Source organism: Collinsella sp. AF39-11AT (assembly GCF_003474585.1).
GTDB lineage: Bacteria > Actinomycetota > Coriobacteriia > Coriobacteriales > Coriobacteriaceae > Collinsella.
Window position 1 is genome coordinate 1 of record NZ_QROG01000019.1, and the last position, 46142, is coordinate 46142.

General features: G+C 58.8%; 34 protein-coding genes and 4 tRNA genes. 4 read left to right on the forward strand and 34 right to left on the reverse strand.

Annotated elements, in window-relative coordinates; translation table 11 throughout:
- Positions 1 to 374: 374 nt before the first annotated feature.
- The 31 genes from DW037_RS07865 to uvrA all read right to left on the reverse strand — a co-directional run bounded on the left by DW037_RS07865 (position 375) and on the right by uvrA (position 36048).
- Positions 375 to 450, reverse strand: a tRNA-Gly gene (locus DW037_RS07865).
- A gap of 42 nt (positions 451 to 492) precedes the next feature.
- Positions 493 to 566 (reverse strand) — tRNA-Cys (locus DW037_RS07870).
- Between the two features lie 34 nt (positions 567 to 600).
- Positions 601 to 676: transfer RNA gene (locus tag DW037_RS07875), tRNA-Gly, on the reverse strand.
- Positions 677 to 781: 105 nt separating this feature from the next.
- Entirely contained in the window at positions 782 to 1528 is a 747-nt protein-coding gene (locus DW037_RS07880) for an anti-sigma factor antagonist (RefSeq protein WP_055286928.1), read from the reverse strand.
- Between the two features lie 78 nt (positions 1529 to 1606).
- A complete protein-coding gene (locus DW037_RS07885) occupies positions 1607 to 3952 on the reverse strand; it encodes a GAF domain-containing SpoIIE family protein phosphatase (protein WP_117584283.1) in 2346 nt (781 codons plus the stop codon).
- A 59-nt stretch (positions 3953 to 4011) separates the two neighbouring features.
- Positions 4012 to 4101: transfer RNA gene (locus DW037_RS07890), tRNA-Leu, on the reverse strand.
- 594 nt (positions 4102 to 4695) lie between these two features.
- On the reverse strand, positions 4696 to 5724 hold the full coding sequence (locus DW037_RS07895) for an ABC transporter ATP-binding protein (protein ID WP_118094823.1): 1029 nt from the start codon (positions 5722 to 5724) through the stop codon (positions 4696 to 4698).
- Positions 5725 to 6816, reverse strand: a complete 1092-nt coding sequence (locus tag DW037_RS07900) for an ABC transporter ATP-binding protein (RefSeq protein WP_117655654.1) — start codon at positions 6814 to 6816, stop codon at positions 5725 to 5727. It abuts the gene before it with no gap.
- Positions 6817 to 6818: 2 nt separating this feature from the next.
- A complete protein-coding gene (locus DW037_RS07905; RefSeq protein WP_117776113.1) occupies positions 6819 to 7754 on the reverse strand; it encodes an ABC transporter permease in 936 nt (311 codons plus the stop codon).
- Positions 7755 to 7768: 14 nt separating this feature from the next.
- Positions 7769 to 8806, reverse strand: coding sequence for an ABC transporter permease (locus DW037_RS07910; protein WP_117635931.1), 1038 nt, complete (start codon positions 8804 to 8806; stop codon positions 7769 to 7771).
- A 157-nt stretch (positions 8807 to 8963) separates the two neighbouring features.
- On the reverse strand, positions 8964 to 10640 hold the full coding sequence (locus DW037_RS07915) for an ABC transporter substrate-binding protein (RefSeq protein ID WP_118373139.1): 1677 nt from the start codon (positions 10638 to 10640) through the stop codon (positions 8964 to 8966).
- A gap of 290 nt (positions 10641 to 10930) precedes the next feature.
- A complete protein-coding gene (secG, locus tag DW037_RS07920; RefSeq protein ID WP_118373141.1) occupies positions 10931 to 11185 on the reverse strand; it encodes a preprotein translocase subunit SecG in 255 nt (84 codons plus the stop codon).
- 164 nt (positions 11186 to 11349) lie between these two features.
- Positions 11350 to 12903 carry a 2,3-bisphosphoglycerate-independent phosphoglycerate mutase gene (gene gpmI / locus DW037_RS07925; RefSeq protein ID WP_117862281.1) on the reverse strand — a complete coding sequence of 518 codons (1554 nt, stop codon included), beginning with the start codon at positions 12901 to 12903 and terminating at the stop codon, positions 11350 to 11352.
- Positions 12904 to 12908: 5 nt separating this feature from the next.
- Positions 12909 to 13676 (reverse strand): triose-phosphate isomerase, encoded by a 768-nt coding sequence (gene tpiA, locus DW037_RS07930; protein ID WP_022094882.1) that lies wholly within the window; start codon positions 13674 to 13676, stop codon positions 12909 to 12911.
- The gene (pgk, locus tag DW037_RS07935) at positions 13669 to 14859 is read right to left on the reverse strand and encodes a phosphoglycerate kinase (protein WP_022094881.1); all 1191 of its coding nucleotides are present in this window, start codon (positions 14857 to 14859) and stop codon (positions 13669 to 13671) included. The genes tpiA and pgk overlap by 8 nt, the downstream gene beginning before the upstream one ends.
- Positions 14860 to 14999: 140 nt before the next feature.
- Positions 15000 to 16025 carry a type I glyceraldehyde-3-phosphate dehydrogenase gene (gene gap / locus DW037_RS07940; protein WP_022094880.1) on the reverse strand — a complete coding sequence of 342 codons (1026 nt, stop codon included), beginning with the start codon at positions 16023 to 16025 and terminating at the stop codon, positions 15000 to 15002.
- 193 nt (positions 16026 to 16218) lie between these two features.
- Positions 16219 to 17148 carry a DNA-binding protein WhiA gene (gene whiA / locus DW037_RS07945; protein ID WP_118373143.1) on the reverse strand — a complete coding sequence of 310 codons (930 nt, stop codon included), beginning with the start codon at positions 17146 to 17148 and terminating at the stop codon, positions 16219 to 16221.
- A 6-nt stretch (positions 17149 to 17154) separates the two neighbouring features.
- A complete protein-coding gene (gene rapZ / locus DW037_RS07950) occupies positions 17155 to 18075 on the reverse strand; it encodes an RNase adapter RapZ (RefSeq protein ID WP_117735346.1) in 921 nt (306 codons plus the stop codon).
- 101 nt (positions 18076 to 18176) lie between these two features.
- Positions 18177 to 18863 carry an N-acetylmannosamine-6-phosphate 2-epimerase gene (locus DW037_RS07955; protein ID WP_022094877.1) on the reverse strand — a complete coding sequence of 229 codons (687 nt, stop codon included), beginning with the start codon at positions 18861 to 18863 and terminating at the stop codon, positions 18177 to 18179.
- 70 nt (positions 18864 to 18933) lie between these two features.
- Positions 18934 to 19899: an ROK family protein gene (locus tag DW037_RS07960; protein WP_117735347.1), complete on the reverse strand. Its 966-nt coding sequence runs from the start codon at positions 19897 to 19899 to the stop codon at positions 18934 to 18936.
- 171 nt (positions 19900 to 20070) lie between these two features.
- Positions 20071 to 20991: a dihydrodipicolinate synthase family protein gene (locus DW037_RS07965; RefSeq protein ID WP_035138887.1), complete on the reverse strand. Its 921-nt coding sequence runs from the start codon at positions 20989 to 20991 to the stop codon at positions 20071 to 20073.
- A gap of 68 nt (positions 20992 to 21059) precedes the next feature.
- Positions 21060 to 21911, reverse strand: coding sequence for an acetylxylan esterase (locus DW037_RS07970; RefSeq protein ID WP_117794686.1), 852 nt, complete (start codon positions 21909 to 21911; stop codon positions 21060 to 21062).
- Positions 21904 to 22881 (reverse strand): acetylxylan esterase, encoded by a 978-nt coding sequence (locus tag DW037_RS07975; RefSeq protein WP_117763871.1) that lies wholly within the window; start codon positions 22879 to 22881, stop codon positions 21904 to 21906. Before DW037_RS07975 ends, DW037_RS07970 begins: the two co-directional genes overlap by 8 nt.
- A gap of 80 nt (positions 22882 to 22961) precedes the next feature.
- The gene (locus DW037_RS07980) at positions 22962 to 23789 is read right to left on the reverse strand and encodes an ABC transporter ATP-binding protein (RefSeq protein ID WP_006236159.1); all 828 of its coding nucleotides are present in this window, start codon (positions 23787 to 23789) and stop codon (positions 22962 to 22964) included.
- Positions 23790 to 25805, reverse strand: a complete 2016-nt coding sequence (locus DW037_RS07985; protein ID WP_117735351.1) for a dipeptide/oligopeptide/nickel ABC transporter permease/ATP-binding protein — start codon at positions 25803 to 25805, stop codon at positions 23790 to 23792.
- A gap of 3 nt (positions 25806 to 25808) precedes the next feature.
- A complete protein-coding gene (locus DW037_RS07990; RefSeq protein WP_022094871.1) occupies positions 25809 to 26765 on the reverse strand; it encodes an ABC transporter permease in 957 nt (318 codons plus the stop codon).
- Between the two features lie 157 nt (positions 26766 to 26922).
- Entirely contained in the window at positions 26923 to 28536 is a 1614-nt protein-coding gene (locus DW037_RS07995; protein WP_117794685.1) for an ABC transporter substrate-binding protein, read from the reverse strand.
- Between the two features lie 364 nt (positions 28537 to 28900).
- Positions 28901 to 30841 (reverse strand): excinuclease ABC subunit UvrC, encoded by a 1941-nt coding sequence (uvrC, locus tag DW037_RS08000; protein WP_370448162.1) that lies wholly within the window; start codon positions 30839 to 30841, stop codon positions 28901 to 28903.
- A 6-nt stretch (positions 30842 to 30847) separates the two neighbouring features.
- Positions 30848 to 32530 carry a murein biosynthesis integral membrane protein MurJ gene (murJ, locus tag DW037_RS08005; protein ID WP_233542310.1) on the reverse strand — a complete coding sequence of 561 codons (1683 nt, stop codon included), beginning with the start codon at positions 32528 to 32530 and terminating at the stop codon, positions 30848 to 30850.
- Between the two features lie 3 nt (positions 32531 to 32533).
- Positions 32534 to 33034 carry a Cys-tRNA(Pro) deacylase gene (gene ybaK / locus DW037_RS08010; protein ID WP_117735354.1) on the reverse strand — a complete coding sequence of 167 codons (501 nt, stop codon included), beginning with the start codon at positions 33032 to 33034 and terminating at the stop codon, positions 32534 to 32536.
- A gap of 134 nt (positions 33035 to 33168) precedes the next feature.
- Positions 33169 to 36048 carry an excinuclease ABC subunit UvrA gene (gene uvrA, locus DW037_RS08015; RefSeq protein WP_118373146.1) on the reverse strand — a complete coding sequence of 960 codons (2880 nt, stop codon included), beginning with the start codon at positions 36046 to 36048 and terminating at the stop codon, positions 33169 to 33171.
- Positions 36049 to 36241: 193 nt separating this feature from the next.
- Between uvrA and DW037_RS08020 the strand changes: the two genes are divergently transcribed.
- From DW037_RS08020 to DW037_RS08035, 4 genes are all read left to right on the forward strand, one after another.
- Complete coding sequence (locus DW037_RS08020) at positions 36242 to 38395, forward strand: LTA synthase family protein (protein WP_158571974.1); 2154 nt, start codon at positions 36242 to 36244, stop codon at positions 38393 to 38395.
- 145 nt (positions 38396 to 38540) lie between these two features.
- Positions 38541 to 39371, forward strand: coding sequence for an Mrp/NBP35 family ATP-binding protein (locus DW037_RS08025; RefSeq protein ID WP_022094864.1), 831 nt, complete (start codon positions 38541 to 38543; stop codon positions 39369 to 39371).
- Positions 39372 to 40643, forward strand: coding sequence for an NAD(P)/FAD-dependent oxidoreductase (locus DW037_RS08030; RefSeq protein WP_118373150.1), 1272 nt, complete (start codon positions 39372 to 39374; stop codon positions 40641 to 40643).
- Between the two features lie 80 nt (positions 40644 to 40723).
- Positions 40724 to 42364, forward strand: a complete 1641-nt coding sequence (locus DW037_RS08035) for an NAD(P)/FAD-dependent oxidoreductase (protein WP_117630008.1) — start codon at positions 40724 to 40726, stop codon at positions 42362 to 42364.
- Positions 42365 to 42415: 51 nt separating this feature from the next.
- Here DW037_RS08035 and uvrB read toward each other — a convergent pair whose 3' ends face one another.
- From uvrB to coaE, 3 genes are read right to left on the reverse strand one after another with little or no spacing between them, the layout of a single operon-like run.
- Positions 42416 to 44656, reverse strand: coding sequence for an excinuclease ABC subunit UvrB (gene uvrB / locus DW037_RS08040; RefSeq protein WP_117584266.1), 2241 nt, complete (start codon positions 44654 to 44656; stop codon positions 42416 to 42418).
- A gap of 51 nt (positions 44657 to 44707) precedes the next feature.
- Positions 44708 to 45289 (reverse strand): lytic transglycosylase domain-containing protein, encoded by a 582-nt coding sequence (locus DW037_RS08045; protein ID WP_117584265.1) that lies wholly within the window; start codon positions 45287 to 45289, stop codon positions 44708 to 44710.
- Positions 45282 to 45923 carry a dephospho-CoA kinase gene (gene coaE / locus DW037_RS08050; protein ID WP_117584264.1) on the reverse strand — a complete coding sequence of 214 codons (642 nt, stop codon included), beginning with the start codon at positions 45921 to 45923 and terminating at the stop codon, positions 45282 to 45284. The genes DW037_RS08045 and coaE overlap by 8 nt, the downstream gene beginning before the upstream one ends.
- Between the last annotated feature and the right edge of the window lie 219 nt (positions 45924 to 46142).

Here is a 46142-nt window from a genome sequence, read left to right on the forward strand (position 1 = left end):
GCCATTGTGGCCCTTGACAGTGGATTGGGTCATATGAGCGAGCGGGCTCCGGGTGCCCCAGGTTGCCGCGAAAGAGGAGGGAAGCGTACTCTATGTACGCGACCGACGATTGAGGGGCAAGATGGGGTGCCCGGGGCTCGCGCAGCGTCAACAAAAAACGCGGTTCGTTAGAACCGCGTAAGATAGTTGGAGCGGACAACGGGGCGTCTGCGTATTCGCTTCGCGGATCCGCACCGGCTTCGGCCGCCTGCCGGCGTCCTCGCCAGCTCGCTACAAACGCTCCGCGTTTGCTTAACGCTCGCTCCCTCTCGGGTTCGAGCCCAAGCGATGGGTACGAAAAAGCCCGGCTACCGTAGTAGTCGGGCTGCTGCGTTTGGAGCGGACAACGGGGCTCGAACCCGCGACCCCAACCTTGGCAAGGTTGTGCTCTACCAACTGAGCCATGTCCGCATATGTAAAACAAAACGGGCGCCGGAGCGCCCGGATGTTGCCTGGAGGCGAAGCCCGGATTCGAACCGGGGGTAAAGGCTTTGCAGGCCTCTGCCTTACCACTTGGCCACTTCGCCGAAAAAGGACCGCCTAAACGGTCCGGAAATGCAATGGAGCGGACAACGGGGCTCGAACCCGCGACCCCAACCTTGGCAAGGTTGTGCTCTACCAACTGAGCCATGTCCGCTTGCGGGTTATTAATTTACGCGAGTTGTCCAAAAGACGCAAGTACTTTTTTCAAAAAACTTGTCTGCCGCATGTTCTTAGTAGCTAAACGCGCTAAAGCGATTGGCTAGGCACACGACTCCAGCGCTCCGCTAAACAGCTTCACCATCTGCACGCGCGTGCCGGCGCCGTCCGTACGACGAGCAACCTCCACGTTATCGACGAGCATACGCATAAGCTTGATACCACGGCCGCGCTCCTCTGATGCGACCGGTTCGCTCGTTTCATCGATAGAATAGCCGGCACCTCGATCAAGCACCTCAACCACAACGCGATCGCCATAGGCCTGAACCGTCAGGACGCACCCGATACCGCCCGCATGGTCATAGGCATTACCCAGCGCCTCCCCCGACGCCAATGCGACATCGTACCGCTCGTCACGGCGCAACGGAAGCGATTCAAGGAGTTCGGCGATGCGATGTCGGTAGTATGGAAGATTCTCGATACCCTGACGGACCTCGACGCTCTTACTCCAGCGAGGCAGCTCCCCCACCGGAATGGCGGGAATAGACTCCCGTGCCGGCCCCGCGACATGAAGAATATCGACAAGACGAGCAATCTCCAAAAAGCGAACAACTTCACCTGATGCATTGACGAGCGAAAGCAGGCCTTCTCGCCTCATGAGCTCACGAGCGCGCGTAAGCAGGAATGCCAAGCCCGTCGAATCGATAAAGCTGACAGCCTGACAGTTGATGACGACACGACGCACGCCGCGGCCAATCAAAGCATCCAACCGCCGACGCAGCGCAGGCACCGTGGCGATGTCGATATCGCCTGGTGGCGTCAAAACCGCTATGTCATTCCACTCATTCATACGACCATGGTTCCCCAAAAAAGCCCACTCGATGCATTCGTTTCCCCAACCGTACGGATTCAGCCCGCCCAGCGTCGTCTATGAACGACCCCGTAAAAACTCAAGGGACACCAATGCAATGTCATCGTCCAGCGCCGATTCGGTAAATCGGTCGAGCTCGCCCAAGACCTTGCCGCAAATGCCCGACACGCCCTCACCCGAGACAGAGAGCAGAAGGTCGCGAAGGCGCTGCTCGCCAAAGAAAGCACCCGAGCGGTCACGCGCTTCGATTGTTCCGTCGGTGTACATAAATAGCATGTCACCAGGAGCGAACGTAAACACGCCTGTCTCGTACACCATGCTCTCAAAGGCACCGATTACCCCCGATTGGCATCCAAGCAGCTCGACCTCTCCCCCACGAGCCTCGCCGCCACCCAGCGGCATCGACTCTGGCCTGATGACCATGGTCGGAGGATGGCCCGCCGAACAATACGTTGCGCGTCCGGCTTTAAGGTCAATCTTGGCGATAAAGGCCGTCACGAACGTCTCGACCCTCGAAAAGCCCATAAGCATGCTATTAAGGGAGCGTGCCATGCGGGCCGGTCCAGCGCCCTCCCAGGCATATGCCGTCAGGGCCGTCTTGACGAGTGCGGACATCGATGCAGCCTCAATGCCTTTGCCAGACACATCGCCCAGAATCATGACGGCGCAATCGTCGGGAAGACGGATGAGCGTATAGAAATCGCCGCCGACCAACGCCGAGTTCGTGGCCGACAGGTACACCGAATCGGCGGCGATTCCCGGAACATCCCCCAGTGAATTTCTCATGCCAATCTGGAGGGTCTGAGCGATATGGCGCTCCTCACGCTTTTGAGATTCGCCTTCATAGATCAGTTCAAAGTCATGAGCCAAGTGCACCAAGTAGTCATATTCAAGGTCATCAATCGGCTCTTGGCTACCATCACGAAGCAGCAGCGCACGCGTCGTCGGCCCCTTCGCAACAGAAGCAGGAACGATCGCGTCGTTACTGTGCTTGCCATCGCCCTCAGGGCGCGGGCGCCCCGCCTCGATGCCGGCGTCGACGTAGAGACCCTGGCAAGGCAGGCCATGCGCCCTAAGCCAGCCTCCCATAGGCATCGATTCGTCAACGCGAGTTATACGGACGTGTTTAAGGTCCTCGGCGCTCGTGCCGCCCAAAACAGATGCCTCAAAGCCATCAGGGCCAGCCCCCAGACGTGCCGCTGGCGCCGTCGTGGAAAAGAAAAGCTTCTCGGGATCGTCCGGCAAAGCAACGCGACTGCCGCCTTCAAAATCTATGACGTAGGAATCCAGACTGGCGTCATACTCAATAGGGCAAAAATGGCAGTTGAGCATATTGCAGATCTCGGACGATACCGCCTGGGTAGCCGCGGCGGAATCGTCTAGAAAGGTAAACAACTCGTCACGCAAGACATTGAGCGAGCGGCCAAGCTCGGCCGTGCGACGGGAGCGAAGGCTCGATGCCATGCCGACCAGCTGGATAGACAGGTAATCGCAAATGACCTCGAGCACATTAACGTCATAGGCGAGCGGTGCCTGAGGGCGTTTCCAACCAACTTCCAGCACGCCAAGGATCTGCGTACCGTAAAAAACGGGAAGACAGATCTCGCTGCGGTACGGAGGCATATCCTGCATGCGCAACAGGTGCTTAGAACGATTGTCCAGATCCATGAACATACCGGAGGCGACCTTATCACCCTCAAGGTCCTGTTGAATCGACAAGCGACAAGCACGCGACTCACGAAGAACATACGTCGGAATGCCAGCGCCATACGGCAAAAACTCAGGCAGGTAGCTGTCGTACAGCTCCTTGGAAACACCGCGAAGTTTAAAACCACCGCTCTCAGAAAAATAGATAGCGGCACCCGAAGCATCGAGCGTTCCTACAAGCTGGTTCAAAACGGTATCAAGTAGGCTGGGCAGCTCATCGGAGCCCACGGTACTCATAATGACCGAGAGCGTGCCAGAGAGGCGCTTGTTCGCCACTCTAAGCTCCGAAAGCGCACGCTTGAGTTGCCGGTCGTGAGAATACTGTTCCTCGATACTGTGAAGCGCCACCAGGACACGTGGTGCGCGGCGCCCAAAGATGTGTGGAGGCGTTACGGAGCCCGCACGAACCAAGACGGGAATAAAAGAGCCGTCACTCAGCTTGAGCATCAGTTCGTTCTCGGAGCCATCAGTTTCAAATGGCAGACGATGTTCCGTCGCACGTTCAAAAGCGGACGAGTACAGGACGTCTTTAACATCTCCGCCGATGACGTCGGCGCGTTCCTCGCACATCAAACCAAGTAAGCGATTATTCACATGCAGAATGGTTCCGTCGAGCTCGCAGATGATGACAGCATCGCTCGTGATCTCGACTAGTTGGGCAACGTCTGCCCACTCGTTGCGTTCAAGCGTTTCCATCGTGGACCCCACCGTCTATCGGTAACAAAAAAGCCTCCGAAGAGGCTTCTCAAATGCGATGGTGTCGGAGGCGGGACTTGAACCCGCATGACCAAAAAGCGGTCACTAGCACCTCAAGCTAGCGCGTCTGCCAATTCCGCCACTCCGACATGCTATGTTGTTGATTCGCGCTTCGTTTTGTTGGACCCGCGCGTTCAACGAGGAAGATAATAACCTATGATTCGAGAACTGTGCAAGCACTTTTTTCAAAAAAGTTTACGAATTTGTAAATGCGCTGGTAGACGGACCTGTTCGGGTCGGAATGAGGTTGCTTTCCAACGCGTCCTCGGGCATGCGGCATTATTTTGATTCGCGCTTCGCGCTACAAAATAATGCCGCCCCCTGCGGAATGCGTTGGAAAGCAACCTCATTCCGGCCCTAGGAGTATGTACTCCGGGAACAGTTCTCAAATATGTTCTGGGGCTGATATAAATTTAGTGGCTCGGCTTTGCCGAGCCCTTATATAAGGAGGCCGGAGCTTTTGCTCCGGCCTCACTAACTATCCCATTAGATTAAGTGAGCGATCACAGAATCGCACCCCCCCCCTGCCGAGTTACCGCAGGGCCTGCCCTGGTGTTACTTTTCAGAACATTCCGCAGGACGCAAGTAACCCCCGCCGCACGAAATGCGCAGCGGGGGTTACTTGCATGTCCGAGGACGTTCTGAAAAGTAACACCAGGGCGGGCCCGGACGAAAACAACCGACTACAGGTCGATGTGCGATTCCTTGATCGGGAACGGCTCGGCGAAGTGGCAGGCGCAGCAGTGACCCGGGGCAACTTCCTTAAACTCAGGAAGCTTCTCTGAGCAGATGCCCTGGGCGATCGGGCAACGCGTGTGGAAACGGCAGCCGGTCGGCGGATCCAGCGGCGACGGCGGATCGCCAGCGAGGATGATGCGCTTGCGGGTCTTCTGGATATCAGGATCGGGAACCGGCACGGCAGACAGCAGCGACTGCGTGTACGGATGGTGAGGCTCGCTATAGAGCGTCTTCCAGTCCGAAACCTCGACCATCTTGCCCAGATACATAACGGCAACGCGATCGGAGATGTGCTGCACGACGGACAGGTCGTGGGCGATAAACAGATACGCCGTACCAAACTTGTCCTGAAGTTCCTTGAGCAGGTTCAGAACCTGGGCCTGAATGGAAACATCCAGAGCGGAAACGGGCTCGTCGCAGATGATCAGCTTGGGCTTCAAAGCGAAGGCGCGGGCGATGCCGACACGCTGACGCTGACCGCCCGAGAACTCGTGCGGATAGCGGTTGATGTGCTCGGGGTTCAGGCCGACGACGTCCAGCAGCTCGCGAACACGCTCGATACGCTCCTCCTTGGTGCCCACGCCGTGAATAGTCATGGGCTCGGAGACGATCTCGCCGATGGTCATACGGGGGTTCAGCGAAGCATAGGGGTCCTGGAAGATGAACTGCATCTCGCGACGCATGTCCTTGATCTCATGCTTGCTCATCTCGGCAACATCTTTGCCCTGGAAGAACACCTTGCCGGCAGTCGGCTGGGTCAGGCGCATAATCGTGCGGCCCGTGGTGGACTTACCGCAACCAGACTCGCCAACCAGACCAAAGGTCTCGCCAGGATAAATCTCAAATGAGATGTCGTTCACAGCAGAGACGACGCGCTTGGAAAAGCGCTTGGCGAACATGCCGGACTCGGCGGGGAATTCCTTAGAGAGGTGCTCAACCTTCAGCAGCGGAGTACGCTCATTATTGTCTGCCATTTACGCCTCGCCTCCCTTCTCGGAATCCTTGCGCGTACGGGACGTCGCAGGAGCATTCTTGAGGAACTCGGGGTCGCCGGAGTAGTGGCACGCGGAATAATGGCCAGACTCAGTGACAACACGCTCAGGACGCTGCTTGCGGCACTTATCGGTCGCATAGGGGCAACGAGGCGAGAACACGCAACCCTCGGGCAGGTTCATGAGCGAGGGCGGGTTGCCGTGAATCGGCGTCAGCGGCTTCTTCTCATCGATAGCCTGCTCCGGGATGGAGCGGATAAGGCCCCAGGTGTAGGGATGACGGCTCTCGTAGAAGATCTCTTCGGCAGTACCGAACTCGACGGGACGGCCGGCGTACATAACCATGATCTTATCGGCCATATCGGCGACAACGCCCAGGTCGTGGGTGATCATGATAATGGCGTTGCCGTTCTTCTCCTGCATTTCCTGCATCAGCTCAATAATCTGAGCCTGGATGGTAACGTCCAGAGCAGTCGTGGGCTCATCGGCAATCAGGATATCGGGATCGCAGGCAAGCGCCATGGCAATCATGACGCGCTGACGCATGCCACCAGAGAACTGGTGCGGATACTCGTTGACGCGCTTCTCGGGCTCAGGAATGCCAACGAGGTCCAAAAGCTCGGTGGCGCGCTTGAGCGCCTCCTGCTTGGAGTAGCCACGGTGCAGACGAAGACCCTCGCCCACCTGCTTGCCGATCTTATAGACCGGGTTCAGGGAGGTCATAGGATCCTGGAAGATCATCGCGATATCGTTGCCGCGAATATGCTGCATTTCTTCCTCGGTCATCTCGAGGATCGAACGACCGCGGTAGCGAACGTCGCCGCCCTCAATCTTTCCCGGAGGCATCGAGATGAGGCCCATGATGGTCATGGCGGTCACGGACTTACCCGAGCCGGACTCACCGACGACACCCAGGGTCTCACCGCGATCGAGCGTGTAGGACACGCCATCGACAGCGCGAACGACGCCATCCTCGGTGTGGAAATACATCTTAAGGTCATCGACCTCGAGCAGATGCTGGCCCTCGGGAACCGGCTGGTCCTTCAGGTCCACATAGTTCTTGTTCTTCTTCATCCTTATGCGTCCTTCATCTTGACGTCGAGGGCGTCGCGCAGACCGTCACCCAGCAGGGTGAAGGCGAGCACCGTCGAGAGAATTGCCAAACCGGGCATGATCATCATCCAGGGAGCAGTCAGAAGATACTGCTGACCGTCCTGAATCATGGAGCCCCACGAAGGCGTAGGCGGAATAACGCCCATGCCGAGGAAGGACAGAGCGGACTCGGTCAGAATGGCGCCACCAATGTTCATAGTCGCGTAGACTACGATGGAAGCAACGGAGTTCGGGAAGATGTGACGCACGACGATACGAGCATCGGATGCACCCATCGCCCGCGCAGCGTCAACATAGTCGTTTTCCTTGACTGTCAGGATCGCGGATCTGAAGACACGGGCAATCGAGGGCCAGCCGAGAATACCGATGGCGATGAAAACATTCTGAAGACCACGGCCGATAACGGCGATCATGGCGACAACGAACAGCACGTACGGGAACGCCAGGAAGATATCCGCGAAGCGCATGATGATCGTATCCCAGATGCCGCCATAGAAACCGGCCAGGGCGCCCATGATCAGACCGATCACCGTGGAGATGGCGGTGGCCATAATACCGACGGAAAGCGAAACGCGCGCGCCGTAGATAACTCGGACGAGAATGTCGCGGCCAAGGGCGTCGGTACCAAACGGGTGCTCGGCACACGGAGCCAGCAGCGAAGTCTCGGCCATGGTCGTCGAGTCAGAAGCCGTCGGCGACCCGAGCCAGGGCTTAGCCCACAGGTCTGCGGTCAAGGCAACCAAAACGACGATGATAATCCAGCAGATACCGATAACGGCGAGCTTATTCTTGCGAAGACGCTTAAAAGCGTCGCCCCACAGCGTGCGGGACTTGGCGGGAGCAGATGCGGCCTTGGTGGCGGTAGCCTGCTCCTGAGACTGAGAATCAGTTTCCTGCATGAGACGTACCTCCCTTAGGCCTTATCCGACGGACCGCCGAGGCGGATACGCGGGTCGAGGAATGCATAGCTAATGTCGACGAGAAGGTTGATCACCATAACGACGACAACGATGAGCGTAACGCCGCCCATAACGATGGGCCAGTCGCGCATGCTAATGGCGCGGTAGACCTCAGAACCGATACCGGGCCAGTTAAAGACCGTCTCGGTCAGGATGGCGCCCGAAAGCATGCCGCCGAAGTCGACACCAATATAGGTAACAACGGGGATGAGTGCATTCTTAAGCGCATGCTTGACGATGATCGCGCGATTGGAGAGACCCTTGGCCTTTGCCGTGCGGATATAATCCTGATTCATGACGTCGAGCAGCTGCGAGCGCATGATGCGGGCAGCATAGGCGGTCGAAACCGAAGCCAGCGTAATGGTCGGAAGCACATAGTGCATCCAATCCTGATACTGAGAGCTGGAGCCGCCGGCACCCGAGATCGGCATGGAGAATGCGCCGCCGGTGGCATCCTTAAGGATGACGCCAAAGAACAGCTGCAGCAGCATACCGAGCCAGAATGCAGGAACGGCAACGAGGATCGACGTGGTCAGCGTTACCAAAATATCCCAGAAGGAATAGCGCTTTACCGCCGAAATGATACCCGCACCGATACCCATGATTGCCTCGAGCACGATGGCGCACGCGGCGAGTTTAACCGTATACGGATACTTCTGGGCAAAGATTTCCGCAACCGGCAGCTTGCGCTGATACGAATTGCCCAGATCGCCATGAAGCAGACCATTCATGTAATTCAAGTATTGGTCCACAAGCGATGTTGGAACGGGATCGCCGTTCTCGTCAAGGATCGCGTTGCCGTCCTCGTCCGCCTGGACCAGGTGATAGCGCACGCGAAGTTGAAGCTCTACCTCGGGGGACAGAGCCTTGTCTCCACCGATCAGCTTGATCGGGTCTCCCGGCACAATATTCTGGAGGGCGAACAGAATCAACGTAACGCCCAAAAATACCGGGATGAACTGAAGCACACGTTTAACGATGTACTTACCCATACCACTCCCCTATCTAGGGATTAACCTAAATGGGATGCCGATCGCCAGACCGGCATCCCAAAATTACCATCAGCCAGTTTACCCCAGGTTAGGGAGAACTGTATGTTTCCCATGAGGTCTACGTAAATACTTGACCCTCATGGAAGCTGCAAAACTCTTAGGCGAGCTCAGCGGTACCCAGATCGGCGTGCTTCTGCGGATCAACATAGAGATGCTTGACGCGGTCAGAGCCAGCGATGGTGTGCGTGTAGAACATCACCGGGATAACCGGGCAGTCAGCGGCGACCATAGCGTCAGCCTCCTGCATCTTGGCGATGCGCTCGTCGTCGTCAACCGTGGCACGGGCCTCATCGACCTTGGCATCGAACTCGGGGTTGTTGTAACCGGAGCGGTTGTCGCCACCGAGGGAGTCGGAGTGGAACAGCGGGTACAGGAAGTTGTCCATGATCGGGTAATCGGCGATCCAGCCCAGACGGCCGAACTGATAGTTGAAGTTCTGATACTGCTCAAGCAGGGCAGACCACTCGGGAGTATCGGAGACGGCGGTGACGCCCACCTTGGCGAGGTCGCCGATGATGGACTCCATGATCTCCTTGTGGCCACCGTCCTGGTTGTAGGACAGGGTCACATTAATGCCACGATCGCCGTTAGCGCCAGCGGGAGCGACCTTGTCGAGGTACTCGTTAGCCTTGTCGACGTCATAGGCGCAGAACTCCCATGCGCCCTCCTTGTAGCCGGCGATTCCCGGAGGAACGATGCCGTCAGCGGGGGTACGGGTGCCCTTGAAGATGGTCTTGCAGATGGCCTCACGGTTGATAGCCAGGGAGATGCCCCTGCGCAGGTCAGCGTTGTTGAACGGCTCGGCCGTGGTGTTGCACGTCAGATAGTACGTGGAAGGCTCGGAGCCGAGCAGCATGCGCTCGCCATCACCCATGGTGTAGCCATCCTTGGACTCGCCGCGATCCTTCTTGGCGGCGTCGATCTGAGCAACGGGAACGTCGCAGACATCGAGGTTGCCGGCCTGGAACTCCTTGTAAGCGGTCTCCACGTCCTTGATGACCTGGAAGTGGATGGCGTCGATCTTGGCCTTGTCGCCATAGTAATCGTCAAACTTCTTGAGGTTGATCTCCTGACCATCCTCCCACTTGCCGTCCATCATGAACGGGCCGTTACCGACCGGGGCAAGGTAGAAGCTCTTGACATCGGACTCGGCGCACTCGGGAACCGGGGACAGAGCCGGGTGAGAGGCGACGAACGGGAAGTCGGCGTAGGCGGAAGTCAGCTTGACGACGAGGGTCTCGTCATCCGGGCAGGTAACGCCGGACAGCTCGGTAGCATTACCGGCAAGCAGATCGTCATAGCCCTCGACCATGGAAAGGTGGTAGGAGACCTCGGAAGGACCATACTCGGTAGCGATGGCCGACTTGGTGTTGACCAGGCGCTCCCAGCCGAGCTTGAAGGACTTGGAGGTAACGTCGTCACCGTTGTGGAACTTGGCCTTCTTGATCTTGAAGGTGAACTCGGTGGCGTCGTCGTTAGCCTCGAAGGACTCGCAAGCCAGCGGAACGATCTCGCCCTTCTCGTTATCGTACTCCGTCAGAGCGTCGAAGAGCTGGTACTCGACCTGAGTGCCCTGATCCTCCTGGACGTTGTAGGGGTCGATGCAGACCGGGTTGTTGATGTAGAAGTTCAGCGTCGAACCGGAGTCAGATCCGGAAGCGTCGCCGCCCTTCTTGCCGCATGCGGCAAGAAAAGCCATGGAGCTCGCAGCGAGGGTGCCGCCAACAAAGGCGCGACGACCCATAACGGGCTGGTGGAACATAGAATCAGCCATGCCATCCTCCTTATGAGATAGGACAAAGTGAATTCGGCCGGGCAACGTCGAGACAGCCCATTCGAACCATTCAAACGCGGTCCGCCGTTATGGCTGGTTATGCAGTGCGGACCAACGTTTCGCAATACAGTAGCGCATTTTATGCACAATATGGCGCTAATTCCGGTTAACGGTCGAGAATTTCTTTAGTTAGGCGAAGTATGTGGGGATATTTTGACTCTATTACAAGTCTGTAAACAAAAAGGGCCCCGCACATGCGGGACCCTTTACAAACGTATATACGCCGATGCTTAGTAGCCGACGATGCCCTGCGGGAAGAAGAACATGCACAGAACGACACACACAGCAAAAACGACGGCCATAATTACCGTCAGGCGATCGAGGTTCTGCTCCATGACGCCCGTGGCAGAGCTGGAGTTATACAGCGAGCTAGCGATCATATCCGAAACGCCGGTACCCTTACCGGAGTGCATCAGGACGAGAATCGTCAGCGCCACGGCAGAAAAAGCCCAAACGACAAACAGAAGAATCTGGAACGGACCCATAGATAAGCTCCTTAATAGAACAATTCAAACTCCAGTACTGTACCACAACCCCCAACACTCCCCCACCCGCCAATTGGAGACGGGGTAGAAATGGCAGAAATACCAAAAAGGGGGTCGTCCGGTTGTGGACAACCCCCTTACTAGAAAACGGTATTTGTTTTCTATTAGGCCTCGGTGGCGAGCACGCGACCCGTCATCTCGGCGGAAGGCTCAATACCAGCCATGGTGAGCATAGTCGGAGCGATATCGGAAAGACGGCCGTCCTCGATACCGGTGAGCTTGGCCTTATCATCAACGATGATGAACGGCACGCGGTTGGTGGTGTGAGCCGTAAACGGATGCTTGGAACCGTCGGAAGCAACGTCAAACATGTGATCGGCGTTGCCATGGTCGGCGGTAATCAGCGCAAAGCCGCCCTTAGCGAGAATCGCCGGGACAACCTTGGACAGAGCATCGTCAACAGCCTCGACGGCCTTAACGGCGGCGTCGAAGACACCGGTGTGACCAACCATGTCGCAGTTCGCAAAGTTCACGATGTAGAAATCAGCGCGATCCTCGTTGATGGCGGCGACGAGCTTCTCAGTAACCTCGGGAGCGCTCATCTCGGGCTGCAGATCGTAGGTAGCGACCTTGGGGGAAGCGACGAGCACGCGCTCCTCGCCCTCCTTGGGCTCCTCGATGCCGCCGTTGAGGAAGAACGTCACGTGAGCGTACTTCTCGGTCTCGGCGGTGTGCAGCTGCTTCAGGCCATTGGCTGCGATGACGTCGGCCAGAACGTTCTCGGGGAACGTCTTGGGGAAGGCGACCTCGACGTCAAACGTCGGATCGTACTCGGTCATCGTCACAAAGTGCGAGAGCTTGATTTGCTCGCGCTCAAAGCCGTCGAACTCCTTGTCCGTGAACACGCGGGTCATCTGACGGGCGCGGTCGGGACGGAAGTTGAAGAAGATGGCCGCGTCACCCTCGTGGATGCCCTCGTTGTGGGCAGCGAAGGGCTCGACGAACTCATCGCCGCGCGGGTCCTTCTCGTAGTAGGCCTTGATACCGGCCACGGGATCGGTATCGGCATCGGACGCGTTGACCATGACATCGTAGGCACGCTGGATGCGCTCCCAACGGTTGTCGCGGTCCATGGCCCAATAGCGGCCCGAAACGGTGGCGACGCGAGCGTCGCAACCGGTCTCCTCGGAAATCTTAGCCAGGAAGGCGCAGAACTCGCTCATGTAGCCGGCACCGGACTGCGGGTCGACATCGCGACCATCCATAAAGGCGTGGACGCGAACGGTCTTGACGCCATGCTGGGCAGCCATCTTGACCAGGGCCTCGACATGGTTCATGTGAGAATGAACGCCGCCAGGGCTCATAAGGCCCATGAGGTGCAGGGTCTTGCCTTCGGCCTTGACATCGTCCATAGCCTTGACGAAAACCTCGTTCTTGGCGATGGAGCCGTCCTTGATGGCGTTGTTGATGCGCGAAAGCTCCTGGAACACGATGCGGCCGGCACCGATGTTGAGGTGACCCACCTCGGAGTTACCCATCTGGCCATCGGGAAGACCCACGTCCTCGCCCGAAGCGCCGAGCGTGGTGTGGGGGTACTTCTCGTACAGGCTATCAAGGAAGGGCGTCTTGGCAGCGGCGACGGCGTTCTCGCCATCGGCCGGAGCAAGGCCGCAACCATCCATGATGATCAGGAGTGCAGGAAGATGACGCTGTGCCATATGTCCTACTCGCCTGCCTTGACGACCATAGAGGCGAAGTCGGCAGCCTTGAGCGAAGCGCCGCCCACAAGGGCGCCGTCAACGTCGGGCTTGGCGACGAGCTCGGCGATGTTGCCGGGCTTAGCGGAACCACCGTACAGGACGCGGATGCCGTTAGCGAGCTCCTCGCCGAACATCTCCTTGAGGGTCTCACGGATAGCGCCGCAGACCTCCTGAGCGTCCTCGGCGGTAGCGGTCTTGCCGGTGCCGATGGCCCAGATGGGCTCGTAGGCGACGACGACCTGCTTGGGGCAGGTGATCTCAAGACCAGCAAGGCCGGCCTTGACCTGGTTCACGACGTGCTCGACATAGGTGCCGGCCTCGCGGACCTCAAGGGACTCGCCGCAGCAGAAGACGGGAACAAGACCGGCGGCAACGAGAGCCTTGGCCTTCTTGTTCTGGTCCTCGTCGGTCTCGTGGAAGTAGTCGCGACGCTCGGAGTGACCGATGATGCAGTAGGTGCAACCAGCGGACTTGAGCATGTCGCAAGAGGACTCACCGGTGAAGGCACCCTTGGCCTCCCAGTACACATTCTGTGCACCGAGGGCGATGGGGGCAGCCTGAATGCGGTCATGAACCGTGGTGATGTCGATAGTCGGAGGGCAGACGAGCACCTCGACGCCAGCCGGAACCTCGGGCAGAGCCTGAGCCAGCTCGTCGGCGAGCTTGGCGGCCTCGGCGACGTCGTTGTTCATCTTCCAGTTACCAGCGATAAGAAGGGTGCGATTAGGCATCGAGAAGCGCCTCCACTCCGGGCAGGGCCTTACCCTCGACGAGCTCCATGGAAGCTCCACCACCGGTGGAGATCCAGCTCATCTTGTCGGCCAGGTTGAACTTGTTGACAGCTGCGACGGAGTCGCCACCGCCGATGATCGAGGTGCAGTCGGCCTCGGCGACAGCCTCGGCGATAGCCTGGGTGCCGTGAGCGAAGTTGTCGAACTCGAAGACGCCCATGGGGCCGTTCCAGAACACGGTCTTGGCACCCTTGACGGCCTCGGCGTAAAGCTCCTCGGTCTTGGGGCCGATGTCCATGCCCTCACGATCGTCGGGGATAGCGTCGGAAGCGACAACCTCGGGGACAGCGTCCTCGCCAAAGTGATCGGCAACGCGGTTGTCGATGGGGAGCAGGATCTTGACGCCCTTCTCCTCGGCCTTCTTGAGCATCTCGCCAGCGCGCTCGACCCAGTCCTCTTCCTTGAGGGACTGACCAACGGACAGGCCCTGAGCCAGGAAGAAAGTGTAGGCCATGCCGCCACCGATGATCAGGGTGTCAGCGGAGTCGATGAGGTGATCGAGAACGCCGATCTTGGAGGAAACCTTGGAACCGCCGACGATGGCGACGAAGGGGCGCTCGGGCTCGGCGAAGATGCCGGTCAGCGTGTCGACCTCCTTCTCGAGCAGGAAGCCAGCGACGGCAGGCAGGTAAGCGGCGGGGCCCACGACGGAACCCTGGGCGCGGTGAGCGGTGCCGAAGGCATCGAGAACGAAGACGTCACCATAGGAAGCGAGCTTCTTGGCGATCTCGGGATCGTTCTTCTTCTCACGCTTATCGAAGCGGACGTTCTCGAGAACGAGAACCTTGCCCGGCTCGACGGCAGCGACAGCCTCGGCAGCCTTCTCGCCGTAGGTGTCGGCGACAAAGGCAACGTCGAGACCAGAGAGCTCGGCGAGCTTCTTGGCGACGGGCTCGAGGGACAGCTCGGGCTGGAAGCCGGTGCCATCGGGACGGCCGAGGTGGCTCATGAGGATGACGCGAGCGTTGTGCTCAACGAGATAGTTGATGGTGGGCAGGGCAGCCTTGATACGGGTGGTGTCGCCAACGACGCCATCCTTGATAGGCACGTTGAAGTCAACGCGGACGAGAACGCGCTTGCCGTCGACATCGATGTCGCGGACGGTCTTCTTGGTAAAGGCCATGTTTGCTTCTACCTTTCGTACGTGTCTGCCTCCCATTACGGCAGACGATTTCCTATAAAAAGGGCGCGACCCTAGGGTGTAAGCCCTATAAGGCCGCGCCCTTCTTTAGACGCTCAACGAGCTATTCGCTAAAAGCTAAATTAAGCAACGAACTTCTCGAAGTACTTGATGGTGCGGACCATCTGAGAGGTGTAGGAGTTCTCGTTGTCGTACCAAGAGGTGACCTGAACGAGGGTCTGGCCGTTGCCGAGGTCAGAGCACATGGTCTGAGTGGCGTCGAAGATGGAGCCATGGGTCTCGCCGATGATGTCGGTGGAGACGATGTCGTCCTCGTTGTAACCGAAGGTCTCGGAGATGGTGGCAGCGTAGGCCTTCATAGCGGCGTTAACCTCGTCGACGGTGACCTTCTTGTCAACGACAGCGTAGAGGTTGGTGATGGAGCCGGTCGGCGTCGGGACGCGCTGGGCGGCACCGATGAGCTTACCGTTGAGCTCGGGGAGAACCAGGCCGATAGCCTTGGCAGCACCGGTGGTGTTGGGGACGATGTTGACGGCGCAGGCGCGGCTACGACGCTTGTTGCCCTTGCGCTGCGGGCCGTCGAGCGGCATCTGGTCGCCGGTCCAGGCGTGAATGGTGGTCATGATGCCGGACACGATGGGAGCGAAGTCGTTCAGACCCTTGGCCATCGGGGCGAGGCAGTTGGTGGTGCAGGAAGCAGCGGAGATGATGTTGTCCTCAGCGGTCAGCGTCTCGTGGTTGACGTTGTACACGATGGTGGGCAGATCGCTGCCGGCCGGAGCGGAGATGACGACCTTCTTGGCGCCAGCGTTGATGTGGGCCTGAGCCTTAGCCTTGCTGGTGTAGAAGCCGGTGCACTCGAGAACGACGTCGACGTCGAGGTCGCCCCAAGGCAGGTTGTTGGCGTCGGCCTCCTTGTAGATCTTGATCTCCTTGCCGTCAACGGTGATGGAATCCTCGCCAGCAACGACCTCGTGATCGCGAGCGTAGTTGCCCTGCGTGGAGTCGTACTTCAGCAGGTAAGCGAGCATATCGGGAGAGGTGAGGTCGTTGATAGCGACGATCTCGGAGCCCTCATGACCGAACATCTGACGGAAAGCCAGACGACCGATGCGACCGAAGCCGTTAATAGCAACCTTTACTGCCATTGTGTCTCCTTTCGTAAGGCCCCCGCAAGCTACAGCGCCCGCCGTTGAGGCCCACAAACTAACCACTCGCCTAATATACCTTTTTTTTGACTTGAATTTCACGAGAATGCTCGAAATTGAAAATCAAATTTACGTTAAAACGTTTTAAAGAATAAAATAGCAGCTAAATCCGTATATAAGTCGATACTTTAAACTACCTGTTTGCTTCAATGAGCTTTTCAAGTCTCAAAACTCGATGGTAGAGGGCCGACTTCGACAAGGGAGGGTCAGCCATCTCCCCCAAATCGCGCAGTGACAGATCGGGATAGCGCTCGCGCAGGTCGCAAAAGACCGCCAAGGCGTCCGGAAGCGTGTCGCGCAAACCCCGCAGTTCGAGCGCATCGATCAGCGCAAGCTGATGCTGGGCGGCACCCGCGCTTCTGGTCTGATTGGCCAGCTCGGCATTCACGCGACGGTTTACGTCGTTCTTAACCAATTTGACCGCGCGCGCTTCCTCGATCTCGGCAACGCTGCGCTTGGCGCCGACCAGCTTTAGGAGCTGCTCGATCTCCTCGGCGCTCTTAATGTACACGGCATAGGATCCGCGCCGCGCGTTAACGCGCGCATGGACCCCAATCTGCTCCAATAGATCGCAAAGTCCCCGGGCATACTGCTCGCCCTGCACCGCGATCTCCAAATGAAAGTCGCCGCGGGGATCGGCCACGAAACCGCCGGCGATGAGCGCGCCGCGGATGTAGGCAAGCCTGCAGCAGGGACGGGCAACGATGTGCCGGGGAACACCGGCGACGAGCCCTCCCCTGCGGTCGAGAATGCCCAGCAGTACCAGAGCCTTGTCCAGGTCGGGTTGATCGGGCAGGGTAATGAGATAGTTACGGACCTTATGCAAGACCGATTTACGAACGGTGAATTCCGTTTTGAGCTTAAGGATGCGATGCGTCAGCGTGATCATCGTGCGCGCGACGGCGCCCGTCTCGGTCGCGACCGTCAAACGATACCGCCCGGAGCCGGCCAGCGAAAGTGTACCGCTCACGCGCGTCAGGGCGGCAAGCGTCGACAAATCGCAGTATTCACATTCGGGTTCGCAGCGCGCAAGCTCGTCGCGCACCTCCGCGGTAAACGACATGCAGGCCTATGCTTTCGTGTTCGCGCGCGACAGGTCGCGATGGGAAATGCTCACGTGATACTGGGCGCCTTCCAAATAACGTGCCGTGGCCTCGGCGATGGCAACGCTGCGGTGTTGGCCGCCCGTGCAACCGATGGCAATAGAAAGTTGCGGCTTGCCCTCCGCGATATAGCCGGGCATGACCGTATCGAGCAGCTGCGTCCAGGCCTTCCAGAACTCCTGGGTCTTAGGATGGTCCAGAACAAAGTCGGAGACTTTCTTATCGAGACCGGTCATGGTGCGCATCTCGGGATCGTAGAACGGATTGGGCAGGAAGCGAACGTCGATCATGATGTCTGCCTCGACGGGCATACCGTGCTTAAAGCCAAACGAGAACACGTGAACGTCCATGAGCTGCTGGTCGGACAACTCGGAGAACGCCATGCGCAATTTGTTGCGCAGGGCAGAGGTGCGCAGGCGGCTCGTGTTGATGATCATATCGGCTCGATCGCGCACACCCTGCAGCTGCAGGCGCTCGCGCTGAATCGCGTCGGCCGTAGTCTCCCCCGGCTTGGCAATGGGATGGCGGCGGCGGTTTTCGCTATAACGACGGATCAGCACCTCGTCAGAAGCCTCCAGGAACACGATGTCGCAGCTCATCTCGCGCTCTTCGAGCGCAGCGACCGCATCGAGTAACTCGTCAAACAGTCCCTGGCTACGCAAATCGCAGGTGACGGCAAGATGCCTGCCCACGCCCGTATTGATGCCGACGAGTTCGGCAAGCTGGGCGATCAGACGCGGAGGCAAGTTGTCGATGCAAAAGTAACCCATGTCCTCGAACACATGCATGGCCTGCGTTCGGCCCGATCCGGACATTCCGGTGATGATGACGATATCGGGGATGCGCTCCGAGCGCTCCGCCGCATCCATGGCATCTCCCTTTTGCATGTGCTGCCTCCTAAAAACAAGCGCGGGACCCAGCAACCCGGATCCCGCGCGGTCAATTGCCTATATTGAGTATACCGCCCCGAGCGGATACGAGGCCTGTCTTACGCCTCAAGCGCAGCCTTGAACCAACTCGTAATACTCGTGGGGTGCGTGATGGCGGTGCCGACGACAACGGCCCAGGCGCCAGCATCGATCGCGGCGCGAGCCTCCTCGGGCGTATGCACGCGACCCTCGCAAATGATGGGAAGGCCGGGGAATTCCTCGGTCGCCTGACGCAGGAGTGGCAGATCGGGGCCATCGGCCATGGTGCAGTCGATGGCGGCGACACCATGAGAGAGCGTGGTGGATACCAGGTCGAAGCCCATATCAACCGCACGGCGAATGTCCTCGATGGTGGCACAGTCCGCCATCAGGAGCACACCCTCCTCGTGCAGCGGGCGGAAGGTATCCTCGACCGTCTTGCCATCGGGGCGCGGACGATCGGTGGCGTCGATCGCCACGATATCGGCACCGGCAGCGACGCAGGCGCGGGCGTGACGCAGCGTCGGCGTGATGTAGACGCCCTCATGCCCATCCTTCCACAGGCCGATGACGGGAACCTCACAGCGACCCTTAATGGCGGCAATGTCGGCAAGGCCCTGGCAGCGAATAGCGGCGGCTCCGCCGAGCTCGCAAGCGCGAGACATTTGCGCCATGGTCTCGGGCGTACGAAGCGGCTCGCCCATATACGCCTGAACGCTCACGACGAGCTTGCCCTTCAGGGATTGAATCAAAGGATCGACGGTCATAAGGCTGCAACCTTTCTCAGAACAGCCTCCCGAGGCGTGTTGTCTCGGGAGGCTCCTACAGCAGATACGTTTACTTCAACGAGGCGAGAAGATGCTCAGCGGCACCGATGAGCGGAGCATCGCCCTCCAGAGAACCGATGAGGATCGGCGTGTCCTGAAGCGGATCGAGCGCCTGGCTGGCATAGCCCTCGTGCACCGAATCCTTCCATGTCTGCGAACGCCAATCGGGACCTTGGTGAATCACGCCGCCCGAAAGCACGATGACCTCAGGGTCCAGGATGTTAGCGAGCGAGCCCAAGCTGGCACCCAGCGCAAAGCCGGCGTCATGGATGACCTCGGTCGCCTTTGCGTCGCCCGCACGGCACAGGTCGTTTACGTCGCGGCCGACCGAAGGACGGCTGGGGTCAACGCGACCAAAGCGCTCGTCATACATTCGACCAATGGAAGTGCCCGAAGCAACCGACTCCAGATGGCCAGAACGCCCGCAGGCGCAGGGAATGCCGGCGGCAGCCGAGCACTCGATGTGGCCCATATGGCCAGCAGCACCATGGAAGCCCTGCATCACGCGGCCGTTCTCGACATATGCGCCGCCGATGCCCGTACCGATGCCAAGACACAAGACGGAGAACTTGCCCTTGCCGACGCCCCAGTGGGCCTCGCCCAGAGCATGAGCCTGCACGTCGCCTACAACGGCAACGGGAAGACCGAGGTCCTCGCGCAGACGTGGCCCCAACTGAACGCCGGACCAGCCGGGCATGATCTCATTGGCATACGCGATGGCGCCCGTCTTGGGATCGACGACGCCGGCGGCACCGATACCGACGCCAAGGACCTCGACATCGGGATTCGCCTCGAGAGCAGCCTTGATGGACGCCTCGATACGCTGGAAGACGGCCTCGCCGCCCTCTTGGGCCTCGGTGGGAACCTCAGCTTCAAAGACCGGATGGGGCACGCCGCCATCAGTCGGATACTCCATAATGGCAGTCGCAATCTTGGTGCCGCCGATATCGACGGAGCAAACGTACTTGTTCTCCATGTCGCTCTCCTTAGGAGATAAAAAACAACTACAGGAAATGAAGGCGGTGTTATCGCCGCAACTTAGTAAAGGTTTCCCAGGTGCCCGAGGTTGGGGTGAAAGTGGTCGGGCGTTGACCTAATGGGTCACGCCCGACCACTTGAGCCCCAAGATCGGGTGCCTGGGAAAGCTTTACAGGAGACCGTTGTCCTGGAGGACCTTCTTAATCGCCTCGACGTTCTCGCCGGTCATGGCCTTCACCGGGCGCGGCATGGTCGGGCTGTCGAAGATACCCATGAGGTTCATAGCGGTCTTGAAGGCGCCGACGCCACCGGCATAGCCCTGGACGCCCGAGGTGACATCCCAGATGTGCGAAATCTCATTGAGGCGATCCTGCTCGGCCTTGACGGTAGCCCAGTCACCAGCCTGAGCGGCCTTCCACTGACGCACGTAGCCCTCGGGCTCAACGTTGGCGAGACCCGGGACGGAACCGTCGGCGCCACCGAGGTAGGCGCCGTCGACAACAACCTCGTGGCCGGTGAGAATGCTCATCGGATGGCCGTTCTTCTCGTTCTCCTGAACGAGGTAGCGGAACGAGATGTCATCACCCGAGGAATCCTTGACGCCGGCCAGAACGCCCTCGGCGCCGAGCTTGGCAAGGAGCTTCCAGGGGAGCTTGGTGTGAACGCAGACGGGAATGTCATAGGCAAAGATGGGCAGGTCGAGTTCCTCGTGCAGGATGCGGAAGTGCTCCTCGACCTCGGTCATGCCCTGCAGGGCATAGAACGGGCAGGTGGCGACGAGGGCATCGGCGCCCAGCTCCTGGGCGACCTTGCCGTGCTCGATCATGCGCTCGGTCTCGGTATCGATGATGCCGACCAGAACGGGAACGCGATGGTCGACGATACGGACGGCCTCGGCGATAATCTGGCGACGGCGCTCGTCGGTGGAGAAGACGACCTCGCCCGAGGATCCCAAGAAGAACAGGCCATCGACGCCAGCATCGATCATGCGGTTGATGCTGCGCTCAAAGGAGGCAACGTCAAGCTGGTGATCTTCGGTATCGGGAACAACGACGGGAGGGATAACGCCGGTGAATTTCTGAGTTGCCACAAGAATCTCCTTAGTTGTCTGGCGGGCGGCCCTATGCCACCCACTCTTGTTGGCAGTGTCCAGGCCGTCTAGGCCAAAGAACACGAGTAGAACGTTTGGTTAAAAAAGTCGACGACTTCGTTTTCGAACGCATTGATGCGCTCGTGAGCGTATTTTGCATAGATGATATGCCTCCGGTCACACTCAAGACCGTTGAATACGGCAAACTGATCCTTGGGATCGCTCACGGTATCCATAAGCGACGTGCCCATGAGCACCGATCCGCGCACCCGAGACGACAGCGCCTCGAGACCGCCAGGAAGCGGATTGGCAACCGCCGTGCAGGCGAGGCCCCGCTCGTCCAGAGCAGAAACCGCCAGCGCGACTCCGCCGCCAAGACCCTCGCCCCATGCAAAGATGCGGTCGGGGTCCATGCCATCAAGATTGCGCGCCACCTTCGCCAGCGCGCAACCCCAACGGACGCGCTCGACAAAAGCGGGCGAAGAAATCCCCCGCTGCAGGTCGTCCGCACCAGCAACATCGTCATCCAGCGCGAGGACGGCATACCCCATGGCGGCAAATCTCGTCATGTGATGCCAGCCGCGCACAGGCCGATCGATGTCGTGGAACATCAGGCACAACGGCACACGCTCAGATACTCGGGCACGACCAGCGGGCTCAATCAAGCGGCCGTGTACGACATCCCCGCCGACCTCAAAGGAGACCTCGGAGTAGCACGCGCACGGATTGGCGAAATCAATCGCCGTAACGGTCAACCCGCAAACCTCAGGATTCGATACGGCTGTACACAAATCGGAAATATCCACCGAAGTATCGCCGCGCCAATCCCGGAAATCGGAGAGCTTTGACGAAACCGTCCCGGGAATCCCCGTAAGCTCGGGGACAATCAGCTCATCGACATTGCTTTCGCACTTAGACATGAGCCTCCCCTCCCTTGCAGAAAAACGGAATGATCAGATCGTCAAAGTCCTGAATCTCCTCGTGGCCAAAGCCCTCAAAGAACTCATGGCGCTTCTCGCAGGTCAGGTTGTTGTAGACCGCAAACTGCGTCGCCGGCGGGCAAACGATATCGGCAGTTCCCGTGCCAAACAGCACGGGGCATTTGACCATGGGGGCGAAGTTCTTGGAGTCGAAGTACGCAAGCTTTGCATAGGCTTCATCAATACGAGTCGAGTCCTCATCAAACCAGCGCGACCAATAGCGAAGGCCCTCGTAGGCAATATCATCGGCATCCAAATCCCAGACCAGGCGGAAATCCGACAGGAAGGGATAGAGGATGGCGGCGCGATTGATAAGCTCGCTGTTAAGCGCGCAGGTCGCAATACCCAAGCCGCCGCCCTGCGATGCGCCATTCACAAATACGCGGGCAAAATCGATGCCCTCGAGCTCGCGAACGATACGGCATAGGATGCGGATGTCCTGATGCAAGCGGACATAGTAGAGGTTGGCCGGGTCGCCGTCGATACCGGCGACGATATGGCCCGCGACCGTTGTGCCCTCAAATCCACCAATGTCCTCGGAGGGACCTCCTTGGCCAGGACAATCGAGAGCGATCAGCGCCATGCCCATACCAGCAAACGACGCCTGCTCAAACCAGCTGCGGCTTGCACCCGGATACCCATGGAACTGAAGCACCAATGGCACGGGCTCGTCCGAGACGGGCTTAAGGTACTTGGCATGCAGGCGGGCGCCGCACATACCGGTAAACCAGAGGTCGAAAAGCTGGCAAGTCACAGCATCGGCGACCGATGCCGCCTCAATCGCATAGTCAAGCCCAACGGCGTCGGCCTCGGCCATGCGATCTTTCCAAAAGAAATCGAAATCTGATGGACGGGGCATGGCGCCTCGATATTCACCAAATTGCTGCTGTAGCTCCTGAGCACTTGGCATGGCTCGTGAACCCAACCTTTCGAAATCGCAACGGAGGTGCGCCCGGCAAGGGAACCGGGCGCACGGGAGGGAAAGCGAACTTACTCGCCGAGCTTGGGGTGCAGCAGCGACGGCGCAGCGCCGAGCAGCATCTTGGTGTAGGGGTCCTGGGGGTGCTGGAAGACCTGCTTGGCCTCGCCCTGCTCGACGATCTTGCCACCATTCATGACGATGATGTCGTCGGATATATAGCGGACCGTCTGGATGTCATGGCTAATGAACACCATGGCCAGGCCGAGCTCCTTCTTAAGGTCGGTCAGCAGGTTGAGAATCTGCGCGCGGACCGAAACGTCCAGAGCCGAGGTGGGCTCATCGGCGATGATAGCGTCGGGGTTCAGCGACAGGGCACGGGCAATTGCCACGCGCTGGCGCTGACCACCCGAAAGCTGGCCGGGAAGAACCTCGGCGGCAGAGCTGGGCAGACCGGTAAGCTCCAGGAGCTCCTTGACGCGCTTCTCCTGCTCTGCCTCGGTGCCCAGGTTGTGGACGCGCATGGGGTCGAGCAACTGCTCGCGAACGACCATGCGGGGGTTGAGCGCCGTGGCCGGGTTTTGGAACACGACCGAGATGACGCGACCCATGTGGCGACGGTCCTCGGCGGTACGCTTGGTAACGTCCTTGCCCTTAAAGTAGACCTTGCCGCTCGTGGGGGCCTGCAGGCCGCACATGACGTTGGCGGTGGTGGACTTGCCGCAACCGGACTCGCCGACGATGCCGATGGTCTGTCCGGGCATGAGCTTAATCGTTACACCCTGGACGGCGTGAACCAGGTTGGGGTGCAGAATCGAGCCGGTACGGGTCCTAAAGGTGACGTGAACATCATCAAGGAAGATGATCGGCTCGACGCCGTTGACTGCGGTCTCGCTCATCTACATCACCTCCGCGTGAGGGGTCAAACCATTTGCCTTGAGCACCTCGTCGGGGAGCTCGGAATAGAAGTGCTCGGTGCCAGGCACGCGCTTGAAGACCGGACGGGTGTCCAGGCCAATGCGCGGATGGCTCGAGCGGGGCGCGAAGCGATCGCCCTTGGGGAAATCGCGCGGGCTCGGAACGGCGCCGGGCACCTGGTGCAGGCGGCCCGAACCGCTCTCGATGGACAGAACGGAGCCCAGAAGACCGCGGGTGTACTCGTGAATCGGGTTGGTGAGCAGCTCCTTGGTGGGCGCCTGCTCGATAACCTGACCGGCGTACATAACCGTGATGTTATGGGCAACCTCGGCGACCAGAGCCAAGTCGTGCGAGACGAAGATCATGGCAAAGCCGAGCTTGGCCTGAAGATCGTTGAGCAGCTTGATGACCTGCTTCTGGACGGTAACGTCCAGAGCGGTCGTGGGCTCGTCGCAGATAACCAGCTTGGGGTCGCGGGTAAGAGCCATAGCGATCAGGACGCGCTGACGCTGGCCGCCGGAAAGCTCGTGCGGATAGCTCTCGAGCGTACGCTTGGGATCGAGTCCAACGAGCTCCAGGAGCTCCTCGGCGCTGCGGGTGCCGCCGCGCTTGGTGAGCTGCTTCATCTGAGCGGAGATGAGCATCGAGGGGTTGAGCGAGGACAGAGCGTCCTGATAAACCATGGCGATATCGGTACCGCGCAGGCCGAACCACTCCTTCTTGCTCATCTTGAGCAGGTCACGGCCTTCCCAGAGGACCTCGCCGGAAAGATGCTCGTCCTCATCGGTCAGGCCCATGATGGCCAGCGTGGTGATGGACTTACCGCAACCGGACTCGCCCACCAGACCCATGGTCTGACCGGGGCGGACATCAAAGTTGACATGGTCGACGACGTTGATATCACCGTGGTGCTCAAACTGGATGCAGAAATCGCGGACCGAAAGGATCGGCTCGACAGACTCATCGGGCACGTGGCGGTCGTTACGCTTGAGCTCGACATCGCGCAGGGCGCCAAGGCGAGCGGAGAGGGACTGAGCCTGCTCCTTGTAGGCACGAACGGGGTCGGAGACCAGCAGGTCGGCCTCGCGGCGCTTGGAAGAATCGGTCGGATCCAGGGCAGCGGAGGGAGCGGCGGCCATAGCGTCGGTAATGCCCTCGGACAGGATGTTGAGTGCCAGGCAGGTGATCATAATGGCCAGGCCCGGGAACAGCGCCTGCCACCAACGGCCGGCGAGCACGCCACCGCGGGCGTCGGCAAGAATGTTGCCCCACGTAGCGGTGGGCTCCTGGATGCCAGCGCCGATGAAGGTCAGCGAAGCCTCGAAGATGATGGCGTCTGCGACCAGGGTGACGGTAAAGACCATGATCGGGGCGATGCAGTTGCGCAGAACATGCTTGATCAGAATCCACGGAGCCTTGGCGCCGGACACGATGACCGCGCGGACATAGTCCTCGCCGTACTCGGACACGATGTTGGCGCGCACGATACGGGCGATCTGCGGGGTGTACATAAAGCCGATCGCAAAGATGATCGACGGCACGGAATTGCCCAGGATGGAAACGAAGACGGCTGCGAGGGCGATACCCGGGATGGACATGATGATGTCCAGGATACGCATGATCGCCTCAGAGACAGACTTGCGCGAAACCGCCGCAAGAGCGCCGACAACAGAGCCGCAGACCAAAGCCATGGCGGTAGCACCAAAGCCGATGATCAGCGAGTAACGGCCGCCGTAGAGCATACGCGAAAGGATGTCGCGGCCCTTGTCGTCGGTACCGAAGATAAAGCCGCCACCAGGCGCCTGGCGCGCGGTGAAAATATCGACCGGGCTATAGGGGGCAAGCAGGGGTGCCAGGATCGCAGTCAGGGCGACCAGCACCAGCACGACGGCGGCAATCTTAGAAGATAGCGCCATCTTCTTCCAGCCACCGAGCTTGAGCCCCTTGGAAGCAGCCTTCTCGAGCTGCTCGGTTTGCTTCTCTCGAATCTTTACCATAATCTACACCGTCCTGATGCGCGGGTTGATGAGCAGGTAGAGCATGTCAACCACGATGTTGATGATGATGAAGGCAAGAGCAACGACGATGACGACGCCCTGAACCAAGTTCGCCTCGTTGCCCTGAACGCCCTGCAGAATCGCGGTACCCATGCCCGGGAGGTTGAAGATAACCTCAATGACGACGGCACCGCCCATGAGGTAGCCGATCTTAAGGCCGAGGGTGGTGACCGGGGTAATCAGCGCATTGCGAAGAACGTTGATACCGACGACGACCTTTTCGGGAACGCCGGCACCGCGAGCCATACGGACATAGTCCTTATCGAGCTCCTCGACCATGGCGGTACGCACGATACGAGTCATCTGGCCCGTCAGCGGAAATGCCAAGGCGATGGCGGGCATGATCATGCGTCCCAGATAACCAGCCGGATTCGTGGTGAAGTGAGGCAGGGCGCCCGATGCCGGGAGCACCTTAAGGTAGGAAGAGAACAGCAAAATCAACAGAACGGCAAGCCAGAACGACGGGGTTGCCAAGCCGGCAATGGAAAAGACGCGGATCACTTGGTCCGGCCATTTATCGCGATACAGTGCCGCGATGACGCCGAGCAAAAACGAAACGACCGCGCCGATGGCAAGACCGATAAAGGTCAGCTGCATCGTGACGGGCAGGGCCGTGGAGATGCGCTTGGCAACAGAGTTACGAGCAGCGCCGTAGGTGCCCATGTCGCCGTGGATCAAGTCGCCCATATAGCGCACATAACGCACGGGCCAGGGGTCGTCCAGACCATACTTCTCATGGTACTCGGCAACCGCCTCGGGCGAGGCACCGTCACCCAACGCCGTGTAGGCGGGGTCGGTCTTGGAGAACGACATAAGGAAGAACACCAGGACGGTGACGCCCAATGCCATGATCGGCAGCGCGACAAGACGCCTTCCAATCAAACGTAGAAAGTTGTTCACGTTCTCTCCCCTTTCTTTTGTCGGTAGGACCAACTGGTATATGAGTACGGATACTCATTACAAGACCCGAGCGACATCGTTGCCGCCCGGGTCTTTGTTTCAACTATGAGGATACGGTCTCAACGACCGGTATCCTGCATATAGACTCAAGCGAGTCTTACGCCTTGATGGTCGCGACGCCCTTAAAGGACATGCTCGTCGTGCCGATGCCCTTGAAACCATCGAGGGCCTCGCCGTTGGGCGCGGTGGACGGATCGTCCCAAGAAGCAGAGACGGTCTTGACGTGGACAACGGGGTACAGAACGGCGTTGTCGGCGATGATGTCGAAGCACTCGTTCCACTTCTTCTGCTGCTCGTCGCCCTCGGCGGCAAGAGCCTCGTCCATGAGTCCGTGGAGCTTCTCCCACTCAGCGGACTCCTTCCACGGGCAACGGGTCTGCATCCAGACGTTGTCGCCAAACCACCAGTTGAGCAGCAGGTCGGGGTCAGCGCCGAAGCAGGAAGGATCGCCAGGGGCAAGGAGGATATCGTAAGCCTCGCCGCCGTCGATGGCAGCGTAGGTGGCCGGCGAGGTATCGGTCTGGATGGTCACATCGAAGCCGAGAGCGTCAAGGTCGTTCTTGACCTGGGCAGCCATGCCCTTGATCTGCTCGTTATCGGTGGTGCGCAGGGTGATGGCGCCCGGGGTGATGCCGGACTCCTCGATGAGCTTCTTAGCCTTCTTGGCGTCGGTCTTGTACACCGTGGAGGCCTCATGATAGTTGGTAAAGCTCTTGGGCAGGTAGCAGCTGGCGGCGGTAGCAAGGCCGGCGAAGGTGTTGCTGATCATCTTCTCGGTGTCGAGCGCATACATAACGGCCTGACGGACCTTGACGTCGTTCCAAGGCGCCTTGGCGACGTTGAACATGATGAAGCGGGTACCGAAGCCCTGAACGTTGTCAATCTTGCAGCCAGCGCTCTCGAGCTGATCGACGGCGTCAGCGGTAACGAGCTCCATGACGAGCGTGGAGCCTTCCTGCTGAGCAGTGACGCGAGCGGTGGGGTCGGTCAGGATGCTGTACTGGATCTTCTCGTCCTCGGCAGCATACTCACCGTTGTACTCGGGGTTGGGAACCAGGGTGATCTCGGTGTCGGAGATGGCATCGTACATCCAGGGGCCGGAGCCGATCGGCTGCTTGGCGCGATCCTCCTCGGCCTGGGTGGCCGGGGTAACGCGGATGATGGCCAGACGATCCTTGAGCAGGGAGAAGTTGGGGACCTTGGTCTTGACCGTCACGGTACTGGCGTCCTTGGCCTCGATGGACTCGAAAGGCTGGAAGAACGGAGCATAGGTAGCGGAAGCGGCGCAAGCGTTGTAGGAAGCCACAACGTCGTCAGCGGTGACCTCAGTGCCATCGGAGAACTTGGCGCCCTTACGGATGGTGACCTCGAAGGTGGTGTCATCCACAGACTTGGGATCGTCAGTAGCGAGCTCGTTGAAAGTGCTGTAGTCGTGGTAATCGATGCCGTAGAGGCCCTCGATGACATGCCAGTTGGCACCCAGGCCAACAGCGGAACCGGTGGTGGCGGGATCGAAGCTGGACGGAGCGTAAGCGGAACCAGCGGTGATCACGCCGCCGCCACGGTTGGCGGAATCGGTGGAGCCGGAAGCGGAACCCTCGTCGCTAGAGCTGCCACCGCAGCCAGTGAGACCAAGGCCGGCGACAGCAGCGACGCTGCCGGTGAGGCCGAGGAACGAACGCCTGGACATACCTTTGTTGATGATGGCCATGTCTTCTCCTATCAGTAGAGAATCTTACTCGGGAGCACCTAGACTTGCCCCCGCGCAACTTGCGGACGATATATACCTTACCTACCGACGAACCCAACTGAGGTGCCGCGCTCGGCGACCGATACATACATCCGCTTGAACGGTATTTACTACCGTTCACCGAATTCATTGACAAATGATTCGCCAGACAGTATGTATCGACGAGGTGAGATATCAGTCTTCGTCAACCCGCAGGATAGCAGGGTTTTCACTTGGGTTAGTCAAACGTTTTAGCGTTAATAAAACCCGAAACCAGCAGGCAATCATGGCGAAATAAATGGTTGAAAATGACGCAATCATGTATATCAGCTGTTTAGGCTCGTGTTTAGTTTTCGGATTGCTTTGCCGCCGCCCCGGAACGCTCGGCATCCCACGCAACGATCGTCTCGTGAACCGCTTTGGCGACATCGGCAGGAATGCCTCGAACTTCCGCGATCTCTTGCTCGCTCGCCGCGCGCAAACGCTTCATCGAGCCAAAATGACGCATAATGGCACGTTTTCTGGTGGGTCCCACCCCTGGAACGTCATCGAGTATCGAAACCGTCATGGCCTTATCGCGCAGCTCGCGATGGAATGTAATTGCAAAACGGTGCGATTCATCGCGAACCTGTTTGATTAGATAGAGCGAAGCAGACCCGGTCGGCAGCACGACGGGCGTCTCGTCCCAAGGCACGAAAACCTCCTCATCGGCCTTTGCCAAGCCGCAAACTGGTATATCGAGCCCCAGGGCCTCAAGTTGTTTGATCGCAGCCGTCAATTGCGGTTTGCCGCCGTCGACAACAAGCAGATCGGGCCGCGAGCCAAAGCGCTCATCGGCCATGCGTTCGGGAGCGTAGCGTCGTCCCAAAACCTCGGACATCGACACGAAGTCGTTTGCCTCGTCCAATTCGGCCTGAATTTTAAAACGACGGTACTGGCTCTTGTCAGCGCGCCCGTTGGTAAACACTACCATCGAGGCGACGGTAAAGGTTCCGTGCAGCGTCGAGATATCGAAGCACTCGATACGCATCGGCGGCGCCGGCAGCGCCAGCGCGCTTTCGAGCTCCAGGAGCGCTTGATTGGTGCGGTCGTCAGCGTACCCCGTTCGCATCATGTAGCGCATGAGGGCATGGCGCGCATTTTTGGATGCCATAGCGAGCAAACGGTGCTTTTCGCCACGCTGCGGCCTATGGAGATGGCAGGAACGCTCGCGCTTGCCTGCAAGCCACTCCCCCAGCGCCTCCGCATCCTCAAGCTCGACGGAGAGGTTGACCTCAGCTGGAATATCAGCCGTCTCATCGTAATAGCGTTTAAGAAAGCCCGACTGGAGCTCTTCCTCGTCAACATCAAGACCCTTGTCGAGAATGAACTCGCAGGTGCGAACTGTTCGGCCCTCGCGAACGACGAAGACGCAAGCGGCGGAGATGGTCTCTTCGCGATAGAAACCGATGACATCGATATCGACACTGGAGGGAAAAACGACTTGCTGACGATCGTCCAGACCCCTGATGACCTCCAAACGACGTTTGACGCGTGCCGCGCGCTCAAAGTCGAGCGCCTCGGCGGCATCCGTCATCTCGGAGGTCAGCTCATCGACGACATCCTTGCGATGGCCCGACAAAAAGCGCTCGACACGCTTGACGTTCTTGGCATAGTCTGCCGGGGAAATCGCACCGACACACGCACCCGGTCCGCGCCCGACATGGTAGTCAAAGCAGGGGCGCCCGTTTTGCGCGCAAATCATATTGACGATGTCTTCCTCGCCCTTGTGGGACTCGACGATACGGCGGCAACGACGCCACTCCGCACAGGATGCGGAGCAAATGGGAATAACCTTGCGCAGCGTATCTATCGTCTCACGTGCCGCACGGCTATCGGTATAGGGTCCAAAATAGCGCGTTCCCGGCTTATGACGCTCACGCGTGTATTTGATAGCGGGATACAGGTCGCCCTTTGTAATGGCGATAAAGGGGTAGCTCTTGTCGTCCTTGAGGTCGACGTTAAAGTACGGATGGTACTGACCAATCAAATTGCGCTCGAGCACCAACGCCTCATGCTCGGTCTCCACCACGATATAGTCAAAGCTCGCCACCAGCTGCATCATCAGCGGGATCTTTTGACGCTCATCCTGCAGTGTCACGTATTGACGCATGCGGGCGCGTAGGTTTTTCGCCTTGCCCACGTAGATGACATCGCCCTTGGCGTCTTTCCAAAGGTAGCAGCCGGGCTGCGTGGGAACGCGCGAAACCTGCTCGGCAAGCGTTGGAATGTTGTCGTGACCGGCCACGCGCACCTACTTGCGACGAAGCAGCGCCGAGACCTCGGGCATCTTAAGAACGACGGCAAGGCCAAAGGTAACAGCAAGCGAGACGACACCCGCAACGCAAACGTAGCCAAGAGTAATCAGAATCGAGCCGCCAAGTGCCCCGACAAAGTGCTCAAGCGCCCACATGACGCCGGCGCCTGCGGCAGCACCCAGGCCACCGAGCAAAAGGCCAAAGAAACCGCCATGCAGGATAGATTTGACCTGAAGGCCACGCAGACGACGACGCAGCCACCACAGCGAACAACCGACCAAGATCACGTAGTCAACGACATACGAAAGCGCGATTGCCGGCATACCGAAGCCCAGCACAACGCCAAACAGCAGAACCGAGCCGGCCTGGCCGATGGCGGAATATAGGCAATAGCGGCTATAGGGCTTCATGTCGAGCAAGGCAGAGAAGCTCTTCTGCATCAATACGACCACGCCGTAGAGCGGCAGCGAGAACGCCAGGTAGACAAGGAACTCGGACACCAGCGCCACGCCGGACTCATCAAACTTGCCGGCACAGTAAATCATGTTGAGCGGACGCGCGAAGACAATCAGGTACAGCGTGAACGGAATCAGGAAGAACAGCATCTGGGCGACGCCACGCGAAATGCCCGTGCGAACGCTGTCGTAATCCTTCTCCTGTGCGTCGTGAGAAAGCTCGGTATAGAGCGCCGTCGAAAGCGAGGCGGCAATCAGCGCGTAGGGCAGCGTGTACCACAGACGCGCATAGGCGATGACGGAAGGACCAGTCTCGGGCTGGACCACCAGCGCGGCAGCGTTGGTGATAGAAGTCGAGACAAACATGCACACCGTGGCGAGCAGCGTCGGGATACCGAGCGCAATCGTCTGGCGCAGTGCGGGGTCCTTAAAGTCGATATGGATATGGGGATGCACGCCGTGCTTACCAAGCGCGGGGATCTGACATGCCATCTGAACAAAGACACCGAGGGTCGTACCGGCCGCAATCAAGATGATGCCGGCACGTTCGCCAAACTGTGCGGACACGGGCGCAAAACCCATAAAGCTCGCAATGACGATCACATTGTTGAGGACCGGGGCAAACGTCGACCAGAAGTAGTCGCGGTGTGCGTTGAGAACGCCCGAGAACACCGAGCCCAAACCATAAAACAGAATCTGGATGGCAAAGAAACGGAACATGAACGCAGCGGTATCCATGCTGCCGCCGTCACCCGAAAGGAACGATTGCGTCCAGATAAAGCCCGGGGCGAACACAGTCCCCAGCAACGAAATGCCACCCAGCACCAAAAGCAGAATGCCAAGCAGGTTGCCCACGTACTCGTTCGAGGCCTCGCGACCCTGCTCACGCCTCACGCCCATGTACACGGGCAAAAAAGCCGTCACGAGCATGCCGCCCATCACGAGTTCGTAGAGCATATTGGGCAGGTTGTTGGCGACCTGATAGGAGGACGAGAGTAGCGACATGCCGATAGCGGCCGCCATTGCCCACGTGCGGATAAAACCGGTGACGCGAGACACGATGGTCAGGATGGTCATAAGCCCGGCGGAACGACCAACCGTGGAGTAGTCCGACGAGCCCATGTCGTCAGTGTCATCTCGCGACGAAGAAGCCTCAGGCGCGGGCGTCTGAGAAGCCGAACGCTTTGCAAAGTGAGCCCCGCGCTTCGATTCTTCCTGCGGCATCGTTCAGTCCTCTCTCGTGATCGGGGCAACCGTCGCCCCGCAAAATGCAACTAAGTCGTCGGGGGCAAGCTCAAGCTGATAGCCACGCTTACCGCCTGAGATAAAAATGGTATCCCAAAGGACGCATGTCTCATCGATCAGCGTCCGAAAGCGTTTTTTCATGCCGACTGGACTGCAGCCGCCCCGGACATACCCCGTCGCGGCAAGCAAGTCCTTAACATGCATCATGGTCAGCGACTTTTCGCCAGCGGCGCGCGCGGCGGCCTTTAGGTCAAGCTCGTCGGCAACGGGAATACAGCACACAACGTGTTCATTGGACGGCGCCACGCAAACCAAGGTCTTAAAACCCTGGCCAGGCTCCTCGCCAAGTTGTTCCGAAATTGCAACGCCTAAACCCGCCGACTCATCGCCATCGTCTTCATACGTATGGAGAATATAGGAGATGCCGGCGTTTTCCAGCTCGCGCATCGCATTGGTTTTCGGCGTCTTTGCAGCCTTTGCCATGGCATGTCCCTTCCCTCGCATTCGAACGTAACGCCTAAGTATATGTCCAATGTAGCCGCATACGTCATCTCGACACACAGAAGCGCCACCGAATCGAAAGGAATCGGTGGCGCTTCTCGCATGACGGCGTCTCTTTACTGGGCGTCGAGTTGTGCTTGACGCTCGCGGTCGCGCTCGAGCAGCGGGGCCAAGAACTTGCCCGTGTAACTCTGTGAACATGCCGCGACCTGCTCTGGCGTACCCGAGACCACGACAGTTCCGCCGCCATTGCCGCCCTCGGGGCCCATATCGATCAGACGGTCGGCAACCTTGATGACATCGAGATTGTGCTCGATCACCAGAACCGTGTTGCCCGCATCGACCAGGCGCTGCAGCACGTCGAGCAGCTGGCGGACATCCTCAAAATGGAGACCGGTCGTCGGCTCATCCAGAATGTAGAACGTCTTACCCGTCTGACGGCGGTGGAGTTCCTTGGCGAGCTTTACGCGCTGTGCCTCGCCACCCGAAAGCGTCGTTGCCGGCTGGCCCAAGCTCACATAACCCAAGCCCACATCATACAGAGTCTGGAGCTTACGCTTAATCTGAGGAATATTGCCAAAGAAAGCCAGCGCCTCGGTGACGCTCATGTCGAGCACGTCAGAGATGGTCTTACCACGGTAGGTGACCTCAAGCGTCTCGCGATTATAGCGCTTGCCGCCGCAGACCTCGCAGGGGACATAGATATCGGGAAGGAAGTGCATCTCGATCTTGATTTGTCCGTCGCCCTTGCATGCTTCGCAGCGGCCGCCGCTCACGTTAAAGGAGAAACGTCCGGGCGAGTAGCCGCGCGCCTTCGACTCCGGTGTGCTCGCAAACAGCGCGCGCAGATCATCCCACAGGCCAATGTACGTAGCGGGATTGGAACGCGGTGTGCGGCCGATCGGCGACTGGTCAATGTCGATCACCTTATCGATGCACTCGATACCCTCGAGCTTTTTGTACGGGCCCACGGGACGCGTCGAGCGATGAATGGCATTCGTAAGGGCAGGCGCGATGGTGTCGGTAACCAGGGAGCTCTTGCCCGATCCCGACACGCCGGTAACGACCGTAAGCGTACCGAACTCAATCTTGGCGGTAACGTTTTTGAGGTTGTTGGCACGGGCGCCCGTGATCTTAAGGCAGCCTCGACCGGGCTTGCGGCGCTTGTCGGGAACCCGAATCATTCGCTTGCCAGTCAGGTAGGCACCCGTCATCGAATCGGGGCACGCCATGATATCGGCAGGCGTTCCCGCGGCGACCACGTGTCCGCCGTTCACGCCCGCGCCGGGGCCCATGTCGATCACATAGTCGGCAGCACGAATCGTATCCTCATCATGCTCGACGACGATGACGGTGTTGCCGATATCGCGCAGGCGCTCAAGTGTCTTGATCAGGCGCTCGTTATCGCGCTGATGAAGGCCGATCGATGGCTCGTCCAAAATGTACAGGACACCCATGAGACCGGCGCCGATCTGCGTTGCCAGGCGAATGCGCTGGGCCTCGCCTCCGGAAAGCGTCGCCGAGGCACGGTCGAGGGTCAGATAGTCGAGTCCGACATCGACCAGAAAGCGCAGGCGCTCCAGGATTTCCTTAACAATGCGCCCGCCGATAAATTGTTGGCGCTCGGTAAGCTCCAGGCCCTCAAAAAACTCGAGCGACTCGCGGCACGACAGGCAGCAGACCTCGTAAATGGACTTACCGCCTACGGTAACAGCGAGCATCTCGGGGCGCAGACGAGCACCATGGCAACTCGAGCACGACTCCTCGCGAATGTACTTCTCCAAGCGCGCCCTGGTGTTCTCATTCGTCGTCTCGTTATAGCGCTCGTACAGGATATTGCGCACGCCCGAGAACTTGGTGTCCCACTGGCTGCGACGCCCATCGAGCTTTTGATAGTCGACCGAAATCTTCTGGTCGCCCATGCCGTCTAAAAACGCGCGACGCACCCGCGGAGGCAGATCCTCCCACGGCGTACCGACGCTCACCTTAAAGTGTTTGCAGACCGCAGCGAAAATCTGCGGATAGTAGTTAGAGTTGCCAAACAGGCTGCCAAAGACCCCGTCGGCGATCGACTTCGAGGGGTCTTCGATTAGCGCTTCGGCATCGACCGTCTTCTTAAAGCCCAGGCCATCGCACTCGGGGCACGCGCCATAGGGCGCGTTGAACGAAAAATCACGCGGCTGAAGATCGTCAATGGAGTGTCCATGCTCCGGGCACGCCAAGGCCAACGAATACTCCAGCAGCTCGCCCTCGGTCCCCTCGGGAGCATCACGATCGGGCAGCATGTACACGTTTACATTGCCGTGAGCCAGCGCGGTCGCCTGCTCAACAGACTCGGCGATACGGCCCAGAGAGTTCTCGCGGATCACGATGCGATCGACCACGACCTCGATATCGTGCTTAAACTTCTTGTCCAGATCGATCGGATCGTCGAGCGAGCGCACTTCACCGTCGACACGCACGCGGCTAAAGCCCTCGGCGCGAAGGTCCTCAAACAGTTTAGTGTACTCGCCTTTTCGCCCGCGCACCACCGGTGCCAGCACAAACGCGCGGCGACCCTCCCCCGCGGCCAAGACCTTGTCGGCAACCTGGTCGGTCGTCTGGCGCTCAATGACGCGGCCGCATTCGGGACAGTGAGGGGTGCCCACACGGGCGAACAGCAGGCGCAGATAGTCGTAAATCTCGGTTACGGTGCCAACCGTCGAGCGAGGGTTTTTAGACGTCGTCTTTTGGTCGATCGACACCGCCGGCGAAAGGCCGTCGATTGAATCCAAGTCGGGTTTGTCCATCTGGCCCAAGAACTGGCGCGCATAGCTCGAAAGGCTCTCGACGTATCGACGCTGGCCCTCGGCATAGATAGTGTCGAATGCCAGCGAACTCTTGCCCGAGCCAGAAAGACCGGTAATGACCACGAGTTGGTCACGCGGAATGGAAACATCGATATCACGGAGGTTGTGCTCACGAGCGCCGCGAATAACGATAGAAGAATCAGACATGGAAGCTCCTTGCCCCCTATTGCATCGAATCATACTGCCGATGAGTTTAGCGCACTCGACGCGCACAGATGTTCGTAATACAAGATTCGCAGACCTTTAGCTTTGCGTATCGGGCGCTTTGTTTCTCGAAATGCCGTGGAAAGGTTACAGTAATCTAATGCTGAACTTAATTTGCTGTACCAGAGGAACGTCCATGACCGAAGATATCCCCCTTGAAATCACTTCGAGCGACATGGCCAATCTGCCCATATTCATCGCCGTCCTTATCGTGGCCGCCGTCGTCGTGCGCGTGTATTTTTCAATCAAACGCAACGAAAAGCCACCCATTGCCCGCGTCTTTTGGTGCGCGACGCTCCTCATCCCGCTCGGCGTGGTAGCTGCATGGGTTACGAATCAATTGCTCGTAAATGAGGGCAGCTCCCTATGGGTCCTTTCTTATTCGGCGCTCGGTGCTGCCGCCGTCATGCTTCTTGTCGAGCCCTTGGTTTCGGGACTTATCGACCAAACCGACCTTGCGACGGGAACGGTTGCCTGTATTTGCCGTGACATCCTTGTCATCGCCGCTGTTTCAGCGCTCTCGTTCGTTTCACTCGAAATTGCCTGCAACGAAACGTTCTATCGCATTCCCGCCAACTCATTCGGGTTTTCCGTCGGGCTGCTCGCGACGGTTCTGCTCTCCCTTTATTTGGTGGGGCAGCGTCATGGAGGCGTCATGGCCCTCGTGCCCGTCGTCTGTTGCATCCTTGGCATTGCCGAGCACTTCGTCATAACGTTTAAAGGCGAAGCCATCCTGCCAAGCGATATCTTGGCCCTTGGCACCGCAATGGAAGTGAGCGAGGGATACGAGTTTACCTTTACCGCCGGAATCGTAACCTCTCTCGCCCTGCTGGAGATTTCCCTGGGGCTTCTTTCGCTCATCCGACCGCGAAAGCTCCGTACGCCCACCCATGTCTTCCCCGCTATCGCCGCTAACCTCTGTGCTTTTCTGCTAGTGACCGTTGTGGGGCTCTCAGGCTTTTCCAACATCGACTTGGAGCAGGCGCTGGATTTTGGATTTGACCGTTGGCAGCCCATCACCACGTATGCGTCTCAGGGTTTTATCACTTCGTTCACCGAAATGGTCAACGAGTTGCCCATTGAGAAGCCCGAAGACTATACGCCCGATGAGGCGCAGAGCATCGAGCAGGAGCTCGCCACCGTCTACGACAGCACATATGGCTCGAGCGAACAGCGCGCGGCGGCCGTTGCCCAGTTCAATGAAATCAAGCCGACGATTGTTGCCGTCATGAACGAGAGTTTTAGCGACCTTTCGTGCTTTGAGCAGCTCCAGGCGGCCGGGTACACCGGCCCCGCATTCTACAACTCGCTTCCCGACACACTTGTTCGCGGCACCATGCTCGCTTCGGTCGCCGGTGGCGGAACGGCGAACTCCGAATTCGAATTTTTGACCGGAGCGACAACGGCCTTTGTCGGATTAGGCAAAATTCCCTATCAACTGTATCAGATGAATGGCGTCAACAGCCTGGCAAAGGACCTTAAAGAGCTTGGGTATACCGCTACCGCTATGCACCCGCAAAACCCCGTCAACTACCATCGAGATAAAATCTATCAGCAGCTGGGCTTTGGAGACTTTCTTTCAATCGGCGATTTCGAAGGTGCGCCCTATTACCATGCCGGCGTATGCGACTACGCCACCTACGACAAGATACTCGACCTGCTTAGAACCGACGAAGCGCCGCAGTTCATCTTTGACGTCACGATGCAAAATCACGGCGGCTACGACTATGGCACCGTTCCCGCCGAAGAGCTGACAAACTATTGGGTCGAGGGAGCCAGCGAGGGCGCCAACAGCGCGCTCAACACCTATCTCACCTGCATCAACGCATCCGACCGGGACCTCGAGTACTTTATCAACGAGCTCCGCAATATCGGCAGACCGGTTGTTCTTGTCTTTTTTGGCGACCATCAGCCGAGCGCCGCAACGACTCTCAACGACGAGCTGTACCCTCAGGAAGATACGGCAAGCCACGCTTTCCGTATCTATCAGTCGACATATCTCGTCTGGGCTAACTATGAGATCGCCGGCAATACCGAGCTCAACGTCTACGACACCGTCGGGGCAAACGAGATTGCAGCCATTACCCTTAATAAGATCGGCGCCCCGCTCACCAATTACCAAAAGGCCCTGCTTGCGACAAGGTCAGATGTGCCCACCATCAATGTCGCCGGCTATCTCGGTGCCGACGGGCTGCGCTACGACTTGGAATCGGAAGACAGCCCATACGCCTCGACGATCGACAAGCTGCAGCGCATGCAGTACCTCGAGTTCGCCAGCAAAGTTCAGTAAGCCCGCCCATTCGCTTGGACCCATCATATTGCAAGCGCACTCGGCCCAAATGCATCGCAAATGACTCCCGCTCGCAAACGAGGGTACAATGACGCTCGTGTCACATCGCGGGGCCCCGGCCCCAGCATATACAAAGGAGTCATACATGGGTTGCGAACACGCACAGGCCGCCGGCGGACAAACGTCGCCATCGCAATTTGAGGAGAACACGCTGTCCGAGGTCAAGCGCGTCATCGCCGTGCTTTCCGGCAAGGGCGGTGTCGGCAAGTCGTTTGTCACCGGCGCCATCGCCACCGAGCTTGCCCGTCACGGCCACAAGGTCGGCGTCCTCGATGCCGACATCACCGGTCCCTCTATCCCCAAGATGTTCGGTATGAGCGGACGCCACGTCCATGCCCTTGGCAACCTTATGCTGCCCGAAATCTCCGAGCACGGCGTCAAGGTCATGAGCTCCAACCTGCTGCTCCAAAACGAGACCGACCCCGTCCTTTGGCGCGGTCCGGTCATCGCAGGCGCCATTAGGCAGTTCTGGAGCGAGACCTCGTGGGGCCCCATCGACTACCTGCTGGTCGACATGCCTCCGGGAACAGGCGACGTCGCGCTCACCGTCTTCCAGTCGCTGCCGGTCGACGGCATCGTCATCGTCACGAGCCCGCAGGATCTGGTCTCGATGATCGTCGCCAAGGCGGTCAACATGGCCGAGAAGATGAACGTCCCCATTCTGGGCATTGTCGAGAACATGAGCTATATTGAGTGCCCCGACTGCGGCAAGAAGATCGAGGTCTTTGGCAAGAGCAAGCTCCCCGAGGTCGCAGAGCGCTATAACCTCGACATCTTGGGCCAGCTTCCCATTAATCCGGCACTCGCCGAGGCCTGCGATAAGGGCGAGGTCGAGACCGCGCTGCCCGATGGCATGTTGCCCAAGGCAGTCTCTGCCGTCGAGGCTATTACCCCGCACGAGACCGACGAGGCCTAAGTGAACGCGAGCGCCCTCTATGACGTCTTGGTAATCGGCGGCGGGGCTTCAGGCCTCGCCGCCGCCATTACGGCCGCACGCGCTGGCAAAAGCGTCTGCATCGTTGAGTGCGATGTCGCCTGCGGCCTCAAGCTCCTTGCGACCGGTAACGGCCGTTGCAACCTCTCCAACGAATCGATTGATCCTCAGCGGTATAACCACCCCGCATTCGTCGAATCCGTCATGGGCCCCCAGCCCGAACAAGAGCTTATGGGTTTCTTCTCCTCGCTGGGCATCATGACAACCTCCGAGGAAGGCCGGCTGTACCCGCGCTCCCTTCGCGCCGAATCGGTGCGCGACGCGCTTCTCAACGTTTGCGACCGCCTAGGTATCACCTTAATCTGCGGAGCCAACGTTGCCACGGCGCACAAAGCTTCCGAAGGCTGGGCACTCCAAATAGACCGTCCAGCGCGGGCGCTCAAGGCAAAAAAGCACGACGACCGAAAATCGGAGCTCCGCTCGCTTCGGAAAGCGCTCGCCGATGTCCCTCGCAAGAACGAGGCCCTGCAGGCACATGCCGTAATTATCGCTACGGGCGGCAACCCCACCGGTATCGCCGATACGTTTCGCCTCCCCCTCACTTCGCTGCACCCCATCCTCTGCCCCGTATCGGCAACGGTCGTTGGCGATCGGGCGGCACTCAAGACGTTGGATGGCCTGCGCGTCCGTGTCCGCTTGACGCTCGCCCACAATCATAATGAGCTCTGGCACGAAGACGGTGAAGTGCTGTTTCGAACCTTTGGCATCTCGGGTGTCGCTGTCTTCAATCTCTCCCGTCGTATCCAGCGCGGCGATACGATCCTGCTCGACGTTTTCCCCGACCTCTCCAAAGACGAGTTGCTCGATATGCTCAACCGGCGCGTTGAGCTGCTCGGCGGCTTTTCGCCCCGCGATCCCCGTTGGCTCGACGGCATGCTCGCCCCGCAACTCTCCCGCGTCGTCTGCACAACGTTCGAGCAGTGCCATCCAGGCTCCAACGATGTCATCCACCTGGTCTCGATCCTCAAACACTTTAAGTTGCTCGTCGAGGGAACAGCCGAGGAGCGCTCAGCACAGGTCACGCGTGGTGGCATATCTGTCGAGAGCATCTCAACACCCAGCCTACGCGCGCGCAGCGTTGTCGACGCCCCGCTTTACGTCTGCGGTGAAGCGCTCGACATCGACGCCGATTGCGGAGGCTTTAACCTTGCGTGGGCCTGGATCTCGGGCATTCGCGCTGCAAGCAGCCTGTAGCCGCGCAGTCTATAATCAAAAACGCATTCGGGCCGTCTGGGATACCGGACGGCCTCTTTCTTGCCTCTAAGGAGACCTCGATGGTTGAAATCACCCAAGTCAACGCGTCGCTCGATGAAGCCGGCGATGAAAATGCCTGTCTCATTGTTGGCAAGCGAGTCGCCAAGTGCGTCCTACGTTGCAAGGACTCCGAGATCAAGTCCATCGAGCTCCACCGCAAGTCAATCGACGCTCGCAAAAAACGAGACGTCCATTTTATCCTGAGCTTTCGTGTTGAGCTGACTAGTCCCCACCTCGAGCGAGAAGCGATCGACAGCGTTGCCGAGCGTGACCGCTCGCGCGTACGCGCGATAGAAGACGATGAGCCTTCATTCCCCTCCCCCGCCTCCGACGCACCTCAAGAACGCCCTGTCGTTGTCGGCGCCGGATGCGCCGGCCTTTTCGCTGCGCTTACGCTCGCCGAAGCAGGTCTTAAGCCCTTGCTCATCGAGCGCGGCGACCCGGCATTTCGCCGCTCGCGGGCGATCGACCTCTTTCTAAAGGAGCGCATCCTCGACCCCGAGAGCAATATCCAGTTTGGCCTGGGCGGCGCGGGGACCTTCTCGGACGGCAAGCTCAATACGGGAACCAAAAATCCCGCCCATCGCCTTATCCTCGAAACCTTCGTCGAGGCGGGTGCGCCCCGCGATATTCTGTGGGATGCCAAGCCGCACATTGGCTCCGACATCCTCCCCACCGTCGTCACCAACATTTCCCAGCGTATCGAGCAACTCGGCGGAACCGTCCGCTATCGAACAAAGCTCGTCAATATTCGAACCGATGGATCTGGCGCCATCACCGGCATCGATGTCCAAACGCCCCAAGAAACCACAAGCGAGGCAATCGCCACAAAACACCTCATTCTCGCCTGCGGCCATTCCGCCCGCGACGTATTCGAGCTTCTCAAGGAACATAACGTTGCCCTCGCGCAAAAGACCTTTGCCATGGGCGTGCGCATCGAGCATCCACAGCGCGACATCGACCGTGCCCAATATGGCCCTTCGGCGGGGCACCCGGCACTCGGAGCAGCCCCCTACAAGCTTGTCGCCCATCTTCCCAACGGCCGCAGCGTGTTCTCGTTTTGTATGTGCCCCGGCGGGCAGGTTGTCGCTGCCTCTTCCGAGCAGGGCCACTTGTGCGTCAACGGCGCCAGTCTCAATGCCCGCGACGGACACAACGCAAATGCCGCCCTGCTCGTTAACGTCACGCCAGAGGACCTTCCCGACGATGACCCGCTCGCCGGCATCGAGCTCCAGCGTGCCTGCGAGGCGGCCGCCTATCGCCTGGGCGGTTCCAACTGGAACGCACCGGCACAGCTCGTCGGAGATTTCCTCGCAGGACGCGCCAGCAAGGCGCCCGGAAAGGTAAAGCCCACCTATCCGCTCGGTGTGACCTGGACGGCAATTGACGAAGCCCTGCCGCAGCATATCGTCGAGTCGCTCCGCCTGGGACTTCCCCTACTCGGAAAAAAGCTACGAGGCTACGACCGCCCCGATGCCGTTCTTACCGGCGTGGAGACTCGTTCGAGCTCACCGGTCACTGTCACCCGAGATCGCGCGTGTCACGCCGTGGCGACTCCAGGCCTCTACCCTTGCGGCGAGGGAGCAGGATATGCCGGCGGCATCATGAGCGCCGCCACTGATGGCATCCGGTGCGCCGAAGCCCTGATTGCAGACCTCTAGCACACTAAAGACACAGACCCCGAGCTCAACGAGAAGCGCGGGGCCTGTACCCTATTTCTTAAATCGCGCGCCCTGGCGTTTTCTGCCCGAAGCGAACGTGGAACCCTTGCGGGCCTGCGAGCGCAGGCGCTCAATCGTTTCGTCCTCGGGCGCGCCCTCGAGCATCGCCCGAATCTGAACGACGGCATCACGCAGGCGCGCCGCCTCCTCAAAGTCCATGGCGGCGGAGGCATTACGCATGTCTTCTTCCATGGTCTCGACGATCCGCACCAGCTCGTCATGCGGCAGCCCTTCCAGCTGCTCGGTAAGCGTCTGTTCAGGCGTCACCGTCTCTGGCACCTCGCCCTCGCCGTTTTCATCGGGTGTATAGAACGCACCATGGCCCAGAGAGTCGCCCTTCGAGCGTCCCTTGGACCCCACGGTCTTTTCGGCCTCGGCAATAAAGCTCGAAATATCGTTGATGGCCTTGTGCACCGTCTTGGGCACAATGCCGTGTTCTTCGTTGTAGGCCATCTGGATCTCACGACGGCGCTGCGTCTCCTCGATGGCTTCTTTCATCGAATCGGTCACGACGTCGGCGTACATGATGACTTCGCCGTCGGCATTGCGGGCCGCACGGCCAATCGTCTGAATCAGCGAACGGCGGTTACGCAAGAAACCTTCCTTATCGGCATCGAGAATTGCCACCAGCGAGACCTCGGGAAGATCCAGACCCTCGCGAAGCAAGTTGATGCCAACCAAAACATCGATCTTGCCCTCGCGCAACGTTCGCAGAATCTCGACACGGTCCATCGTCGCCGTATCGGAGTGCATGTAGTTGACCTTAATGCCGGCATCGAGCAGGTGATCGGTCAGATCCTCGGCCATGCGCTTGGTCAGCGTGGTCACCAGCACGCGCTCCTTGCGGGCCACGCGCTCGCGAATCTCGTCCTCAAGATCGTCAATCTGGCCTCGGACCGGACGAACGTCGATTTTGGGATCGAGCAGGCCGGTCGGTCGAATAATCTGTTCAACATCGTTTTGACTCACGCGCAACTCATAGTCACCCGGCGTAGCCGAAACGTAGATGAACTGCGGGATCCTCGCCTCAAACTCATCGAAGCGAAGCGGACGGTTGTCGAGCGCCGAGGGCAGGCGAAAACCATGCTCCACCAGGGTCACTTTACGCGATCGGTCGCCTTCGTGCATACCGCGAATCTGCGGCACCGTCACATGGCTCTCGTCGATGATGCAGAGCATGTCCTTGGGAAAGTAGTCAATCAAGGTAAACGGCGGCTCGCCCGGTTTACGTCCATCCAGATGGCGCGAGTAGTTCTCGATGCCGTTGCAAAAGCCCATCGTCTCGAGCATCTCGAGGTCATAATCGGTCCGCTGCTGCAGGCGCTGTGCCTCGAGCAACTTGTCGGTCGCTTTGAGCTCCGCCACGCGCTTTTCGCATTCTTCGCTGATCGATTTCAGGGCCGCCTTCACCTTTGGCTTCTCGGTCACGTAGTGCGAAGCCGGCCACACGGGAATCGCTTCGTACTCACGCAACATCTCACCGGTAACCTCATCGATCTCGGCAATCAGCTCAACCTCGTCGCCAAAGAACTCAAACCGCAACGGGTGCTCCGCATAGGGCGGATACACATCGACGACATCGCCACGTACGCGGAACGTACCACGCGCCAGGTCATAGTCATTACGGTCGTATTGAATGTCGATGAGCGCATGGATAAAGTCATCGCGCTCGAGCGGCACCTTCTTATCGACGTTTGGTGCCAAGCCCGCATAGTCCTCGGGAGAACCGATGCCATAGATGCACGAGACCGATGCGACGACAATCACATCGCGTCGAGAAAGCAACGATGCTGTCGCCTGATGGCGCAACATCTCGACCTCTTCGTTAATCGACGAGTCTTTCTCGATATACGTATCACTCTGCGGTACATATGCCTCGGGTTGATAATAGTCGTAGTACGAGACGAAGTAGACCACAGCGTTGTTGGGAAAGAATTCTTTGAGCTCGCTCGCAAGCTGTGCGGCGAGGGTTTTGTTGGGGGCCATGACCAGCGTTGGCTTACCGAGAGCTTCGATGGTCTTGGCCATGGTAAAGGTCTTGCCCGAACCGGTCACGCCAAGCAAAACCTGATAGCGGTCTCCGTCCCTCACACCCTTCACAAGCGACTCAATGGCCTTCGGCTGGGAACCTGCAGGCTCATAGGGAGACACGACCTTAAACGGCACATCAGAGCCCTCAACGCCAAAACGTTTGAGCTCTCCGCCAACACGCTCAACTTCAAAATCCGCCATGGATACTCCTAACTCATATATCTGCAGTATACGCAGGCGGCAGGCATAGTCCTATACGAACCGGTCGGGATAGAGGGTCTTATAGCGAACCCAGGCATTATTGACACGAATCAAATAGGCTTGTGTCTCGGGGAAGGTAATCGCGTTGTGGAGCGATGTGTTTTGCTGCGCCCACCCATCGACATTGCCCATTCCGGCATTGTAAGCAGCAATAGCACTATCCGTCGAGCCATTGAAATACGTCAGCAGGTACGAGAGGTACGCGCACCCAAATTCGATATTCGTAGCGGGGTCATTCAGGTTATCGGCAGAATACTCGTCCCCGTCGACAAGGCCCTTGGCGATCATATCCTGAGCGGTTTCAGGCATAAGCTGCATGAGACCTTGGGCGCCCTGGTTGGATTCCGCCTCGGGATCCCAGTTTGATTCCGACTTGATGACGGCACACACCAGATACGGATCGAGATTATGCGAAATACTGGACTGCTTTACATACGCCTCATAGTCAATCGGATAAAGCGGTTTAAAGAAAGCGGCGGGAGCACACGAGTAAACGAGCGAGATAAGGCCAAAGACGAAAACGAGAGCCAGCGGCACAAAGCGATACCACGTAAAGAAACGCGTCTTAGGCATCTGTCGCCCCCTTATTCGTAGCGTCCATAAGGCCATGGCGAGCAAGCCATGCATCCAGTTGTTCAAAGAGCGTGTTGTCGCCCGCTGCGTTATCAATCACGGTTGTGGCGAGACGGCAAAGCGAAGACTCATCGGGTTGGCAAGCGCAGCGAGCATCAAAATCGGATGGCTCCATACCACGGTGAATGGCACGTTCGCGACGGACCGCCAAAGGAGCACTAACAACCATAATTTCATCCGCAAGGCCAAAGGCGTCCTCAAAGCCAGTCGGAGCAGATACTTCGACCGCAGCGAAGGGATAGCGGGGAGACGAAACCGTACAGCAGACAGGATCGAGAATCCTCAGCGAAAGCTGCTCAACGAGAACGGGGTGCACAATGCTATTGAGCCTTGCAACCGCATCAGGAGAGACAAAAGCTCGAGAAGCGAGGATGTTACGTCGAACGCCGCCCTCCTCGTCCAAAATATCCCAGCCAAACTCTTCAGCAAGAGCATTGACGATATCCGACCCCGGCACGTACAGCGATTTGGCAAGCTCATCCAGATCGATAAGCATGGCGCCATGAGATTCGAGATAGCGGCAGGCAGTCGACTTACCCGAAGCAATATTGCCCAAGACAAAAACGGTAAACATCAAGTCCTCCCTAACGCCAATGGGAGTTATTATCGCGCAAATACAAAAGAAGGACTCAAAATACAGCCAAACAGTAAGACAAGCTAAACGAAGGCGAGTTCTTGTATTACAGCTCTCTATTAAACGCAAAAAAGGGGGAGGCCGCGAGGCCTCCCCCTCCTTCAATCTCGATGACGGCTCGGTGCCGTCCACCGGTCAGCGGCGCCCTGGCCTCCCACG

Coding starts and splice junctions, on each gene's coding strand:
- DW037_RS07905 (WP_117776113.1), bottom strand. CDS start 7,754: ATGCAGGAAACTGATTCTCAGTCTCAGGAGCAGGCTACCGCCACCAAG.
- DW037_RS08020 (WP_158571974.1), top strand. CDS start 36,242: ATGACCGAAGATATCCCCCTTGAAATCACTTCGAGCGACATGGCCAAT.
- DW037_RS07880 (WP_055286928.1), bottom strand. CDS start 1,528: ATGAATGAGTGGAATGACATAGCGGTTTTGACGCCACCAGGCGATATC.
- DW037_RS07915 (WP_118373139.1), bottom strand. CDS start 10,640: ATGGCTGATTCTATGTTCCACCAGCCCGTTATGGGTCGTCGCGCCTTT.
- DW037_RS07985 (WP_117735351.1), bottom strand. CDS start 25,805: ATGGTAAAGATTCGAGAGAAGCAAACCGAGCAGCTCGAGAAGGCTGCT.
- uvrA (WP_118373146.1), bottom strand. CDS start 36,048: ATGTCTGATTCTTCTATCGTTATTCGCGGCGCTCGTGAGCACAACCTC.
- gpmI (WP_117862281.1), bottom strand. CDS start 12,903: ATGGCACAGCGTCATCTTCCTGCACTCCTGATCATCATGGATGGTTGC.
- DW037_RS08035 (WP_117630008.1), top strand. CDS start 40,724: ATGGTTGAAATCACCCAAGTCAACGCGTCGCTCGATGAAGCCGGCGAT.
- DW037_RS07900 (WP_117655654.1), bottom strand. CDS start 6,816: ATGAAGAAGAACAAGAACTATGTGGACCTGAAGGACCAGCCGGTTCCC.
- DW037_RS08045 (WP_117584265.1), bottom strand. CDS start 45,289: ATGCCTAAGACGCGTTTCTTTACGTGGTATCGCTTTGTGCCGCTGGCT.
- whiA (WP_118373143.1), bottom strand. CDS start 17,148: ATGTCGTTTACCGCGGAGGTGCGCGACGAGCTTGCGCGCTGCGAACCC.
- DW037_RS07955 (WP_022094877.1), bottom strand. CDS start 18,863: ATGACCGTCGATCCTTTGATTCAATCCCTGAAGGGCAAGCTCGTCGTG.
- tpiA (WP_022094882.1), bottom strand. CDS start 13,676: ATGCCTAATCGCACCCTTCTTATCGCTGGTAACTGGAAGATGAACAAC.
- ybaK (WP_117735354.1), bottom strand. CDS start 33,034: ATGGCAAAGGCTGCAAAGACGCCGAAAACCAATGCGATGCGCGAGCTG.
- gap (WP_022094880.1), bottom strand. CDS start 16,025: ATGGCAGTAAAGGTTGCTATTAACGGCTTCGGTCGCATCGGTCGTCTG.
- DW037_RS07895 (WP_118094823.1), bottom strand. CDS start 5,724: ATGGCAGACAATAATGAGCGTACTCCGCTGCTGAAGGTTGAGCACCTC.
- pgk (WP_022094881.1), bottom strand. CDS start 14,859: ATGGCCTTTACCAAGAAGACCGTCCGCGACATCGATGTCGACGGCAAG.
- DW037_RS07885 (WP_117584283.1), bottom strand. CDS start 3,952: ATGGAAACGCTTGAACGCAACGAGTGGGCAGACGTTGCCCAACTAGTC.
- DW037_RS07960 (WP_117735347.1), bottom strand. CDS start 19,899: ATGGAGAACAAGTACGTTTGCTCCGTCGATATCGGCGGCACCAAGATT.
- murJ (WP_233542310.1), bottom strand. CDS start 32,530: ATGCCGCAGGAAGAATCGAAGCGCGGGGCTCACTTTGCAAAGCGTTCG.
- DW037_RS08025 (WP_022094864.1), top strand. CDS start 38,541: ATGGGTTGCGAACACGCACAGGCCGCCGGCGGACAAACGTCGCCATCG.
- DW037_RS07980 (WP_006236159.1), bottom strand. CDS start 23,789: ATGAGCGAGACCGCAGTCAACGGCGTCGAGCCGATCATCTTCCTTGAT.
- DW037_RS07970 (WP_117794686.1), bottom strand. CDS start 21,911: ATGTCTAAGTGCGAAAGCAATGTCGATGAGCTGATTGTCCCCGAGCTT.
- DW037_RS07910 (WP_117635931.1), bottom strand. CDS start 8,806: ATGGGTAAGTACATCGTTAAACGTGTGCTTCAGTTCATCCCGGTATTT.
- uvrB (WP_117584266.1), bottom strand. CDS start 44,656: ATGGCGGATTTTGAAGTTGAGCGTGTTGGCGGAGAGCTCAAACGTTTT.
- DW037_RS07995 (WP_117794685.1), bottom strand. CDS start 28,536: ATGGCCATCATCAACAAAGGTATGTCCAGGCGTTCGTTCCTCGGCCTC.
- DW037_RS07975 (WP_117763871.1), bottom strand. CDS start 22,881: ATGCCAAGTGCTCAGGAGCTACAGCAGCAATTTGGTGAATATCGAGGC.
- secG (WP_118373141.1), bottom strand. CDS start 11,185: ATGGGTCCGTTCCAGATTCTTCTGTTTGTCGTTTGGGCTTTTTCTGCC.
- coaE (WP_117584264.1), bottom strand. CDS start 45,923: ATGTTTACCGTTTTTGTCTTGGGCAATATTGCTTCGGGTAAGTCGACT.
- rapZ (WP_117735346.1), bottom strand. CDS start 18,075: ATGCAAAAGGGAGATGCCATGGATGCGGCGGAGCGCTCGGAGCGCATC.